Annotated in this window: 46 protein-coding genes; 11 read left to right on the top strand and 35 right to left on the bottom strand. The window is 56.2% G+C overall.

The window, feature by feature from the left end; translation table 11 throughout:
• Nucleotides 1-69: 69 nt before the first annotated feature.
• The 5 genes from thiL to nrdR all read right to left on the bottom strand — a co-directional run bounded on the left by thiL (nt 70) and on the right by nrdR (nt 3,675).
• Nucleotides 70-1,041 carry a thiamine-phosphate kinase gene (gene thiL / locus ACNQ0W_RS18575; protein ID WP_062933833.1) on the bottom strand — a complete coding sequence of 324 codons (972 nt, stop codon included), beginning with the start codon at nt 1,039-1,041 and terminating at the stop codon, nt 70-72.
• Between the two features lie 77 nt (nt 1,042-1,118).
• Nucleotides 1,119-1,538, bottom strand: a complete 420-nt coding sequence (gene nusB, locus ACNQ0W_RS18580) for a transcription antitermination factor NusB (RefSeq protein WP_006809908.1) — start codon at nt 1,536-1,538, stop codon at nt 1,119-1,121.
• A gap of 21 nt (nt 1,539-1,559) precedes the next feature.
• Complete coding sequence (gene ribE, locus ACNQ0W_RS18585; protein WP_003859098.1) at nt 1,560-2,030, bottom strand: 6,7-dimethyl-8-ribityllumazine synthase; 471 nt, start codon at nt 2,028-2,030, stop codon at nt 1,560-1,562.
• An 87-nt stretch (nt 2,031-2,117) separates the two neighbouring features.
• Nucleotides 2,118-3,221, bottom strand: a complete 1,104-nt coding sequence (gene ribD / locus ACNQ0W_RS18590) for a bifunctional diaminohydroxyphosphoribosylaminopyrimidine deaminase/5-amino-6-(5-phosphoribosylamino)uracil reductase RibD (protein ID WP_062933834.1) — start codon at nt 3,219-3,221, stop codon at nt 2,118-2,120.
• Nucleotides 3,222-3,225: 4 nt separating this feature from the next.
• Nucleotides 3,226-3,675, bottom strand: coding sequence for a transcriptional regulator NrdR (gene nrdR / locus ACNQ0W_RS18595; protein WP_003859099.1), 450 nt, complete (start codon nt 3,673-3,675; stop codon nt 3,226-3,228).
• 152 nt (nt 3,676-3,827) lie between these two features.
• On the opposite strand from nrdR, the gene ACNQ0W_RS18600 reads away from it, so the two are divergent.
• Together ACNQ0W_RS18600 and ACNQ0W_RS18605 are read left to right on the top strand one after the other, a co-directional pair.
• Nucleotides 3,828-4,367: a DUF3251 domain-containing protein gene (locus ACNQ0W_RS18600; protein WP_080454696.1), complete on the top strand. Its 540-nt coding sequence runs from the start codon at nt 3,828-3,830 to the stop codon at nt 4,365-4,367.
• Nucleotides 4,368-4,635: 268 nt separating this feature from the next.
• A complete protein-coding gene (locus ACNQ0W_RS18605; protein WP_047051188.1) occupies nt 4,636-5,520 on the top strand; it encodes a nucleoside-specific channel-forming protein Tsx in 885 nt (294 codons plus the stop codon).
• 125 nt (nt 5,521-5,645) lie between these two features.
• Here the strand turns inward: ACNQ0W_RS18605 and ACNQ0W_RS18610 are convergent, their stop codons facing one another.
• The 7 genes from ACNQ0W_RS18610 to queA all read right to left on the bottom strand — a co-directional run bounded on the left by ACNQ0W_RS18610 (nt 5,646) and on the right by queA (nt 12,304).
• Complete coding sequence (locus tag ACNQ0W_RS18610; RefSeq protein WP_062933836.1) at nt 5,646-6,326, bottom strand: helix-turn-helix transcriptional regulator; 681 nt, start codon at nt 6,324-6,326, stop codon at nt 5,646-5,648.
• Between the two features lie 10 nt (nt 6,327-6,336).
• Nucleotides 6,337-6,702 carry a VOC family protein gene (locus ACNQ0W_RS18615; protein WP_062933837.1) on the bottom strand — a complete coding sequence of 122 codons (366 nt, stop codon included), beginning with the start codon at nt 6,700-6,702 and terminating at the stop codon, nt 6,337-6,339.
• Nucleotides 6,703-6,840: 138 nt separating this feature from the next.
• Nucleotides 6,841-7,812: a protein translocase subunit SecF gene (gene secF, locus ACNQ0W_RS18620; protein ID WP_417933225.1), complete on the bottom strand. Its 972-nt coding sequence runs from the start codon at nt 7,810-7,812 to the stop codon at nt 6,841-6,843.
• A 10-nt stretch (nt 7,813-7,822) separates the two neighbouring features.
• Nucleotides 7,823-9,670, bottom strand: coding sequence for a protein translocase subunit SecD (gene secD / locus ACNQ0W_RS18625; protein ID WP_003859106.1), 1,848 nt, complete (start codon nt 9,668-9,670; stop codon nt 7,823-7,825).
• 27 nt (nt 9,671-9,697) lie between these two features.
• Nucleotides 9,698-10,030: a preprotein translocase subunit YajC gene (gene yajC, locus ACNQ0W_RS18630; protein WP_003859109.1), complete on the bottom strand. Its 333-nt coding sequence runs from the start codon at nt 10,028-10,030 to the stop codon at nt 9,698-9,700.
• Between the two features lie 22 nt (nt 10,031-10,052).
• Nucleotides 10,053-11,180, bottom strand: a complete 1,128-nt coding sequence (tgt, locus tag ACNQ0W_RS18635) for a tRNA guanosine(34) transglycosylase Tgt (RefSeq protein ID WP_003859110.1) — start codon at nt 11,178-11,180, stop codon at nt 10,053-10,055.
• A gap of 53 nt (nt 11,181-11,233) precedes the next feature.
• On the bottom strand, nt 11,234-12,304 hold the full coding sequence (gene queA, locus ACNQ0W_RS18640) for a tRNA preQ1(34) S-adenosylmethionine ribosyltransferase-isomerase QueA (RefSeq protein ID WP_006809916.1): 1,071 nt from the start codon (nt 12,302-12,304) through the stop codon (nt 11,234-11,236).
• Nucleotides 12,305-12,396: 92 nt separating this feature from the next.
• Between queA and acpH the strand changes: the two genes are divergently transcribed.
• Entirely contained in the window at nt 12,397-12,978 is a 582-nt protein-coding gene (acpH, locus tag ACNQ0W_RS18645) for an ACP phosphodiesterase (RefSeq protein WP_015571305.1), read from the top strand.
• 127 nt (nt 12,979-13,105) lie between these two features.
• Entirely contained in the window at nt 13,106-13,708 is a 603-nt protein-coding gene (locus ACNQ0W_RS18650; RefSeq protein ID WP_003859113.1) for a peroxiredoxin C, read from the top strand.
• Between the two features lie 49 nt (nt 13,709-13,757).
• Here the strand turns inward: ACNQ0W_RS18650 and ACNQ0W_RS18655 are convergent, their stop codons facing one another.
• From ACNQ0W_RS18655 to phoB, 7 genes are all read right to left on the bottom strand, one after another.
• Entirely contained in the window at nt 13,758-15,137 is a 1,380-nt protein-coding gene (locus tag ACNQ0W_RS18655) for a DUF3999 domain-containing protein (RefSeq protein ID WP_062939333.1), read from the bottom strand.
• Entirely contained in the window at nt 15,134-17,743 is a 2,610-nt protein-coding gene (locus tag ACNQ0W_RS18660; RefSeq protein WP_062933839.1) for a DUF2339 domain-containing protein, read from the bottom strand. Before ACNQ0W_RS18660 ends, ACNQ0W_RS18655 begins: the two co-directional genes overlap by 4 nt.
• A 91-nt stretch (nt 17,744-17,834) precedes the next feature.
• Nucleotides 17,835-19,652: a maltodextrin glucosidase gene (gene malZ / locus ACNQ0W_RS18665; RefSeq protein ID WP_062933840.1), complete on the bottom strand. Its 1,818-nt coding sequence runs from the start codon at nt 19,650-19,652 to the stop codon at nt 17,835-17,837.
• Nucleotides 19,653-19,815: 163 nt separating this feature from the next.
• The gene (gene proY, locus ACNQ0W_RS18670) at nt 19,816-21,189 is read right to left on the bottom strand and encodes a proline-specific permease ProY (protein WP_062933841.1); all 1,374 of its coding nucleotides are present in this window, start codon (nt 21,187-21,189) and stop codon (nt 19,816-19,818) included.
• Nucleotides 21,190-21,270: 81 nt separating this feature from the next.
• Nucleotides 21,271-22,590, bottom strand: a complete 1,320-nt coding sequence (gene brnQ / locus ACNQ0W_RS18675) for a branched-chain amino acid transporter carrier protein BrnQ (RefSeq protein WP_062933842.1) — start codon at nt 22,588-22,590, stop codon at nt 21,271-21,273.
• A gap of 409 nt (nt 22,591-22,999) precedes the next feature.
• The gene (gene phoR, locus ACNQ0W_RS18680; RefSeq protein WP_017383159.1) at nt 23,000-24,295 is read right to left on the bottom strand and encodes a phosphate regulon sensor histidine kinase PhoR; all 1,296 of its coding nucleotides are present in this window, start codon (nt 24,293-24,295) and stop codon (nt 23,000-23,002) included.
• Between the two features lie 21 nt (nt 24,296-24,316).
• Nucleotides 24,317-25,006, bottom strand: a complete 690-nt coding sequence (phoB, locus tag ACNQ0W_RS18685; RefSeq protein WP_003859122.1) for a phosphate response regulator transcription factor PhoB — start codon at nt 25,004-25,006, stop codon at nt 24,317-24,319.
• Between the two features lie 187 nt (nt 25,007-25,193).
• Here phoB and sbcD point away from each other — a divergent pair, with 187 nt between their 5' ends.
• The gene (gene sbcD, locus ACNQ0W_RS18690) at nt 25,194-26,399 is read left to right on the top strand and encodes an exonuclease subunit SbcD (protein ID WP_062933843.1); all 1,206 of its coding nucleotides are present in this window, start codon (nt 25,194-25,196) and stop codon (nt 26,397-26,399) included.
• Nucleotides 26,396-29,527, top strand: coding sequence for an exonuclease subunit SbcC (gene sbcC, locus ACNQ0W_RS18695; RefSeq protein ID WP_116329809.1), 3,132 nt, complete (start codon nt 26,396-26,398; stop codon nt 29,525-29,527). The genes sbcD and sbcC overlap by 4 nt, the downstream gene beginning before the upstream one ends.
• A 516-nt stretch (nt 29,528-30,043) precedes the next feature.
• Here sbcC and mak read toward each other — a convergent pair.
• Nucleotides 30,044-30,949 carry a fructokinase gene (mak, locus tag ACNQ0W_RS18700; protein WP_062933731.1) on the bottom strand — a complete coding sequence of 302 codons (906 nt, stop codon included), beginning with the start codon at nt 30,947-30,949 and terminating at the stop codon, nt 30,044-30,046.
• A gap of 123 nt (nt 30,950-31,072) precedes the next feature.
• Between mak and rdgC the strand changes: the two genes are divergently transcribed.
• Nucleotides 31,073-31,987, top strand: a complete 915-nt coding sequence (gene rdgC, locus ACNQ0W_RS18705) for a recombination-associated protein RdgC (RefSeq protein WP_006809928.1) — start codon at nt 31,073-31,075, stop codon at nt 31,985-31,987.
• Between the two features lie 47 nt (nt 31,988-32,034).
• Here the strand turns inward: rdgC and ppnP are convergent, their stop codons facing one another.
• The 5 genes from ppnP to ACNQ0W_RS18730 all read right to left on the bottom strand — a co-directional run bounded on the left by ppnP (nt 32,035) and on the right by ACNQ0W_RS18730 (nt 34,671).
• Complete coding sequence (gene ppnP, locus ACNQ0W_RS18710) at nt 32,035-32,322, bottom strand: pyrimidine/purine nucleoside phosphorylase (RefSeq protein WP_003859131.1); 288 nt, start codon at nt 32,320-32,322, stop codon at nt 32,035-32,037.
• Nucleotides 32,323-32,393: 71 nt separating this feature from the next.
• On the bottom strand, nt 32,394-33,071 hold the full coding sequence (locus ACNQ0W_RS18715) for an AroM family protein (RefSeq protein WP_003859133.1): 678 nt from the start codon (nt 33,069-33,071) through the stop codon (nt 32,394-32,396).
• 236 nt (nt 33,072-33,307) lie between these two features.
• Nucleotides 33,308-33,499: a protein YaiA gene (gene yaiA, locus ACNQ0W_RS18720; RefSeq protein WP_003859135.1), complete on the bottom strand. Its 192-nt coding sequence runs from the start codon at nt 33,497-33,499 to the stop codon at nt 33,308-33,310.
• 44 nt (nt 33,500-33,543) lie between these two features.
• Nucleotides 33,544-34,068 carry a shikimate kinase AroL gene (gene aroL, locus ACNQ0W_RS18725; protein WP_017383154.1) on the bottom strand — a complete coding sequence of 175 codons (525 nt, stop codon included), beginning with the start codon at nt 34,066-34,068 and terminating at the stop codon, nt 33,544-33,546.
• Nucleotides 34,069-34,212: 144 nt separating this feature from the next.
• Entirely contained in the window at nt 34,213-34,671 is a 459-nt protein-coding gene (locus ACNQ0W_RS18730) for a YaiI/YqxD family protein (protein ID WP_003859141.1), read from the bottom strand.
• 97 nt (nt 34,672-34,768) lie between these two features.
• Between ACNQ0W_RS18730 and proC the strand changes: the two genes are divergently transcribed.
• On the top strand, nt 34,769-35,578 hold the full coding sequence (gene proC, locus ACNQ0W_RS18735) for a pyrroline-5-carboxylate reductase (protein WP_045334495.1): 810 nt from the start codon (nt 34,769-34,771) through the stop codon (nt 35,576-35,578).
• A gap of 16 nt (nt 35,579-35,594) precedes the next feature.
• Here the strand turns inward: proC and adrA are convergent, their stop codons facing one another.
• From adrA to ACNQ0W_RS18760, 5 genes are all read right to left on the bottom strand, one after another.
• Nucleotides 35,595-36,698 (bottom strand): diguanylate cyclase AdrA, encoded by a 1,104-nt coding sequence (gene adrA / locus ACNQ0W_RS18740; RefSeq protein WP_062933730.1) that lies wholly within the window; start codon nt 36,696-36,698, stop codon nt 35,595-35,597.
• Nucleotides 36,699-36,800: 102 nt separating this feature from the next.
• Nucleotides 36,801-37,121 carry a phosphate starvation-inducible protein PsiF gene (psiF, locus tag ACNQ0W_RS18745; protein WP_048981818.1) on the bottom strand — a complete coding sequence of 107 codons (321 nt, stop codon included), beginning with the start codon at nt 37,119-37,121 and terminating at the stop codon, nt 36,801-36,803.
• Between the two features lie 294 nt (nt 37,122-37,415).
• A complete protein-coding gene (iraP, locus tag ACNQ0W_RS18750) occupies nt 37,416-37,676 on the bottom strand; it encodes an anti-adapter protein IraP (RefSeq protein ID WP_062933729.1) in 261 nt (86 codons plus the stop codon).
• Between the two features lie 208 nt (nt 37,677-37,884).
• Nucleotides 37,885-39,099 (bottom strand): multidrug efflux MFS transporter, encoded by a 1,215-nt coding sequence (locus tag ACNQ0W_RS18755; protein WP_015571317.1) that lies wholly within the window; start codon nt 39,097-39,099, stop codon nt 37,885-37,887.
• A 169-nt stretch (nt 39,100-39,268) separates the two neighbouring features.
• On the bottom strand, nt 39,269-39,952 hold the full coding sequence (locus ACNQ0W_RS18760) for an extensin family protein (RefSeq protein ID WP_062933728.1): 684 nt from the start codon (nt 39,950-39,952) through the stop codon (nt 39,269-39,271).
• A gap of 104 nt (nt 39,953-40,056) precedes the next feature.
• On the opposite strand from ACNQ0W_RS18760, the gene ddlA reads away from it, so the two are divergent.
• The gene (ddlA, locus tag ACNQ0W_RS18765; RefSeq protein WP_023296002.1) at nt 40,057-41,154 is read left to right on the top strand and encodes a D-alanine--D-alanine ligase; all 1,098 of its coding nucleotides are present in this window, start codon (nt 40,057-40,059) and stop codon (nt 41,152-41,154) included.
• 3 nt (nt 41,155-41,157) lie between these two features.
• Here the strand turns inward: ddlA and ACNQ0W_RS18770 are convergent, their stop codons facing one another.
• A complete protein-coding gene (locus ACNQ0W_RS18770; RefSeq protein WP_015571318.1) occupies nt 41,158-41,379 on the bottom strand; it encodes a DUF2754 domain-containing protein in 222 nt (73 codons plus the stop codon).
• Between the two features lie 248 nt (nt 41,380-41,627).
• On the opposite strand from ACNQ0W_RS18770, the gene ACNQ0W_RS18775 reads away from it, so the two are divergent.
• Complete coding sequence (locus tag ACNQ0W_RS18775) at nt 41,628-41,930, top strand: DUF2755 family protein (protein WP_003859159.1); 303 nt, start codon at nt 41,628-41,630, stop codon at nt 41,928-41,930.
• On the opposite strand, the gene ACNQ0W_RS18780 is transcribed toward ACNQ0W_RS18775, so the two are convergent.
• Both ACNQ0W_RS18780 and sbmA read right to left on the bottom strand, forming a co-directional pair.
• Nucleotides 41,931-43,028, bottom strand: a complete 1,098-nt coding sequence (locus tag ACNQ0W_RS18780) for a DUF1615 domain-containing protein (protein WP_062933727.1) — start codon at nt 43,026-43,028, stop codon at nt 41,931-41,933.
• A 12-nt stretch (nt 43,029-43,040) separates the two neighbouring features.
• The gene (gene sbmA, locus ACNQ0W_RS18785) at nt 43,041-44,261 is read right to left on the bottom strand and encodes a peptide antibiotic transporter SbmA (protein WP_003859162.1); all 1,221 of its coding nucleotides are present in this window, start codon (nt 44,259-44,261) and stop codon (nt 43,041-43,043) included.
• Between the two features lie 351 nt (nt 44,262-44,612).
• Between sbmA and ampH the strand changes: the two genes are divergently transcribed.
• Nucleotides 44,613-45,773: a D-alanyl-D-alanine-carboxypeptidase/endopeptidase AmpH gene (gene ampH / locus ACNQ0W_RS18790; protein ID WP_032652680.1), complete on the top strand. Its 1,161-nt coding sequence runs from the start codon at nt 44,613-44,615 to the stop codon at nt 45,771-45,773.
• A 2-nt stretch (nt 45,774-45,775) separates the two neighbouring features.
• On the opposite strand, the gene ACNQ0W_RS18795 is transcribed toward ampH, so the two are convergent.
• Complete coding sequence (locus ACNQ0W_RS18795) at nt 45,776-46,402, bottom strand: helix-turn-helix domain-containing protein (protein ID WP_062933726.1); 627 nt, start codon at nt 46,400-46,402, stop codon at nt 45,776-45,778.
• A gap of 89 nt (nt 46,403-46,491) precedes the next feature.
• Complete coding sequence (locus ACNQ0W_RS18800) at nt 46,492-49,266, bottom strand: autotransporter outer membrane beta-barrel domain-containing protein (RefSeq protein WP_062933725.1); 2,775 nt, start codon at nt 49,264-49,266, stop codon at nt 46,492-46,494.
• Between the last annotated feature and the right edge of the window lie 195 nt (nt 49,267-49,461).

Genomic DNA, 49,461 nt, shown 5'->3' on the forward strand with positions numbered 1-49,461 from the left:
CCTTACCCGGCCTACGATCGCACTTTATTTGTAGGCCGGGTAAGGCGAAGCCGCCACCCGGCAAAACACTCACCCAAAGTGATCGTACCCTTTCCAGTCAAGCGTAACCGGGGCGCCGTCGCGGACAAACAGCAGCCCTTCACTTTCCGGCATCACCTGCCCGATGCAGGTAAATTTCGCCCCCAGATGCGCTAACGCCACATCCAGCGTTCCGCGATTCAGCTCAGGCACGGTGAAGCACAGCTCATAATCTTCTCCACCGGATAACGCCCAGCGCAGCGCCTGTTCAGGTTCGACATGGCGAAGCAGTTGCGCCGACAGCGGGAACAGATCCAGGTCAACGCGTGCGCCCACGCCGCTGGCTTTCAGGATATGACCGAGATCGGAGATCAGCCCGTCAGAGAGATCGATTGCGGAGCTTGCCCGCTCGCGCAGCGCCTGACCGTGCAGAATACGCGGCGTTGGCCGCAGATGGCGCTTCACCAGATACGCCGCATCGTCAGCATCTTCAACCGTTAAACGGTTCTGAAGGATCGCCAGCCCTGCCGCGCTGTCGCCCGGCGTACCGGTCACGTAGATCCAGTCACCCGGTTTTGCGCCCGAACGCTTCAGCGCGCGCCCGGCAGGCACATAGCCGTGGATTGCCAGGGTCATCGACAGCGGACCGGCGGTGGTATCACCGCCAATCAGCTGCATATCGTAATAATTCAGCTGTTCAAACAGGGCATCGCTGAAGGCTTCAAGCCAGGCTTCATCCACCTCCGGCAGGGTCAGCGCCAGCGTCAGCCAGGCCGGGTCGGCGCCCATTGCCGCCAGATCGCTGACGTTAACCGCCAGCGCCTTATACGCCAGATCGGCAGGATCGATATCCGGCAGGAAATGTCGCCCACACACTAAGGTGTCGGTGCTGATTGCCAGCGTCTGTTTTTCGGGAATATTGAGAAGTGCGCAGTCATCGCCAATACCGGTTTCAACATCAAGACGAGAGGTTCTGACACGGTCGAAATAACGGGCAATCAGGGAGAATTCGCCGCATGCCATACGTTATGCCTCAGCAAATAAAAGAAAAAACCGGAGCCGCACTGCCGTTGGGGCAATGCAGGACTCCGGTTTGCGGATCACTTTTTGTGGGGACGGATCGCAGGTGCGGCTTTATCCAGCACGCCGTTAACAAACTTGTGGCTGTCTTCAGCGCCGAAGGTTTTCGCCAGTTCGATCGCTTCGTTGATGGCCACTTTGTACGGCACATCATCACGTTTAGACAGCTCAAACAGCGCGATACGCAACACTGCTTTTTCGACCTGGCCCAGCTCTTCGAGCAGACGGGACAGATATGGCTTCATCAGACCATCGAGATACGCGCTATTAGTCGCCACTCCCGACAGCAGTTCACGGAAGTACAGAACGTCAACGTCTTTCACGTCCTGTTCTGACAGGAACTGGTATTCAACATCAGCGATGTCGTTCTGGGACAACTGCCAGGAGTAAAGTGCCTGGACGGCACATTCACGGGCGCGGCGACGAGCAGCAGGTTTCACGGAATTCCCCTTACAAAAAAATCAGGCCTTGATGGCTTTCAATACATTGATCATTTCAAGCGCGGTCAGTGCAGCTTCTGCACCTTTGTTACCGGCTTTGGTACCAGCACGTTCGATGGCTTGTTCAATACTTTCGGTGGTCAGCACGCCGAACGCGACAGGAATTTCAGCATCCTGCGCAACGTGCGCCAGACCATTGCTTGCACCGCCCGCAACGTATTCGAAGTGCGCAGTGCCGCCACGAATAACAGTACCCAGCGCAATCACCGCGTCGTATTTACCGGTTTTCGCCAGCGCGCCCGCTGCCAGTGGCAGTTCGTAAGCACCTGGTACCCAAACGACGGTAATGTTGTCATCTTTAACCTGGCCGATACGTTTCAGGGCGTCAACCGCACCTTCCAGCAGGCTATCGTTGATGAAGTTGTTGAAACGCGCAATGGTGATGGCGACGCGAGCGTCCGGGGTAGCTACAGCAGCTTCAATAATGTTCATACTCTTCCTTTACGGGTTCATTTGGCCCCGCAGGGGGGCGGATTTTATCATAATACTTTGCGCACTGCTTCCCTATTTCAGGTGCAATTACGCTGTCGTTAAATGGAGGCAGACATCCGGTCCTACCGGACGAATCTCGCTGAATGAGAGTTGCGGCGCATCGGCCAGTTTTTCAAGGCCGGGCAGCACAAACAGGCCGCGCGCGTCATTACCTAACAGTTTAGGCGCAACGTAGACGAGAAGCTCATCCACCAGCCCCGCCTGAAGCAGTGCGCCGGCGAGCGTCGGACCGGCTTCAACCCAGATGCTGTTGACCTGCTGTTTGCCGAGCAGCATCATCAGCACCACCAGATCGAGATGCCCGTTATGTTCCGGCACCATAATGCTGCGCACGCCTTCCGGCCACTCGCGCGTATCTTCTTTGGTGCGGGCAATCCAGGTTTCCCCCGGCTGCTGCACGATGCGGTGCTCCGGCGTCACGCGGTTCTGGCTATCAACAATAATGCGCAGCGGCTGACGCAGGTTCTCCTGCGGATAGAGCGCCTGGGTATCCGCATTCAGCTCTTCCCAGCGCACGGTCATGGCCGGATCGTCAGCCAGTACCGTTTCACTGCTGGTGAGAATAGCATGGCTTTGTGCGCGCAGACGTTGCACATCGCGCCTTGCCTGCGGCGAGGTGATCCACTGGCTTTCGCCGTTCGCCATCGCCGTGCGGCCATCCAGGGACGCGCCAAGCTTAAGCTGGATAAAGGGGAAGCCGGTGCGCATGCGCTTCAGGAAGCCTTTATTCAGGGCTTCCGCATCCGGCATCATCAGTCCGTGGCTGACGTCGATACCTTCCTGTTGCAGACGATACAGCCCGCGGCCCGCCACCTGCGGGTTAGGATCCTGCATGGCGGCGACAACGCGCGAGACGCCCGCCGCAATCAGCGCTTCACAGCACGGCGGCGTGCGCCCGTGATGGCTGCATGGCTCCAGCGTCACGTAGGCCGTCGCGCCACGCGCTTTCTCTCCCGCCATGCGCAGGGCATGCACTTCAGCATGCGGCTCGCCTGCGCGGTAGTGAAAACCTTCCCCCACAATCTCGCCATCTTTAACAATGACGCACCCGACATTGGGGTTAGGGTGAGTGGTAAACCGACCGCGCTGCGCCAGCTTCATGGCTCGCGCCATGTACATCTCGTCGTGCATGGGCTTAATCCTGTAAGCGGGCGATCTCTTCGCCAAACTCTTTGATGTCTTCGAAGCTGCGGTAAACGGAGGCAAAGCGGATATAGGCGACTTTATCGAGCTTTTTCAGCTGTTCCATCACCAGATTGCCGATCATTTTGCTCGGCACTTCGCGCTCACCTAACCCCCGCAGATAAGATTTAATATGGTTTAACGCCATTTCGACGTCATCAGAGCTGACGGGCCGTTTTTCCAGCGCCTTGAGCATCCCGCTACGCAGTTTCTCTTCATTGAACGGTTCGCGCACATCGTTACTTTTTACCACGCGCGGCATTACCAGCTCTGCCACCTCGAAGGTGGTAAAACGCTCGTTGCACACCAGACACTGCCGACGACGACGCACGGAAGACCCTTCGCCTACAAGACGTGAGTCGATGACTTTGGTATCCACAGCGGAGCAAAATGGGCAATGCATACGATGTCCCTGTTATCTGGTTAACTGATTTCTATTTTACCCTGAACTGGCCCGACAACAAAGGAAGAGCTTTTTGAGACAAAGGATCTATGCCTGACGGCACTATCCTGTCTACCATTGCAGCAATCTATGATTTCAAGGAATTAAACGCAATGACAAGACGTTACCTGAAAATAGTGCTGGTGGGGAGCCTGTTCACGCTCAGCGCCTGCGCACAGCAAAGCGAAGTCCGCGAGATGAAACAAAGCGTGAATACGCTTAACGTGGCGATGGACAAACTTAACAAAGAAACCGTGAAGATCACCCAGCAGAACGCGCTGAATGCCAAATCCAGCAATGGCGTTTATTTATTGCCAGGTGCAAACACGCCCGCGCGTCTGAACAGCCAGATTGGCACCCTAAAGATGTCTCTGGTGAATGTTGCAGCGAATGCCGATGGTACTCGCGCAACATTACGCATTCAGGGTGAATCCAACGATCCGCTTCCCGCGTTCAGCGGCACCGTAGAGTGGGGCCAGATTCAGGGCACTACGGAGAGCTATCAGGAAGTGAACGTGAAGAATCAGCTCTTCACCGCCCCCGCCAGCACGCTGGCGCCGAGCGACGTGGACATCCCGGTTCAGCTGAGCGGCCTGACGCCGGAACAGTTAGGCTTTATCCGCATTCACGACATTCAACCCGCCGCGCAATAACCTCCCCTTTTGGCGGAGTGAAATGTCACTCCGCTAACATTTACATTTCGTATGGATTGGCAACATAAATTATTGCCGCTACAATCGCGCCCGTCTAAAGTACGCAAACGTGAACGCAATCGATTACGTATGTGAGAGATATGTGAAACAACACATATTTTTGTGAGCAAGGATTCCTATAATAGGCTCCGCAGAAACACGAAATATTTAGAAACGCAATTCGCGCATTTTTCACTCCCGGAAGGGAATTTCAATCAGTGGCATGATTATGAAAAAAACATTACTCGCAGCCGGTGCAGTTCTGGCACTGTCCTCCTCTTTCACTGTTAACGCAGCGGAAAACGACAAACCACAATACCTCTCCGACTGGTGGCACCAGAGCGTTAACGTGGTAGGCAGCTACCACACCCGTTTCGGACCACAGATCCGTAACGATACTTACCTCGAGTACGAAGCGTTCGCTAAAAAAGACTGGTTTGATTTCTACGGCTACGTCGATCTCCCGGTATTCTTCGGCGGTAACTCCGATGCCAAAGGTATCTGGAACAACGGCTCTCCGCTGTTCATGGAAATCGAACCACGGTTCTCCATCGACAAGCTGACCGGCACCGATCTTAGCTTCGGTCCGTTCAAAGAGTGGTATTTCGCGAACAACTACATTTATGACATGGGTCGCAACGATTCTCAGGAACAGAGCACCTGGTATATGGGTCTGGGTACTGACATCGATACCGGCCTGCCAATGAGCCTGTCTCTGAACGTGTATGCGAAATACCAGTGGCAGAACTATGGCGCATCGAATGAGAACGAGTGGGATGGCTACCGTTTCAAAGTGAAATACTTTGTGCCAATCACTCAGCTGTGGGGCGGTAACCTGAGCTATATCGGTTTCACCAACTTTGACTGGGGTTCAGATCTGGGCGACGATAACTTCTATGACAACAACGGGAAGCACGCTCGTACCAGTAACTCCATCGCGTCCAGCCACATCCTGGCGCTGAACTACGATCACTGGCACTACTCTGTTGTTGCGCGTTACTGGCACAACGGTGGTCAGTGGAACGACGACGCCAGCCTGAACTTCGGCAATGGCGACTTCAGCGTTCGCTCTACCGGTTGGGGTGGTTACCTGGTCGTGGGTTACAACTTCTAATCCAGCGTTTAGTGCCGGGTGGCGGCTACGCCTTACCCGGCCTACAAAACCCGATAACGTCGCAAATCGTAGGCCGGGTAAGCGAAGCGCCACCCGGCGCATAAGCCAGCTCCTGAGCTGGCTTTTTACTGCTTCACCTTCCGCAAAAAATCCGCCAGCGACCTGTCCGCGCTTTCGCTAAAGCGTCTTTCCGTCAGCGTAATATGCAAACACCGGTCGAGACGGAAACAGCGATAGTCATCGCGCCGTTCGCACCACGCGGCCAGCAGCCAGTGCTCTCCCCAGAAGAACAGCCCCAGCGGCTGAACCTCACGCCAGGTTAACTGCCCGGCTTCATCGCGATAGTGCAACCCCAGCACACGCAGGGCAGAAATGGCCTGGTGGATCACGTCGAAACCACTACGGGAATGTGGCTGAAGGGCAATATCCGGCGCGTAAATCCGCGTCTGTTCAGCTTTGCGGCGGCTCTCTTCCGGCAGGATCGCCAGCACTTTTTCCTGAGCAGACTCCAGCTCGCGCGACAGCGATTCCCCGCCCCAGGTTTTGAGCAGGCGAATCGCCACCATCAGCGCCTCGGACTCTTTGTTGGTCAGCATCAGCGGGGGTAAATCAAAACCCGACATCAGCCGATATCCGCTTCCCGCCTCGCCTTCCACCGGCACGCCGGAAAGCGACAGGTCGCGGATATCGCGGTACACCGTGCGCTCGGACACGCCAAGCCTTTCCGCCAGATGCGCTGCCGTTGTCAGACGCCTGCCCCGCAGGATCTGCACAATCTGGAATAATCGGTCAGCGCGTCGGGTCATCGGTGTACTCTCATACCGGTTGATGGAGGCCGACGCGATTACCTTCGCTGTCGGTAAACAGGGCTATAGTGCCGATGCCTTGCGGCAGTTCCAGCGGGCCAAACACGCACTCACCGCCCGCAGAAGCAATACGATCGAGCGTGGCCGCCAGATTGTCAGTATGCAGGTAAATAATAGCGCCCTGTGAAGAGGGTGTAACGCCGTCAAATTTCGCCAGCGCGCCGCCGGTGGCCGGATCCTCGTGCGGGAAAATCGCCAGATCAGCCACGTCCATCTTCTCGCGCCGCAGCACGACCTGCATCACCGGCTCATAAAATTTGATGGCGCGATCCATATCGGCGACCGGAATTTCAAACCAGTTAATAACACTTTTCATACGTCCTCCTGCCTGTTGTTAGGGTTCAGAAGGAGTCTACGACAGGGCTCCTGACAGCATACTGTCAGGAGTGTTTGTGAGATGCAGACAAAAAAAATCCCGGCCAGCAGGCCGGGATTTCGATACCGCATAAGACTCTTACGGCAGAATGGACGGCTGATCCGCCCCTTCTTTCTCGACTTTCTGCTGGATCAGATGCTCGCGCTTCATGCCCAGCTTCAGCGCCAGTGCGGACGCGACGTAGATAGACGAGGCCGTACCGATAGACACACCGATCAGCATGGTCAGCGAGAAGCCTTCCAGCACCGGGCCACCGAACAGGAACAGCATCAGGATCACCATCAGGGTGGTGCCGGAGGTGATCAACGTACGGTACAGCGTCTGGGTCAACGACACGTTAAAGATTTCGTACGGCGTGCCGCGACGGATCTTACGGAAGTTTTCACGAATACGGTCAGATACCACGATACTGTCGTTCAGTGAGTAACCGATAACGGACATCAGGGATGCCACAATCGTCAGGTCAATCTCAATGTGGAACAGAGACAGTATGCCCATGGTGATCACCACGTCGTGCGCCAGGGCGATAACCACGCCTGCCGCCAGTCGCCACTCAAAGCGGAAACCGACGTAAATCAGGATCGAGATCAGCGCCACCAGCAGCGCCATCGCACCGGTCTGCGCCAGGTCAGCACCAACGCTCGGGCCGACAAACTCAATACGCTTAACCGTTGCATCCTGACTGGTCGTTTCGTTAATCACCTGGACGACCTTACTGCCCAGCTCCTGGCTGCCGTTGGCATCGTGTACCGGCGGCATACGCACCATGATGTCGCGGCTGCTGCCGAAGTTCTGTAGCAGCGGCTCTTCAAAGCCCGCCTTTTGCAGAGACTCACGCATCTGGTCCATATCGACCGGTTTTTCCAGGGTAATTTCAATCACCGTACCACCGGTGAAATCCAGACCCCAGTTAAAGCCTTTCACGCCCATAATGACGATGGACAAGATCAGCAGAAAACCTGAAATGCCGAAGGCCCAGTAGTCCCAGCGCATAAAGTCCCAGACTTTACGGCCGTGGTTCAATTGTTCAACAGTATATTCCTGTGCCACAACGCACTCCTCAGATAGACAGCTTTTTGACGCGCTTGCCGCCGTACAGCAGGTTCACGATGGCACGGGTGCCGACAATAGCGGTAAACATCGACGTTGCGACACCGATACCGGTAGTAATCGCAAAGCCTTTGATCGCGCCAGTACCCACTGCATACAGGATAAGAACCTTAATCAGTGTTGTTACGTTCGCATCGAAGATGGAGCTGAACGCCCCTTTGTAGCCTTCTTCAATCGCCTGCTGTACAGAACGACCGTTGCTCAGCTCTTCTTTGATACGTTCGTTTATCAGTACGTTGGCGTCGACCGCCACCGCAAGGGTTAGAACGATACCCGCGATACCAGGCATGGTTAGCGTCGCCCCCGGCAGCAGGGACATGATACCGATGATCAGCACCAGGTTGGCAATCAGCGCGGAGGTCGCAATCAGGCCGAACTTCTTATAGAAGAAGATCATGAAGATGATGGACACCGCCAGACCGGCCAGACACGCTTCCAGACCCTGTTTGATGTTCTGCATACCCAGGGTTGGACCGATGGTACGTTCTTCAACAATCTGAATTGGCGCAATCAGCGCACCGGCACGCAGCAGCAGAGAGAGCTGACGCGCTTCGTTCGGGTTGCTGATACCGGTAATACGGAAGCTGTTACCCAGACGAGACTGGATGTTGGCGATGTTAATCACCTCTTCCTCTTTCACCAGTACGGCACGGCCATTGGCGTCTTTCTTACCGCTGTCTTTGTACTCCACGAACAGGGTCGCCATCGGTTTGCCGATGTTGTCCTTGGTGAAGTTAGACATGATGTTGCCACCTGCGCTATCCAGCGAGATGTTAACCTGCGGCTGGTTGTACTCATCCTGGCTTGAAGTGGAGTCGGTGATATGGTCACCGGTCAGGATCACGCGTTTGTACAGCACAACCGGCTGGCCTTCGCGGGTCTGTTTCACTTCGGAATCGCCCGGCACACGGCCTGAAGCCGCAGCAGCCTGGTCGACGTTGGAGTTAACCAGACGGAACTCCAGGGTCGCCGTCGCGCCCAGAATCTCTTTCGCACGGGCGGTATCCTGGATACCCGGCAGTTCGACCACGATACGGTCAGCACCCTGGCGCTGTACCAGTGGCTCAGCCACGCCCAGCTGGTTTACACGGTTACGCAGAATGTTAATGTTCTGCTGAACGGCGTACTCACGTGCTTCACTCAGACGCGCGTCGGTCATTACCGCACGCAGCTGGTTGCTGCCCTGAGAGGTGATCACCAGATCGCGGTGACGCTGAGACAGATAGGTCACAGCCTGATCGCGTGCCGCGCTGTCGCGGAACGTGATGCTCATGCCGTAGTTATCTTCTTTACGTACGGTAGTGTACGGAATGCCCTTATCGCGCAGATCGCTGCGCAGGCTGTCGATGTTCTGTTCCTGTAGCTTGCCGAGCGCGGTATCCATATCCACTTCCATCAGGAAGTGAACGCCGCCACGCAGGTCAAGACCCAGTTTCATTGGCTCTGCGTTCAGCGCAGCCAGCCAGCGTGGGGTTGCAGGAGCAAGGTTAAGCGCCACGACATATTTATCACCCAGCACGCCCATCAGCGCTTCACGTGCGCGGAGCTGCGTGTCGGTGGTGTCGAAGCGAGCAAGAATTGCGCCCTCTTCCAGTGCCACAGACTTAGCGGTAATTTTTTCTTCTTGTAACGTTTTCTGGACCTGGATCAGCGTTTGCTCACTGGCGGCGACACCGCGCGCGCCAGTGATTTGAACGGCCGGATCCTCACCATACAGGTTGGGAAGCGCGTACAGCAGGCCGACGATAATCACGACGACCAGCATGATGTACTTCCACAAAGGATAACGGTTTAACACGGCAGTTCCCTTTGGGAAAAGTTGGGATTACAGCGCCTTCATGGTGCCTTTCGGCAGAACGGCAGCTACGAAGTCACGTTTGATAACCACTTCAGTGGTGTCGTTGAGGGCGATAGCAATGTAGCCGTTTTCCGCTACTTTGGTTACGCGACCCACCAGGCCACCATTGGTCAGGACTTCATCGCCCTTCGCGATGGAGTTCATCAGGTTTTTGTGCTCTTTAGTACGCTTCTGCTGTGGACGCAGGATCATGAAGTAGAAGATCAGACCGAACACAACCAGCATCAGAATCAGAGACATCGGGCTGCCCTGCGCTGGTGCACCCGTTGCTGCTACCGCATCAGAAATAAAAAAGCTCATTCAAATTCCCTCATTATTAAAATTAATCAACGTTCAACGGTGGAACATCCCGCCCCTGACGTTGGTAGAAATCGGTCACGAAGCTCTCTAATTTACCCTCTTCGATAGCCTTACGTAAACCAGCCATTAAGCGCTGATAATAACGAAGATTATGAATGGTATTGAGACGCGCCCCCAAAATCTCGTTGCAACGATCGAGATGATGCAGATACGCGCGAGAATAATTGCGACAGGTATAGCAATCGCACTCGGAATCGAGCGGGCTGGTGTCACTTTTATGCTTCGCGTTACGGATTTTCACCACGCCATCGGTAACGAACAGATGACCGTTACGCGCGTTTCGGGTTGGCATAACGCAGTCGAACATATCAATGCCGCGACGTACGCCTTCCACCAGATCTTCTGGTTTACCCACACCCATCAGGTATCGTGGTTTATCCGCCGGGATTTGCGGGCAGACATGCTCCAGAATACGGTGCATGTCTTCCTTCGGCTCACCCACAGCCAAACCGCCGACAGCGTAGCCATCAAAGCCTATCTCTACCAGACCTTTAACCGAGATATCGCGTAAATCTTCGTAAACGCTGCCCTGGATAATGCCGAACAGCGCATTTTTGTTTTGCAGGGAGTCAAAACGGTCGCGGCTACGCTTCGCCCAACGCAGGGACATCTCCATGGAGCGTTTGGCGTAGTCCCAGTCCGCCGGGTATGGCGTACATTCATCGAAGATCATCACGATATCGGAGCCGAGATCGTACTGAATCTCCATGGATTTTTCCGGATCGAGGAAGATTGGATCGCCGTTGATCGGGTTACGGAAGTGTACGCCCTGCTCGGTGATCTTACGGATATCGCCCAGGCTGAAGACCTGGAAACCGCCGGAGTCGGTGAGGATCGGGCCTTTCCACTGCATGAAATCGTGCAGGTCGCCGTGGAGCTTCATGATCTCCTGGCCCGGACGCAGCCACAGGTGGAAGGTGTTGCCGAGGATAATCTGTGCGCCAGTGGCTTCAACTTCTTCCGGCGTCATTCCTTTTACGGTGCCGTACGTGCCCACAGGCATAAACGCGGGGGTTTCTACCACGCCGCGATCAAACACCAGGCGACCGCGACGCGCGCGGCCATCGGTGGTATCGAGTTCAAATTTCATTTTTTCTCCGACGTCAGAAAAACAGTCCAACGTTGTAACACGGTGCCGCGGACTTATTCCCCGACACGCTCATTCAAAGCCTGCGGATTGTACGTGATAAACATCGCGTCACCGTAGCTAAAAAAGCGATATTTTTGTTCTACCGCAGACTTGTAGGCGTTCATCGTATGCTGATACCCCGCAAACGCGGAAACCAGCATAATCAGCGTCGATTCAGGCAGATGGAAGTTGGTCACCAGCGCATCAATGACTTTGTACTGATAACCCGGGTAGATAAAGATCTGCGTATCGCCAAAGAACGGCTCAATCAGCTCGCTTTTCGCGGCCTGCGCAGCGCTCTCAAGGGAACGTACCGACGTTGTACCGACGGCCACGACGCGGCTACCGCGCGCTTTCGCCGCCAGCACCGCATCCACCACCTCCTGCGGCACTTCGGCATACTCAGAGTGCATGATGTGGTCTTCGATGCTGTCCACGCGCACCGGCTGGAAGGTCCCCGCGCCGACGTGCAGCGTCACGAACGCCATCTCAATGCCCTTGGCGCGCAGCTTTTCCAGCAGCGGTTCATCAAAGTGCAGGCCCGCCGTTGGCGCCGCCACCGCGCCAGGCTTCTGGCTGTACACGGTCTGGTACAGCTCGCGGTCGGCCTCTTCGTCCGGGCGCTCAATATACGGCGGCAGCGGCATGTGGCCGATGGCGTTCAGGATATCAAGCACCGTGCGCTCGTCGTTGAATTCCACCTCGAACAGCGCGTCGTGGCGCGCGGTCATGGTCGCTTTGATGCTCTCGTCATCCCCCAGCAGCAGCTCAGCGCCCGGCTTCGGCGCTTTGGAGGCGCGAATATGTGCCAGAATACGTTTATCATCGAGCATACGTTCGACCAGCACCTCGATCTTGCCGCCGCTGGCCTTACGGCCAAACAGACGCGCCGGGATCACGCGGGTATTGTTAAAGACCAGCAGATCGCCAGGGTTGAGCTTGTCGAGCAGATCGGTGAAAGTACCGTGCGTCAGCGCGCCCGTTGGCCCGTCCAGTGACAGCAAGCGACAGCTGCTACGCTCAGGCATGGGGTAGTGAGCAATCAGGGATTCAGGTAGTTCAAAGGAGAAATCGGCGACGCGCATGACGTATACTCGTGACTTAAAAACAGGCGGCATAGTCTAGTGCTCACACCCTTTTGCTGCAACAACTAGCCGCCACCGGACAACGAAAACGCATGAATTTTCTCGCTCACCTGCATCTCGCTCATCTCGCGGACAGCTCCCTCTCCGGCAATTTGCTGGCCGATTTCGTGCGCGGCAACCCCGCGGAAGCGTACTCCCCGGAGGTTGTCGACGGGATTTTTATGCACCGTCGCATCGACGTGCTGACCGATAACCTGCCAGAGGTCACGGAAGCCAAAGCGTGGTTTCGCCCTGAAACGCGCCGCGTTGCGCCGATCACGCTCGACGTCATGTGGGATCATTTCCTGTCGCGCCACTGGTCCCGGCTGTCGCCTGATATGTCGCTGCCTGAGTTTGTGCGCTACGCCCATGCGCAGGTGTCGATCATTTTGCCGGACTCCCCGCCGCGCTTTGTGAATCTGAATAACTATCTCTGGTCTGAACGCTGGCTGGAGCGATACCGCGAGATGGATTTCATTCAGAACGTCCTGAACGGTATGGCGAGCCGTCGACCGCGTCTGGACGCGCTGCGCGACTCATGGCATGACCTGGATGAACATTATGATGCGCTGGAAACCCGCTTCTGGCAGTTCTACCCGCGTATGATGACGCAGGCGAAAAATAAAGAACTGTGAAGTCGGTTCGATTGATAGGTAAAAGCTGGTGGAACGATTGTTACCACCTCTTTGTCTTATTCCCGTACTGCCTCTATACTGGCCCGCGTTGCGTTCCAAATAACCTTAGTATCTACAGGAGAATCATATGGTTCTGGTAACTCGTCCGGCTCCGGATTTTACAGCTGCCGCCGTTCTGGGCAATGGTGAAATCGTTGAAAACTTCAACTTCAAACAGCACACCAACGGTAAAGCGACCGTTCTGTTCTTCTGGCCAATGGACTTCACTTTCGTTTGCCCGTCTGAGCTGATCGCGTTCGACAAACGTTACGAAGAATTCCAGAAGCGTGGCGTGGAAGTGGTTGGCGTCTCCTTCGACTCTGAATTTGTACACAACGCATGGCGTAACACCCCTGTCGAAAACGGCGGCATCGGTGCGGTGAAATACGCGATGGTTGCGGACATCAAACGCGAAATCCAGCAGGCTTACGGTATCGAACATCCGGACGCTGGCGTTGCACTGCGTGGTTCTTTCCTGATCGACGCAAACGGCATCGTTCGTCACCAGGTTGTCAACGATCTGCCGCTGGGTCGTAACATCGACGAAATGCTGCGCATGGTTGACGCGCTCCAGTTCCACGAAGAGCACGGTGAAGTGTGCCCGGCTCAGTGGGAAAAAGGTAAAGAAGGTATGGCGGCTTCCCCAGACGGCGTAGCTAAATACCTGTCCGAGAACGTATCCAGCCTGTAATCGGCACGGTTTACGAAAAAACCCGCGAATACGCGGGTTTTTTTATGGCTTATGCTGCGCCGTCTTTTTTTACCTCGCGCCAGATGCGCCATGCCATACCCGCAAGCACCATCACCCCCGCAATCAGTACGCCCCAGACCATCAGCGTTTTCATTCTGCTTTCCTGATCAGCCGCAGACGTCGCGGTTAAACGCGCCTCGCCACCCAGCGGGACAGGTTCCAGCGTATCCGCCACCGGCAGGGCTGCCAGATCGTAGGTTTTACGCAGTTCGGTCGGGATCAGCATATCCGTCTCCACGCTCGCCGGTTTCGCAGCCCCGTTCCCCCACGCGAGCAGGTACGGCCCCTTCCCCTGCGCGTTGAACACCAGATCGTAGCGCACGCGTTGCCCGGTTACGCCAGGCAGGTTCTCAGGCAGTCGCGCATTGAGGGTCTTAATTTTCACCGCCTCGACCAGCCCGCCCGGGAGCGGAACAGGTTCAGAAGTTTTGCCGCCGAGCTGGTAGATCACCTCTTTTTTCAGCGTATGCCACCGATCCTTATCCGCCTCCCGCCAGGCTATTTCTGCCGGGAGAACGCCGTCGCCATTCAGCATAAAGCCGATCGCACTCAGAGGCTGCGGATGTTTCCAGCGCCACACGGCTTCGCTTTCGGATAACCGCTCCCCCTCTCCCGCCAGGCTAATGTGCTCAGATTCCGGCTGCGCAGGCGCGTTAATCGCGTTGACGCCGGTTAACGTCAGGGCAGAACGCCCCGTGTTCAGCACCAGCAGCAGATAGCGATTCGCCTCAGGCGATAACACCAGATCGGTATCGATGCGGTCGAGCTTCAGGCGATCCTGTCCACTCATTACGTCCAGCAGGGGCATCTCTTCACGCAGGGTATACCAGTTTTTCAGATCCTCGCTGTAATAGACCGATGCCGTCCCCTGCCACGAACCCTGCGGCGTGTCCCAGAAAAGCTGGAGCTGAGAAAGCGGAATCTCCGACGCGTTTTCCGGCAGGGTCAGCAGATAGTGCTGTCCGGCAGCCGCCGCGTGTTGCCCTTCCAGCACAATTTCCACGCCGTTTCTGGCCCGTAGCATAATTTTATCACCGCTGCCCTCTTCCCCGCCCGGCGAGGCGTTAAGCGCAAAGAGGCGCAGCGCCGTGGTGGTCGGTGCCGGCTGCGGACGCGTCGTGGTAACCAGGCTGAACGGTACCGGCTCGCCCGACTGATTAAACACGCGCACGTCGCGCAGATCGGGCGATGTGCTCTGCTGATAAACCGCCAGCGGCAGCATGACCCGATACCACGGCGAAGAGGCAGAGGTATCAAGGGACAGGCCATAGGCATAATCCCGCGGGGATTCCGCTGGCGCGCCCTCGCTGAATGACGGACCGGCCACAGCCAGCAGTGCCGCACAAACAACCGCGTTCATCCATTTCATTTTTCTTCTCCTGCTTTAGGCGGTAGCGGCGAGAAATAGCCCACAATCAGGACCAGGATCGCCACGCCAATAAACGCGACGGCGCGCGCCAGGCCGCCACCGCCCGCGCTGTCCACCAGCATCAGTTTGAGCATCACCACCCCCAGCAGCGCCGCACCGCCAAGCCACTGCTGACGGGAGGCCTGACGGGTGGCGCGGATCATGACCACCAGCGCGCAGAACATCCAGAACAGGGCAAAGGTGGTCTGGATAAGCCGCGAATGCCACAACGACTCCCAATTCCAGGCCACCTCGCCGTACCACGCCAGCGCGCGCAGCAGTGCGCCGTTAAGCCACCAGAAGCCAAGCGCCATCAGCGCAACGGCGGGCCACGGGCGGGACTGCGCAAGCGATGCCGGATAGTAGCGATCCACTTCCCGATAAAACACCACCAGCCCCAGCAGCGCGAACGCCGCCCCTTCCTCAAGCGGGTTCACCAGCGGCAGCCAGGTCTGTCGATAGACCACACCGTCCTGCAAATTAGTCACGACCAGCAATACTACCAGCGCCACAACCACAGGGATCGCGGCAAGGCAGGCGTAGAGCGCAGGCCATACCCGGAACGGCCACCCGCGACGCCGTACGGCCGCGGAGAGCGCCATAATCACCCCACCGCCGACAGCCATCGCAATGCCGCTTCCCCAGGCCGCCATGCCCCACGGCAGGGAGCGGGCAAACCAGTAAAGCTCGGCGGCTATAGCGAGTAAAATCATCCACACCAGCGACAGATGCAGCCCCATTGAGATGCGCGGCAGACGTTTATCTTCGTCGCGCCGCAGCAGCATCAGGGCGGCAGGCAGCGCAATAGCCCAGGCCAGATTTGCCCAGCCGGCCGCCAGGATTTGCTGTTGCCAGATCTGATACAGCACCATCAGCAGCATCACCGGCCACAGCAGCCATTTGCTGGCATCCAGCTCCCGCCACGCCAGACGAGCGGCAGCCTGCCGCCATCCCCAGGCCGACGCCGCCGTCAGCGCCATTACGCCTGCCAGAACCGATAACTCCTGCTTCAGGAACAGCTGCGATGCGCCCAGCAGCGCCACTAACCAGAACAGCAGCCCACCGGCCAGCAGTGCCCAACTGCCCGGCCGCGCGATTTTCTGCCACAGCCAGGCCGCAGCCAGCCAGCAAAGACTGAGCACTGCGAAAATAAGCAGCAGGCTCAGCGAGGTAACGCCGTCCATCTGCGCCCATATCGCGCTGCCGAGCGCCAGCACCAGCAGCGCCGTCCCGCTATAGCTCATGCGCCGCTGCTGCTGTTGCACGCCCAGCCAGAGAATACCCAGCCCTTCCAGCGCCCAGGCCATCGCCGTCCAGCGCGCTGAAAGCGCCAGCGGTATGGCAAGCGTGGCAAACCCGCCGCCGATCGCCAGCGCCGCCATAACCAGTGGCCGCCCGACAGACGGATAGCGTCGCAGTGCGAGAAACGCCAGTGAGAGATAAAACGCACCATAGCCCAGCGCGCTGAGCGCCGGGCCGTACGTCCAGTGAGACGTCATGCCGTACTGCATCCCAAAACCAATCAGCGGCGGTGCAAACAGCAGTACGCCGTCAATAATCTGTTTGCCTTTTTCCTGCGCCCGCAGCGACAGCGCCACGCTGAACACGCCAAAAATAAGCGTATTGGCAATCAGGAACAGCTGACAGATAACATAGTCTTCAGGCTGGTAGTCGCTCAGCCCCCATACCCCGCCAACGCCAAACGTGAAGAGCAGCCCGAGCAGGTTGAGCTCGCGCCAGTGTTGCCAGATGCTGATGACGAGAATGCCGATGGATAACAGGAGATAGAAGGAGAACAGCGCCACAAAGCTACCGCCCCCGGTAGACAGGAGCAGCGGCGCAAGATATCCGCCGAGGCTCGCCAGCATGGCAAGGCTTAGCGCCTTTTGCAGCACGGCCAGCCCGACGCTCGCCGCGCAAATCACCACCAGCAGCGCAAACGCCAGCGTCATCGGTAGCATTTGCCACAGCCGGAATGCGCCAAAGACGGTCAGATAAAGCACGCCGGTCGCACCGCCCTGGAGGATCAGCGCGTAGATCCGCTGCCTGTGCCGCAGCCGCCATCCCACGGCCAGCAGAACCATGGCAAACAGCGCCGTGGCGGCAAGACGCAGCTCAAGCGGAAACAGTGAATGTTCAACGGTATAGCGCAGCAGGAAAGAGAGGCCGAGGAAGAGCAGTACAATCCCCAGTTTTGCCAGCGGATTGCCCTGCATAAACCAGCGCGTCAGCGAGGACAGGATGCCGCCAAAGGCGGAAGGCCGTTTTGCCGCCGGTACAGGCGCAGGTTCCGCTTCAGTGACGGACGGTTCGGGACGCCAGGGATCGACAGGTGCGGTAACGGCTTCTGGCACCGGCGCTGGCGTCTCCACCGGCGCGGCGGTCTGCACCGGCTCCGGCGCTTTCTCAGCGACACCGCGCTGCTCAAGCGCCTCAATGCGCTGGCGAAGCCGGGCGATCTCCTGCCGCGCCGCCGTGCTTCGGTTAAAGCCTATCACCGCGAGCACGGGTGCCACGACCAGCGCAAAAACCAGGAACAAACAGCCAAGGATGTAAAGCTCGTCCATGTTTCCACCTTCACCGTAAACGATCCGCTAAGATTGACACAAATCGTTGCATTTGCGCCATCTTAAAAGGTGAAAACCATTCTGCCTGCGCTTAGCTGCCGAACCAGACCGCAGCGGAGATCGCCGGCAGCGTGAGCACGCTCTCCTGGAACGTCGCTTTACCCTCTTTGCTCTTCCACGTTTTACCGGCCAGCAGTGGTGAATCTTCCAGCACCACTTCACACGCCTCGCCCCGGTTGATCGCCACCAGCACGCGCTGCTGGTTATAGACGCGGACAAACACCACTACGTTATCGTGGGCGTACATCACCTGACAGCCCCCGTAGCGCAGGGCCTGACTCTGCCTGCGCAGCGTCGCCATACGCTGGTACAGGCTGAACAGATCCTGATCCTGTTTTTCACTCTCCCACGGGAAGGTTTTACGGCAGAACGGATCGTTATTCCCCTCCAGCCCCACTTCATCGCCATAGTAGATGCAGGGTACGCCCGGCCAGGTAAAGAGCCAGGTCACCGCCAGCGGCAGACGCGCCACATCTTTACCCAGCAATGATTTAAAGCGCGCGGTATCATGGCTGTCGAGCTGGTTAAACATCCGCAGCTGCTGCTGATGCGACAGGCCAGCGCGATAGTTTTCCATCCACGCCATGCAGGTTTCGGCGTCGATATGCTGCGGATCGTAAGAGATATCGGTGTTAGCGAGGAAACCCCACAGCGGGAAGGTGAAGCCGCGATAGTTCATCGCCGCGTCTTCTGCATCAGCCTGCAACCACTGCCGCGCGTCGCCAAAGTGCTCCCCGAAGACGAATGCTTCCGAGCGGGCCGCTTTTGCCGACCGGGTAATGGCGGCGACATGCTGAAGGTTATTCCGCGCCCCGCCTGCTTCACCCAGCATATGCACCACGTCCAGTCGCCAGCCGTCCATGTTCCACGGCGCTTTCAGCCAGTGGCGCACGATGCTGTCGTCGCCGCCGTAAATCTCGTTCACCAGAGAGGGCGACTGGAAATCCAGCTTCGGCAGGCTCGGGTAGCCCAGCCAGTCCAGCGCGCGCCCCTCCTCGTTAAAGCTGTACCAGTCGCGCTGCGGCGAATCCGGGTTATGACACGCCCCGCCCATCGACTGATTATGACGGTCAAACCACGCGTGAGAATCACCGCTGTGATTGAACACGCCATCAAGGATCAGGCGCATACCTTCTTTTTGCGTGTTGTGCCGCAGCCGCAGCAGCGCCTCGTCACCGCCAAACTGCTCGTCAACGTGGCGGTAGTCCTGCGTATCGTATTTGTGCACGCTTGGCGCTTTAAACACCGGGTTCAGGTACAGCGCCGTCACGCCGAGCGTTTTCAGGTACGGCAGTTTTTCGCTGATACCGTCGAGATCGCCGCCGTAAAAGGTCGATCCCCCCGCCTGGGCGGTCAGCGGCTCGTCCCATTTTTTCAGAATGATGTCGTGACCGACCGCATGATGGTAATAAACCTTATCCTGATCGGCGGTGCGCTTTTCGCTGCGCGCAAAGCGGTCCGGGAAAATCTGGTAAAAGACCTGATCGTTAACCCACTGCGGGCCGTTATCCGGGTGATCCACGGCAAACTGCTCCAGCCGGGCCGGAGGAAAACGGCTGAAGCCCTGCGGGGTAAACCACAGCTGCCGGTTGTTCCACAGCAGCTTGAAGCCGTAGCGGCGACGCGGCTGCCCGCTGCGCAAATCGATATTTGCCCGCCACGCCGTGACGCCCGGCTGCGGCTGGCTGCGCACTTTGTGCATTTTCAGCGACGTTTCTTCGTTATCCACTTCGGCGCGCAGGGTCACACGTTCAGGCTGATTGTCCCCTGCCAGCCAGAGCGTAATCACAAGGTTGTCTTTGTTTTGCTTAACAAATGGGGCAACCGGAAGGTGCCAGGCGTTTAACATCACGAATCCCCTTTGATGAAATTGACGTCACCTTGCCACAGGGTGATTAAAGATAGCTCATCGTGTTCGGGATTATTGGGGGAGGAGAACGGAGGAGGAGATTTTTTCCAGGGCAAAAGGGAGTGTAGGCCGGGTAAGCGCAGCGCCACCCGGCATTTTTACCTTACTGTGCTTCCGCCAGCTGACGATCGCGGCGACATTTAAACATCCAGCCCACCAGCAGCAGGACGATCCACGCGAAGCCCACGTACAGGGAGATTCGGGTACCCGGGTGATAACCAATCAGGCCAATGATGAAGACCAGGAAGATGAGGCCGACAATGGTCGTTGGCACGCCGCCCGGCACTTTAAACTTCAGCGCTTTGGCCTCTTCCGGCGACAGACGGCGGCGGAACGCAATCTGCGACAGCAGGATCATGATCCACACCCATACGGTGGCGAAGGTCGCCAGCGACGCAATCACCAGGAAGACGTTCTCCGGCATGATGTAGTTCAGGTAGACCGAGAACAGCAGCGCCACGGTCATGACCAGCACCGTTACCCACGGGGTGCCGCGACGCGACGTTTTGGCAAACACCTTCGGCGCACTGCCCTGCTCCGCCATGCCATGCAGCATACGACCCACGCCGAACACGTCACTGTTGATGGCCGACAGCGAGGCGGTCAGTACCACAAAGTTGAGAATGCTGGCGGCAAACGCAATGCCCATATGCTGGAAAGTCAGGACAAACGGGCTGCCGTTGGTACCCACCTGGTTCCACGGGTAGATGGACATAATCACAAACAGCGTGCCCACGTAGAACACCAGGATACGCATCGGCACCGAGTTGATGGCGCGCGGAATGGACTTCTCCGGATCTTTCGCTTCCCCGGCGGTGATGCCGATAATCTCAATACCGCCGTAGGCGAACATGACCATCTGGAGCGACATGACCATCCCGAGCCAGCCGTTGCTGAAGAAGCCGCCGTTGCTCCACAGGTTATGGATGCCGGTTGGCTGCCCACCGTTGCCGATACCCCAGATGATGATGCCGAAACCGGCGAGGATCATGATAATAATGGTCGCGACCTTGAAGAAGGAGAACCAGAACTCCAGCTCGCCAAACACCTTCACGCTCATCAGGTTGACGGCGCAGATGATCAGCACCACGCTCAGTACCCAGATCCAGTGCGGCACGGCGGGGAACCAGACCCCCATATAGATGCCAAACGCCGTCACATCGGCAATGGCGACAATCAGGATTTCAAAGCAGTAGGTCCAGCCGGTGATAAACCCGGCCAGCGGGCCTAAGTTTTCTTGTGCGTAGCGGGAGAAGGAACTGGCAGAGGGGTTGTGAACCGACATCTCCCCCAGCGCACGCATGATGATATAGGCCGCCACGCCGCCGATGATGTAGGCCAGCAGAACGCTTGGACCGGCCATTTTGATGGCATCTGCCGAGCCATAAAAAAGACCGGTGCCGATAGCCGAGCCCAGCGCCATAAAGCGGATGTGGCGGGTGCTCAATCCACGTTTAAGTTTGTTAGTGCTTTCCATTAAAATCTTGCCATTCAACACGAAAAAAACAAAAAACCACGGGGCCTTAAGCCCCGTGGTTAAACAATTTGTTGCCGTTGATTAATGGGCGTTGGATGTCACCTGACGCCCTGCCGCACGGTCCCAGATAATCGCCAGAACCAGCGCTACAACGGAAGGCATCAGCCAGGCCAGGCCCTGCTCGGACAGCGGCAGACGCTGTGTCCAGGCTGGCAGGATTTCTGCAAATGCTGATGCTTTGATCCCGTCTAGGATACCAAAAATCAGGCTGATAAACATGGCCGGCGCAATAATTCGCGTCGAGTTATGCCACCACGGGCGGGTGAAGCTCAGCACCACCAGCACGATACATGGCGGATAGATCGCCGTCAGCACCGGAATTGACACCTGAATCAGGTGGCTCAGACCGAGGTTTGACACCGCCATGGAGAAGATGCCGAGGATAAACACCAGCGTACGGTAAGAGAGCGGCAGATACTGGGCGAAGAACTCCGCGCAGGCGCAGGTCAGACCCACCGCCGTCACCAGACAAGCCAGGAAAATCAGCGCCGCCAGCAGCATGCTGCCTGCACCACCAAAGGTATGCTGCACGTAAGCATGCAGGATCGCCGCGCCGTTTGCGCTCTGATCGACCAGCGTTGCGCTATCTGAACCCAGACGGAACAGCGCCAGATACAGCAGCGTCAGGCCGACACCGGCCATCAGGCCAGCCCAGATGGTGTAGCGAGTCAGCAGGCGCGCTTCGGTCACCCCGCGGGAACGCGCGGCGTTAACGATAACGATACCAAACACCATCGCACCCAGCGTATCCATTGTCAGATAGCCGTTCACGAAACCGTTTGAGAACGCCGCGTTCTGATAAGCGTTCATCGCGGAGCTGATGGGCCCCGCAGGCCAGACGATGGCCGCAACCGCCAGCACGATCAGCGCCACAATTTTCAGCGGAGCCAGGAAGTTACCCACGGTATCCAGCAGTTTGCCGGGATAGAGAGAAACCAGAATCACGATGGCGAAGTAAATGAGGCTGTAAATAAACAGCGGCATCGCGCCGTCACCGGTCAGCGGGGCGATACCCACTTCAAAGGAGACGGTCGCCGTACGCGGGGTCGCGAACAGCGGGCCAACGGCCAGATAGCAGACGGTTGCCAGCAGAACGCCAGCCACTTTGCCAATCGGGGTGCTGAGGCTGTCCACACCGCCACCGACTTTCGCCAGCGCGATAACGGTCAGTACCGGCAGGCCCACGGCAGTAAGCAGGAAGCCAAACGCAGCCGTCCAGACGTGTTCACCCGCCTGTAAGCCAACCATTGGAGGAAAAATGATGTTACCTGCGCCAACGAACAGCGCAAATGTCATAAAGCCCAGCGCGATAATGTCACGCGATTTCAAGTGATGGGTCATAAAACCTTACTGCCTGTGGATGTGGTGTTGAATACGTTGAGATTTTCGCCATCCCTCACGGGACGATACAGCGGAAAATTTGCTCAATTTCAGCGGGATATGCTCCCGTCCTGGCGTGGCGAAGAAGAGTTTTTCGATTTACCACGCAAATACAGTCGGTCTGACAGTATATGGGGGGCAATTTAAACGCTTATAACGTTTAAAGGCAAGAAGGGATCGTAAAACCAGAACAATATGCCAGCATGAAAATTCAGACCAAAATAATATGCCATGTATAAGAAAAACTCATGGCTAATCATGCGAACAAAAAAGCACCAGCCGTATAATATTCATCCGCGTTTCGCTTGACTGCAAAGCAAACGGGCCAGCAATCGCTGGCCCGTGGAAAGGTAGCCTGACACATCTGCCGTCAGGCGCTTTTTTTGGCAATTAATCGTTCCGGAATCACGAAGCTAAAGCGCGTGCCCTTACCCAGGGTGCTTTCGATATTGAGCCGGCTTTCGTGGTGGCTGACGGCATGCTTCACAATTGCCAGTCCCAGTCCGCTCCCGCCGGTCTGCCGCGAGCGCGCCTTATCCACCCGGTAGAATCGTTCGGTGAGACGCGGGAGGTGCTCGGGCCCAATCCCCGGCCCGTTGTCCTCGACGCTAAACTCAGCGCCCGCCGGGGTATGCTGCCAGCACACCGCGATATGCGTCCCTTTCGGGGTATGATTCACGGCGTTATAGACCAGGTTTGAGATAGCGCTTCGCAGCTCATCTTCACTGCCGAGCACTTTCAGCGTGTTATCAACGTCAAAACTCAGGGTGTGCTGATTATGACTCAGCGTTTGGGCTTCGCGCTCCACCACCCGCAACATCATCGGCACATCAATGATGTCGTTTAGCGCCAGCGACGGGGCAGCCTCAATCTTTGAAAGCGTCAGCAGCTGTTTGACCAGCCCTTCCATGCGGAACGTCTGCTCCCGCATGGTATGCAGTGCTTTCTCACGCGGCGCCCCCTCAAGCGTTTGCTCCTGCATCATCTCCAGGTAGCCCTGAAGCACCGTCAACGGCGTACGCAGCTCGTGGCTGACGTTGGCAAAGAAGTTACGTCTCGCGCCCTCAAGCTGGTGCATCTGGGTAACGTCCCGCGCCACCATCAGCCACTGCCGATCGCTGTAGGGCATCACGCGGATTTCCAGATGGCGACCGTTATTGAGCTTCAGATTGTGCGGGCGCGAAAAATCCCGCTTTTTCAGATACAGCGTGAACTCGGGATAACGCAGAAGGTTCAGGATGTTCTGACCATTATCATCCGGCCAGCGCAGGCCCAGCAGCTGTTGCGCGAGGCCATTACACCAGAAGATTGTCCCTTCTTCTGTCGTCAGGATCACCGCGTCCGGCAGCGACTCCGCACCGCTACGAAAGCGTTTGATCAGGCTTCCCAGCTCACGACGGCGCTTTTTGTTACGCATCTGCATCTGGTGCAGGCCGTAGAGTAGCGGTTCCCAGCTCCCGCTTCCCGGCGGGGGGGTCATACTTCTGTCGACCCACAGCCACCAGGAGAGACGCAGTAAATTCCAGAAATGCCAGACGAGCAATCCCGTCACGGCCACCAGTAAAAACCACGGCAGATAGCCAAAGATAGCCCCCAGAATGAGGGCAGGAATACAGCATAAGATCAGTTCAAAGACGAGCCTTTTCCATGACAGACGTTCCAGCACGCGTCACACTCCTGTCATTGTTCAGAAACGGGTCGAGAAGCGATAACCCGTGCCGCGGACCGTCTGTACCATGCGATCGTGGCCGCTCAGTTCCAGTGCTTTACGCAGGCGGCGAATATGGACGTCAACCGTTCGGTCTTCGACATAGACGTTAGTTCCCCAGACGTTATTCAGCAACTGTTCGCGGCTGTAAACGCGCTCCGGGTGGGTCATAAAGAAGTGCAGGAGCTTAAATTCGGTCGGTCCCATATCGAGGGGATTTTCACCGGTCATGACCCGGTGTGAGGTAGGATCCAGGCTCAGCCCCTGCATCTCAATCACCTCTTCCACCGCCATCGGTGAAATACGGCGCATCACGGCTTTAATACGCGCCACCAGCTCTTTCGGGGAGAACGGTTTAGTGATGTAATCGTCCGCGCCGGTTTCCAGACCGCGCACGCGATCCTCTTCCTCGCCGCGCGCCGTCAGCATTACCACCGGGATATCGCGGGTCATCGCCTCGCGTTTGATATGCTTGATAAACTGCAATCCGGAACCGCCAGGCAGCATCCAGTCCAGCAGGATCAGATCGGGCCAGGGTTCATTCAGCTGGTTCACCGCGCTGTCATAATCTTCCGCTTCAACCGGCTGGAAGCCATTTTGTTCAAGCACGAAGCACACCATTTCACGGATCGGAGCTTCATCTTCTACGACCAGAATACGTCTCGCCATACTTTGCCCTGTCTTATCGTATTTAAGTTACAAGTCTGTAATGCGGCGTCATTATGCGTCAGATTTATGACAGATTTATGAAAAACATTACCACTATAAATGGCAAACTGTTGTTTTATTACAGCGGTTATTTTCCCTTCACCGAACGTTTATAATCCTGCTTTCTTATTATGGCCACGGATCTTTTATGCGCATACTTCACACCTCAGACTGGCACCTGGGTCAAAATTTTTACAGCAAAAGCCGCGCCGCGGAACATGAAGCGTTCCTGAACTGGCTGCTGGAGACGGCTCAGGCTCACGAGGTGGACGCGATTATTGTGGCGGGCGACATTTTTGATACCGGATCGCCGCCGAGCTATGCGCGTGAGCTGTACAACCGTTTTGTGGTCAACCTCCAGCAAACCGGTTGTCACCTGGTGATTGTCGCCGGAAACCATGACTCGGTGGCGACGCTGAATGAATCCCGCGATATTCTGGCGTTCCTCAATACCACCGTGGTGGCCAGCGCCGGACACGCGCCGCAGATCCTGAAAAAACGCGACGGCACGCCGGGCGCGGTGCTGTGCCCAATCCCGTTTTTACGCCCGCGCGATATCGTACAAAGCCAGGCTGGTCTGTCCGGCAGCGAAAAACAGCAGCATCTGTTGCAGGCCATCACCCGCTATTATCACCAGCAGCATACGGAAGCCTGCGCCCTGCGCGGCGATCAAGCCATTCCGATCATTGCCACCGGACACCTCACCACCGTCGGAGCCAGTAAGAGTGATGCGGTGCGCGAGATCTATATCGGTACGCTGGACGCGTTTCCGGCGCAAAACTTCCCCCCCGCCGACTACATTGCCCTCGGGCATATTCACCGGGCGCAGATCATCGGCGGCTGCGAGCATATCCGCTACTGCGGCTCGCCCATTTCGCTCAGTTTTGACGAAACGGGCAAAGCCAAATCCGTGCATCTGGTGAGCTTCACCGGGGGCAAACTCAGCGCCGTTGAGACGCTTGAGGTGCCAGTCACCCAGCCGCTGGCGGTGCTGAAAGGCGATCTGGCCGCCATTACCGCTCAGCTTGAGCAGTGGCGCGGCGCAGCGCTTATTCCCCCCGTCTGGCTCGATATCGAAATCGCCACCGACGAGTACCTGTACGATATGCAGCGTAAAATTCAGACGCTGACGGAAGACCTTCCCGTGGAAGTGCTGCTGGTACGCCGCAGCCGCGAGCAGCGCGAGAAAATTCTGCTCAACGCCCAGCGTGAAACGCTTAGCGAACTTCGGGTTGAAGAGGTGTTCGCGCGGCGGCTTGCGCATGAAGAGGTGGACGAGGCCAGACGCACCAGGCTTAACGAGCTGTTTGCCCAGACCCTGCATTCCCTCCATGACGAGGACGAAAACGCATGAAAATTCTGAGCCTGCGTCTGAAAAATCTGAATTCGCTGAAGGGTGAGTGGAAAATTGATTTCACCGCGGAGCCGTTCGCCAGCAACGGACTGTTTGCCATCACCGGCGCAACCGGCGCGGGTAAAACCACGCTGCTGGATGCCATCTGCCTGGCGCTGTACCACGAAACGCCGCGTCTTAATAAGGTCTCTCAGGCACAAAACGACCTGATGACGCGCGATACCGCCGAATGCCTGGCGGAAGTGGAATTTGAGGTCAAAGGCGTTGCTTATCGCGCTTTCTGGAGCCAGAACCGCGCCCGCAACCAGCCGGACGGGAACTTACAGGCACCGCGCGTAGAGCTGGCCCGCTGCGAAGACGGCAAAATTCTGGCCGACAAAGTCACGGATAAGCTGGAACAAACCGCCACACTCACCGGGCTGGACTATGGTCGCTTTACCCGCTCGATGCTGCTCTCTCAGGGGCAGTTTGCCGCCTTCCTGAATGCTAAACCGAGCGATCGCGCAGAGCTGCTGGAGGAACTGACCGGCACGGAAATTTACGGCCAGATTTCCGCCATGGTTTTTGAAAAACACAAAGCGGCACGTAACGCGCTGGAGGTGTGCGAAGCGCAGGCCGCAGGGGTTGTGCTGCTGAGCGAGGAACAGCAGCAACACTTGCAGCAAAGTTTGCAGGCACTTACTGACGAAGAAAAAGTCCTGCTGGCACAGCAGCAAAGCCAACAGAAAGATTTTCAGTGGCTTACGCGTAACGACGAACTGATACGTGAGCAGCAGCGTGCAGCCGCTTCGCAGCAGCAGGCGCAACAGGCTCTGACGGACGCCGCGCCCCAACTGGCGAAACTCCAGCTGGCGCAGCCCGCCGCCCAGCTACGTCCGCTATGGGAGTATCAGCAGGAGCAGACCACCCGCCTGGCGCAGACAACAGAGCGAATTGTTGAAGTAAATACTCGCTTACTCGACAGAGCGGCGCAGCGCTCGCGTATTCGCAACGGTGCGCTGCGCAACCGTGAACAGTTGCAGGCAGAGCATACGGTACTGACGCAGTGGCTGACCGAACACGATCGTTTCCGTCAGTGGGGGCAGGAAATTGCCGGCTGGCGGGCGCATTTTACGCAGCTGAATCGCGATAAAAATCAGCTTGTTGCCCAGTCAGCGCGCATTGCTGAGCTTCGTCAGAAGCTGGCTGAGATGCCTGAAAGTACGTTGACGCTGACGGCTGAGGATCTCGCGACGGCAATGGAGCAACAGGCACAATCGCGGGCGCTCCGCCAGCGTCTGACAGCGCTTCACGCTCGCTATCAGCCGCTGCAAAAACGGCTGCGCCAGAATGCGGAAAGCGTGCAGAAAGCGCAGGCTGAGCAGAGTAAGCTCAATGAAACGCTGATCCTGCGGCGTCAGCAGTTCAAAGAGAAAAATCAGCACTATGCCGACCTGAAAGCGCTCTGTGAGCGTGAGGCGACAATCAAGGATCTTGAGAACTATCGTGCGCAGCTCGAAGCGGGTAAGCCTTGCCCGCTCTGCGGTTCACGCGAACACCCGGCAGTTGTGCAATATCAGGCGCTTGAACTGACTGACAATCAGCGCCGCCGCGACGCGCTGGAGAAAGAGGTTGCCGCGCTAAAAGAGGAAGGATTGCTGGTGCTCGGGCAGGTGAATGCGCTGACCCAGCAGATCCAGCGCGAGACAGAGGAAGCACAGACTCTCTCTGAGGAAGAGCAAGCACTCACTAAAGAGTGGCTGGAGGTCTGCGCCTCCCTGAACATAGCGCTGAATATTCAGGATGATATTGCCCCCTGGATGAGCGAACAGGAACAGTATGAACGCCAGTTGTATCAGCTCAGCCAGCGTCTGACGCTGCAAAACCAGCTCAATGAACAGGAAGGTCAGGCGCGCCAGTACCAGCAGCAGCTGACGGCGACGCGTCAGGCGCTGGCGGCCTCGTTACAATCTCTGTCGCTTAACGTGCCCGATGAAGGGGCTGAAAGCGCCTGGCTGAGCTCGCGCGAAAGCGAATATACCCTGTGGCAGGAAAAACAGGCCCAGCACGGTACGATTCAGGAACGTATTAACGCCCTGATGCCCATCCTGGAGACGCTGCCGGTTACCGATGATGCAGAAGCCGACGCGGTTATTCCTGAGAACTGGCGCGGCATCCACGACGAATGCGTGTCGCTGCAAAGCCAGCTCACCACCCTACAGCAGCAGGAGACGCTTGAGCGTGAACGGCTCCAGCAATCACAGGCTCAGTTCAACGCCGCGCTGACCGCGAGCTGCTTTGCCGATCGGGAGGCATTTCTCTCCGCCCTGCTGGATGAAGCGTCGATCCGCCAGCTTGAACAACAAAAGCAGACGCTGGAAAACCAGCTCCAGCAGGCCACGGCGCTTTCGGTGCAGGCAAGCCAGCAGCTTCAGGCGCATCAGGCACAGCGCCCCGAGGGGCTGGAAACCGATGCCGCAACGCTTCAGGCGCAGTTACACCAGCTGGCGCAACAGCTTCGGGACAACACCACGCATCAGGGGGAGATCCGCCAGCAGCTCAAACAGGACGCCGATAACCGTCTGCACCAGCAAGCGCTTATGCATCAGATTGAGGAGGCGGCGCGTCAGGCCGACGACTGGGGCTATCTCAACGCGCTGATAGGCTCCAGCACCGGCGATAAATTCCGTAAATTCGCCCAGGGGCTGACGCTGGATAATCTGGTGTGGCTTGCCAACCAGCAGCTCAACCGTCTGCATGGCCGCTATCTGCTTCAGCGTAAAGCCAGCGACGCGCTGGAGCTGGAAGTGGTCGATACCTGGCAGGCCGATGCGGTACGCGATACCCGTACCCTGTCCGGCGGGGAGAGCTTCCTGGTCAGTCTGGCGCTGGCTTTAGCGCTTTCCGATCTGGTCAGTCACAAAACGCGCATTGACTCGCTGTTCCTGGATGAAGGATTCGGCACGCTCGACAGCGAAACGCTGGACACCGCGCTGGACGCGCTCGACGCGCTGAACGCCACCGGGAAAACCATTGGCGTGATCAGCCACGTAGAGGCAATGAAAGAGCGTATTCCGGTGCAGATCAAAGTGAAGAAGATCAACGGGCTGGGATATAGCAGACTGGACAGGGAGTTTGCGGTGCAGTAAATGGGGGGATGGTGCGCTCTGGTGCCCTCACCCTGGCCCTCTCCCACGAGGCTGAGGGTTCCCCACAAAATAATGCCTGCACAGACGGCCCCCTCTCCCTTGAGGGAGAGGGCTGGGGTGAGGGGGAACATACGGCTCTGGTGGTCATTCCGTTCACTTTATGTTCCTTGCTACTCTGTCACGACATGACCGGTGAACGTGCCAGGGTGGCTCAGTCGCCACCACCCTGGCGACCCGGGCTTCCGGCGGAAAATCGCCGCTTCGCGGTGCCTTCGGCTTATTCCTTCCGGCTTATCGGGGACGGGCGGAGGTAACATCCCTGTAAAGCCCGCCCTCTCGGCGCATCCCTGCGCCTCGCCCCGGCCTACAGGAAACGCCTCAGCGATTTACAGCCGGACCGAGGCATCGCTGAAAGCCCTCAGTTATTCTGAGGCAACGTTATAGCTTTTGCTTTCAAATTACTGGGGTAGCCTCTCCCCACGGGGAGAGGCTACAAACATCAAAAACGGCTTGCGTTTATTCCGGCCAGAGCCACGCCGCGCCGCGTACGCCGCTGGAGTCACCGTGGACGGCTTTGCGGATCGGCGTTTCGCACTCGCCGCCAAATACCCACTGTTTCACCAGCGTTGGCACCGTGGCGTACAGCCGGTCGACGTTGCTCATGCCGCCGCCCAGCACAATCACGTCCGGATCGAGGATATTGATCACATGCGCCAGTGACTTAGCCAGCCGCATTTCGTAGCGGCTGAGCGCCAGTTCAGCCACCGGATCCTGCTCCTCAACCAGACGCATAATCTCGTTACCTTTCAGCGGCTGACCGCTCAGACGATGATAATCGGTGGCAAACCCCGTACCGGAAATAAAGGTCTCAATACAGCCCTGCTTGCCGCAGTAGCACGGCACTTCGGCGCGGTATTTGAGTTCATCTTCGTCCATCCACGGCAGCGGGTTGTGCCCCCACTCGCCCGCGGTGCCGTTGCCGCCAATATGCGAACGCCCGCCGATAGCCACGCCCGCTCCGCAGCCGGTGCCGATAATGACCGCAAATACGGTCTGCGCGCCAGCTGCTGCGCCATCCACGGCCTCAGAGACCGCCAGGCAGTTAGCGTCATTCGCCAGACGCACCTCCCGGTTCAGGCGTTGGCTTAAGTCTTTATCAAACGGCTGACCGTTGAGCCAGGTGGAGTTGGCGTTTTTCACCACGCCGGTATACGGCGAAATGGAGCCGGGGATCCCCATCCCGACCGTGCCCGTCTCGCCCGTTGCCTGCTCTGCCATATCGACCAGGCGGGCAATCGTCTCTATGGTCTGGCGATAATCATCGCGCGGCGTAGGCAGACGGTGGCGAAACAGTTGCTCCCCCTGCTCGCTCAGCGCAATGACTTCTGTTTTGGTGCCGCCCAAATCAATCCCAATACGCACAAGACACTCCTCATTATTTTGATTATCAACAGAGTAGAAGCCCGCTTCCCGATTAGCAATGCAAGCGATGCGACAATTCGTTATCATGCCCGCTGATTTAACGACAAGGCCGTGGAAATTATCATGCTGTGGTTCAAAAATTTGATGGTTTACCGTCTCAGCCGCGACGTTTCGCTGCGTGCAGAAGAGATGGAAAAACAGTTAGCCGCTTACTCCTTTACCCCTTGCGGTAGCCAGGATATGGCAAAAACCGGCTGGGTTCCGCCAATGGGTTCTCAAAGCGATGCGCTGACCCACGCCAGCAGCACGGGGCAAATCATCGTTTGCGCCCGTAAAGAAGAGAAGATCCTGCCGACGCCCGTGGTTAAGCAAGCGCTCGAAGCGAAGATCTTCAAGCTGGAAGCTGAACAGGGCCGTAAGCTTAAAAAAACCGAAAAAGATTCGCTGAAGGATGAAGTGCTGCACTCGCTGCTGCCGCGCGCCTTTAGCCGCTTTAGCCAGACCATGATGTGGATCGACACCGTTAACGGGCTGATCATGGTGGACTGCGCCAGCGCCAAAAAAGCGGAAGATACCCTGGCGCTGCTGCGTAAGAGCCTTGGCTCATTACCGGTGGTACCGCTGGCGCTGGAAACGCCGATTGAGCTGACCCTGACCGAGTGGGTGCGCAGCGGGACTGCCGCGCAGGGCTTCCAGATCCTTGATGAAGCAGAGCTGAAAGCGCTGCTGGAAGATGGCGGCGTGATCCGCGCGAAGAAACAGGATCTGGTGAGCGACGAAATCGCCGTGCATATTGAAGCGGGCAAAGTGGTGACCAAACTGGCACTCGACTGGCAGCAGCGCATTCAGTTTGTGATGTGTGATGACGGCTCCGTGAAGCGCCTTAAGTTCTGTGATGAACTGCGCGATCAGAACGAAGATATCGACCGCGAAGATTATGCTCAGCGCTTTGACGCAGACTTTATCCTGATGACCGGCGAGCTGGCGGCGCTGATTCAGAACCTGGTGGAAGGTCTCGGCGGCGAAGCGCAGCGCTGACAGGCAAAACGTAGGCCGGGTAAGCGAATGCGCCACCCGGCATGCTTTTATTTCAGATAGCGGCACAGATAAGAGGTTGGCTCTGCAACCTGTAAATGGAACTCGCTGTGGCCCGGCACGTTGAAGACCTGCCCGGCACTATAGACTTTCCACTCCGTTTCACCCGGCAGCAGGACGTTCAGCGCGCCGCTGACCACCGTCATCTCTTCCGCTTCTGCGGTGCCAAAGGTGTATTCCCCTTCCGCCATGACGCCGACACTGGCGCGGCCAGTGCTGCTGCTGGTAAAACCAATGGATTTCACTTTACCGGAAAAGTATTCGTTACTTTGAAGCATGAACTGGTCCTTATATTTATAGAGAAAAATCCACTATAGGGGCCATGCTCATGACCTGTCACGCAAAATCATTACACCAGTAATTCTGACGCCAGGCGCGCCATCAGGACGTTAGAGAGCAGCACCGGAACATCCAGCGCCTTTTGCAGTAAATCACGATGCCGCTGATGGAAGCCCAGGCAGTCGAGCATCAGGACATCCGCCCCTCTGTCGATCAACTCCTGCCCGGCCGCAATCAGCTTCGCTTCGCTGTCCCAGAACGGGTTTGCCAGCGCGTACAGCGGGGTGTGCTCCAGCGCAGCCCACTTCACCGTCTGGTTATCCAGCAGTTCCTCAACGGGAACGATGACCCCAACCTGATGACCATCAACAATTGAGGCCACCAGCGGGGGGATAATCCGCATCGGTTCGAGCAGAATGGCATTACGCGCGCTGAGCCCTTTAACGGGTGCCGTGCTCATCAGCAAAATAACGTCATAGTCCTGATTGTCGAGCACTTCGATCACGCCCTGTAGCGCGCGCTCGATTTTCTGGCGCGACACATGCGCCAGTTTACCGTCACTGAGTAACGTTGCCAGGGGATCTTCCCCCTCTCCGACCGCGTAGTCTTCCATGACCTCTTCCCGACTGAGCTTCCCTAACAGACTGAGATGCGTAATTTGTTGTTCAGAGACATGCTCGGTTAAGAGCGGTAATACTTCGCTTACAGGCACCACACCAATCGTGAGGATCGCCAACGTCGCCTTCATTTTGATCGCCTTCCGTTACTACCACAACTGCCACACAGGTACAGGCTCACTACGCTGCACTGTTCATTTATTCAACAAAACAGCACCAAGCGTAGCAGGGGATCTCTACATCGTAATGTAAAGATCGACTGGCCTTTCCGAATCCACCTGTAATAACTAAATATTAACTGCTGCTTAACATCAGCGATAAGTTAAAAGTGTGATTCAGGCACGGTTGTAACGAATTCGGATTCCTGTCAGGACTTCTCAGGATCCTCATAGCGCCGTTTCGCATCCAGCGCTTCCTGTTCGGTTTCATGTTCGCTGATCAGCGAATCAGGTTTAGGGTGATCGGCACGCAGCTGGTACCAGGTTACGGTCTGATCGCCGTTACCTTTTTCAACGGTAACGATGCGGGCTTCACGTGGATAGGGAGGTCTGGTTGGCATAGCTCATCCTTTTTTTATGTCTGAGCTATGAGTATAGACGGCTGTTAGCTGGCGCAAGCCAAACGCAGGGCGGTAATAATCTGAATCGCAACTTTCTCGGGTGACGCCGACGCATCCACAACGTGGTGTGCCGCCTCGCGGTACAGTGCATCGCGTTCGGCAAGGACGTCGCTGACCTCTTCACTCAGCGGTTTCGCGGTCAGCGCCGGGCGCTGCCCCTCTTCCGGAAACGCCTCCAGCCGCCCCACCAGCGTAGAGACCGGTGCACAAAGGTAGATCACGACACCCTTTTCGCGCATAAACTGGCGATTATACGGCGCCAGAATAATGCCCCCACCGGTCGCAATCACGGTTGACGGCGCGGTCACCGCTTCCAGCGTGGCCGTTTCACGCGCACGAAAGCTCTCCCACCCCTCATCCTCTACGATATCGGCGATGGTCTTACCGGCATTCTCCTGGAGCCAGTGATCAGTATCGACAAACTGACTCTGGCACAGACGCGCCAGCTCCAGACCAACGGTGGTTTTCCCACAGCCGCGAGGGCCAACTAAAAAGATGGGTGGGTTCATAACCAGGTGTTCCCCTTGCTGCCGGATAACTGAAGGCTGTAAAGAAATGATTGCAGTAGATGTTGCGCTAACTTTACTGCAAAGCGGTACGGAATGACAAGCCTGTGGAAGCCACACTGTACCACAAAACCGCCCGCAGGTGGGCTACGCCGGGCGGCGCTTCACTTCCAGCAGCCATTTATCCAGCTCGGCGGCAAACTGCTGGCGATCGCGCTGCGACAGGCTGTCCGGTCCACCGGTTTGCACGCCGCTGGAACGAAGCGTATCCATAAAATCACGCATGGTGAGCTTCTCGCGGATCGTTGCCGGCGAATAGCGTTCTCCGCGCGGGTTCAGCGCCGCCGCCCCTTTCGCCAGTACATCGGCAGCCAGCGGGATATCCGCGGTGATCACCAGATCTCCTGCATCACACAGGCGTACTATCTCGTTATCCGCCACGTCAAACCCGGCCGGAACGCGCAGAGAACGGATGTATCTGGAGGGCGGCACGCGGATATTCTGGTTCGCCACCAGCGTCAGCGGCATCTGCACGCGCTCGGCAGCACGAAATAAAATCTCTTTAATCACATTCGGACACGCGTCCGCATCAACCCAAATCGCCATCGTCTCTCCCCATTATGATTCTGGCGACTATTGTCGCCTGCATTTCGTTGTTAAGCTATCTGTGAGAGATAACAACGCATAATAACGGAGAGACGTGATGGATAAGAAAATCGGGTTTATCGGCTGCGGAAACATGGGTAAAGCTATCCTCGGCGGACTGATTGCCAGCGGGCAGGTACTGCCGGGGCAGATTTGGGTCTATACCCCATCCCCGGATAAAGTCGCGGCGCTGCGTGATGAGTATGGCGTCAACGCTGCCGAAAGCGCGCAGGAAGTGGCTCAGGTGGCGGATATTGTCTTTGGCGCCGTTAAGCCGAATATTATGATTAAAGTCCTGAGCGAGATCACCTCCAGCCTTAACAAAGAGACCCTGGTGGTGTCGATTGCCGCAGGCGTGACCCTCGATCAGCTCGCCCGCGCGCTGGGTCACGACCGTAAGATTGTTCGCGCCATGCCAAACACCCCGTCGCTGGTGAATGCCGGTATGACCTCCGTCACCCCTAACGCGCTGGTCACTTCTGAAGACGTGGCAGATGTACTGAATATCTTCCGCTGCTTCGGCGAAGCGGAAGTGATTGCCGAACCGATGATCCACCCGGTGGTCGGCGTGAGCGGCTCTGCCCCGGCGTATGTTTTTATGTTTATCGAAGCCATGGCCGATGCCGCCGTACTGGGTGGAATGCCGCGCGCGCAGGCCTACAAATTCGCAGCGCAGGCGGTGATGGGTTCGGCCAAAATGGTGCTGGAAACGGGCAAACATCCGGGCGAACTGAAAGATATGGTGTGCTCGCCGGGGGGCACCACCATTGAAGCCGTGCGCGTGCTGGAAGATCGCGGGTTCCGCTCCGCCGTGATCGAGGCGATGCAAAAATGCATGGAAAAATCAGAGAAGCTCAGTAAGTCCTGATGCGCTACGCCGGGCGTCAGGCGGCCACTTCGGTGCGGCCCCGTCCGGCATTTTTGGCTTTATAGAGGGCCACGTCCGCCGCCTTTAGCCATTCACGATAGTGGGTGAACTGCGCCCCCCAGGGGGCAACCCCAACGCTGATACACAACCTCGCCATAGGTGCTCCGTGCAGCGGCATGTTGACCAGCCGTTCGTGGACGCGCGACATCGCAGCAATCGCGCTGTCAGCAGGCGTGCCGGACATGATCACCGCGAACTCATCCCCGCCAAAACGGCCAATATAATCGCCTGAGCGCAGGGTCAGCTGAAGCTGGCGCGTGATGGCGACAATCGCTTCATCCCCCACGTCATGCCCCCAGGTGTCGTTGATCGTCTTGAAGTGATCGATATCGATGAGCAGTATCGTCGCCTGTCGATGGCTGCGACGGCAGGCCTCAAATTCGTTACGCAGCAGCGTTTCCCAGTGACGGCGATTGAATACGCCGGTCATTCCGTCGCGGGTACTCATCAGCTCAAGCCGACGCTTATGCTCTGCCAGACGGATCGCCGTGCGGTGGCTGAGCCAGGCAAACAGTATGGGGTAGACCACCAGCACGGGGAGCGTCAGCCACAACGCCAGCGGTTCAGAGGTCAATAGCACAGGAGTACCCGTGGATTGCACGGTCAACAGGGCAGACAGAGCAAGCAGCGCCAGTCCTGTCAGAAATAACCGGCATCCCCCCGATCCCATCATATTCATGCCGATCATCATGATCAGCGCCGCCGTTGGCAGCGCACTGAACCCTGTTAGCCCCATCCAGACGCCGGCAATAATGGCATCGATTTTCAGATTAACGATTTCACTGCTGTGGGGTTCAGCCGAACGAAAAGCCAGCTGCCAGGCCAGATGGGGCCAGACAAAGACCCAGCCCACCAGCAATAACCACCAGACGCCGGAAAGAAACTGGCTCACCAGGACGCTGGCAAGCGGAACGAATAGCGCCGCCAGACCAACGATGCGTGCCAGCCGTATTCGCCGGGCAAATCGCAGACCGGAACGGTATGAATCATCCTGAGAAAGCTGCTGGTACCACGCTTCCCGAATGTTCTCGTGATTGTCATAAAACTCATCATTCATCATTTTTGGGAATATTCTTAAACATTTTCCCAAATTATAGAGAGGGGGGTAGCGGGGAAAGTATGAAATTTTGGGTGAGCCACAGCCGTGACTCACCCGTTAGCACTACGCCTGTTTTTTCAGGCACGCGCTCATGAACTTGCTGCGATCGTCGCCTTTCAGCATCTGCTGTGTCGCCTGGGCGTTGCACTCGCGCATTTTTTGCTGCTGCGGGGTCAGGCTTTTTTCACCGGGTTTAGCCGCACCATTTTTAAGGCAGTCGCTCATGTACGTTTTACGGGCATCCCCTTTCAGGCTTTGCGATGTCGCCTGTTGGTTACAGGTCGTCATGCGCTGCTGCTGGGGCGTTAACGTTTTCTCTTCCGCGTGTGCTGAGGCCATCAGACACAGGCCAGAGAGAAGGGTAACCAGTATTGTTGTTTTCATTGCACCATCCTTTATGTGAAGTTCCACGTTAAGTCTGGTTCGTTACGGAAAAAAAACCACCCTGCGAACCTGATTTTCGCCGGGCTTCCCGGTTATTTCAGCCCTGTAGCGACACAATGATCATTATCCGGTTTCGCCGGAAGGGAGGCGGTAATTAATAGCAGAAATTATGCGGTGAAAAGTGTGCTCTGTCTCAATTTAATTTCCCCTGCATAAATGTGTAAAAATAAAAACAGAGCGACGCCAGGCATCCTGCATGACAATTCTGTGACACGTCATTTCACCTCAGACAGGTTAGCTGCGAGGATGCCTTAAAAGCTTCTTTACGTATTGCTGAAGCAGCTCCGCATCTTCCGCAGGCACCAGGGAATCAGGACGCGCTTTTTCCAGCGCGCCTTCAACGTTGTCAATCAACGCCTCCTGCTCCGGCTTTGCCATCTGTCGCAGCAGCGCCGTCACAACTATTTCCAGCGCCTCGACCTGGGCAACCAGCTCTTTCGACTCTTCTTCCTTTTGGGCAAGCTTAACCAACAACTCAGCAATGAGATTTTTCATGGTGCTATTTCCTTATGTGATTTCCCCTGAAATTAACACCCTCACTGAATAATGAAAAGCATGGATTGGCTTTATCTTATGCAAAAGTGACATCGCTGCCAAAAAAGATATTTCAGCGCGAAAGCGAAACGTTTTTCTAAAAGAAAGGCGCCGCATTTCGTTATATAAAAATGCGGCGTTCATAAGAATAAATAATATATTATCGTGTTTACCGGGCCGACTTTGCCTCAGCGATTCGCCTGCGGCGTCGCAAGGCAAAGGCCAGTTGAATAATATTCAGCAGGACCACCACCGCCGTCGCGGCAAATACCCAGCGGAAACCCGCCATCGCCGAGACCGAGGCGCCGATAAGCGGGCCCGCTACGTTGCCTAAATACATGAACGACTGGTTGTAGCCAAAAATGCGGCCGGTTACCTGGTCACTGGAATATTTCACCAGCAGCGTCTGTACAGCGGGCAGCATGGCGCCATCCGCGAAGCCAAGCAGGAAGCGCAGGATGCCCAACTGAAGAGGTGTGGTGACGAATGACATGGCAAAGAAAAGGATCACCGCAATGATGAGCGTTGCCATCAGAATACGTGCCGTACCGATCCTGTCGCCCAGTTTCCCCAGACGCGGAGCGGACATCAGCGCCGACACGCCAGGCACGGCGGCAATCATCCCGCTCAGAAACGCAATGTTGCTGCTGTCCGGTGCCATCGACTTGATAAACAGCGCCAGAATCGGCCCTACCGAGCCGTTACAGAGCTGGATCACCATCGTCGTCACAAAGAGGCTAATCATCAGGCCAGGATACGGCAGCGAGGCGAAAACCGCTTTTCCGCTCAGGCGTTCGGATTTACTGACAACAGGCCGCCCGCCCTCTTTAATCAGAAAAAGGGTGACCAGAAAGCTGATCGTCAGCAGGATCGCGGTAATGATAAAGACCGCACGCAGCCCGACATGGTCAGCCAGGAAGCCGCCGAGCAGCGGGCCGCCAATGACCCCGCTGATCTGGGCGGTGGAAAGCGTGCTGAGCGCCCAGCCGCTTCGCTCACGCGGTACCTGTGAGGCCACCAGCGCCATGGCATTTGGAATGTACCCGGAGGTCAGCCCCATTATCGCCCGCAGAATAAACAGCTGCCAGACGTTGGTGGCGAAGGCCTGGAGCAAAATGGCTATCGCCATCCCCAGCGAGGCGCGAAGCAGCATCAACTTGCGTCCCTTGCGATCCGCCAGGCTACCCCACATCGGCGACACAATGGCGGAGACCAGAAACGTCACGCTGAACGTCAGGCCGGACCACATGGAGAGCGCTTCATGGGAAGTGACCCCCAGCTGCGACACATACAGCGGCAGGAAGGGCAATATCTGGCTGATAGCCAGTCCGGTGAAGAAGCAGCCGAACCAGACTGAAATGAGGTTAACTTTCCAGGATTCCATAACAGAAATAGTCTTCATTTTTAGGCGAATTCGCCGACAGATTAGCAAGTTACGCGCAATGACATAGCGCCAGAGATGCGGCCTTGCAGACTTTGGTGTTTTATCTTCCCAGTCATCATATTTGTGAAATAAGTCACAATTTATCCAAATTTAGGCGGAAGATTATGCTTCATCGACATAATCCATATCCGCGCATCCCCAGATGGAAATGGTTGGCATGGGCGGCATTATAGTCCGGTCCCAGACCGTTACCGTAATAACCACAGCTTGCCGAGAGCAGCGCCTGTAGCCAGGGCTGCGTCTTTTCCGCTTTCCAGCCGTTCAGGACGGTAACGCGCTGTCCGTTTGCCAGCCTGAAAGCGCTGATATCCAGCGCATCCGCCGTGGCATGTTCGCTGCGCCGCGCATCCGGGCGGCTGTAGATATTGCGGCAGGCGAAGCTGCCCAGATGTTCAATACGGGTAAGCTCGCTTCCCGTCCAGGTTTGGGTGAGCGGTCGGGCCTGCTGGCTGACAAACAGCGCAGAACTTAACGCCAGCGGACAACTGGCCAGAAAGCTACTGTTCAGGCTCACCGGGCCAAAATCGCGCACGCGCACCACGTTACTCAGCGGACACTCACCGGCGCTGTCAGCGACAGTCTGGGTACGGATAAGCTGGCGTTGATTCGCCTGCGCTAACAGGCTTTCGCATGCCTGCGGTGTTAAACGTCGAAGTTTAAACTGGGTTATTTTTCCGGGCGGATCGTCAAGCGTAAGCGGCACGAAAGGATTGTAATACGGCGGCAACCAGCGGTAGCCCACCGTGGCGATCCCGGCAATAACAATAAGAATAAACAGACCTTTTCCTTTCACGCGCCCCCCTTCAGCATCCCTCAAAACATTATGGCAGAAGGCCGCGAAACCCGCCGGGCATCGTGGTATGTTATTGGCTTTTCGTCAGACTGGAAGAGAGTGAGATGGCAAAGCAGCGCGTAGGTATTGTCTTTGGGGGAAAATCGGCAGAGCACGAGGTGTCGTTGCAATCGGCTAAAAATATCGTTGATGCGATTGATAAAAGCCGTTTTGACGTGGTGCTGTTGGGCATTGATAAACAGGGCCAGTGGCATGTTAACGATGCCAGCCAGTATCTGTTACACGCTGACGATCCGGCGCACATCGCCCTTAATCCTTCTGATATCAGCGTCGCAACGGTTCCGGGCGTAGAACAGGGACAGCTTATCGATGCCGGGAACGCGCAGGCGCTGGCACAGATTGACGTGGTGTTCCCTATTGTTCACGGCACGCTGGGCGAAGACGGCTCCCTGCAAGGCATGCTGCGGATGGCGAACCTGCCGTTTGTCGGTTCCGATGTGCTGGGCTCTGCCGCCTGCATGGATAAAGACGTCACAAAACGTCTCCTGCGTGACGCCGGTCTGAATATTGCGCCGTTCGTGACGCTTACTCGCGCCAACCGCGATAAACACAGCTTCGCGCAGATCCAGGCGCAACTCGGCCTGCCGCTGTTTGTGAAACCAGCGAATCAGGGCTCGTCCGTCGGCGTCAGCAAAGTCACCAGCGAAGCGCAGTTTAACGATGCCGTTCGTCTGGCCTTTGAGTTTGACCATAAGGTGGTGGTTGAGCAGGGAATTAACGGACGCGAAATTGAGTGCGCCGTACTGGGCAACGACTTCCCGCAGGCGAGTACCTGCGGTGAAGTCGTGTTGAACAGCGACTTCTATTCCTACGACACCAAATATATTGACGACAAAGGTGCCCAGGTTGTGGTTCCCGCCGCGCTCGATCCTGACGTTAACGACAAGATCCGCGCGATCGCCGTTGAAGCCTATCAGGCGCTGGGATGCTGTGGGATGGCGCGCGTCGACGTGTTTCTGACGCCGGATAACGAGGTGGTGATTAACGAAATCAATACTCTGCCGGGCTTTACCAATATCAGCATGTACCCGAAACTGTGGCAGGCCAGCGGGATAAGCTATCCGGAACTGATCACCCGCCTGATTGAACTGGCGCTGGAGCGTCACGCCGCTGACAGCGCCCTGAAAAGCTCTGTTAACTAACGGTTAGTCGGCTTTCTCTGCCGTCGTCGTCTCATCGGGACGACGGCGGATAATAAATCCCGCCAGCCAGAAACTGATTACCCAGGTTACCAGCCCAACCGCATAGGTTTGCCAGCCTTTCGCTTCAAATCCCAGCAGCCCGACAACACCGTTGAGAATAAAGATCAGCCCGATCGCAAAGGCGTAGTAATGCCAGTCACGGCGTAGTTTGGAAGTGAGCTTCATGACAACTCCGGCAGAAAAAAACCTATCCTCTCACAGTTTGATCAAGGCGTCTGTGGCGGATACGTAAATTCTGAAAAGCAGCGCAGTTTCACTTATGTTATCAATTTGTGACGTGATGCAGAAATCGACAATCCAGGAGAAATCCTGAGCCGAATTTCCCACGATTCTGATATTGACAAATGCTATGACCTGTCACACTCACCCTGTACGACGCGTATTAAAACAGAGTGATATTTTCGGGAGGTCTTATGGCAGACTTTACATTGTCGAAACCGATTTTTGGCGGAAAACAACCAAAAACCTCCACGGCGGGGAATATTGCCTATGCCCTGTTTGTTCTGTTTTGTTTCTGGGCTGGAACCCAACTGCTGAATATGCTGGTGCATGCCCCCGGCGTGTATGAGCATCTGATGCAGGTGCAGGATACAGGCCGCCCGCGCGTTGAAATCGGTTTAGGCGTGAGCACCGTATTTGGACTCATTCCCTTCCTCGCGGGCAGCATGGTTCTGGGCGTGATTGCCCTTGTCCTGCGCTGGCGCAACCGCCACTGATTACAGTCCCATACAGCGTGCCCGACGATCGTCAACGCGTTTCGCGAACCAGGCGGTCGTCAGGTTACGCGTGATCTTCGGGCTTTCCAGCTGAATGCCTGGCAAAATGGCTCTGGGTAATGCCTTCCCACTTTTCTTCTCGGCCAGCGCAAAGACCTGCTTATACAGATCCGTTTTCTCAAACGCCAGGCTGTCGCCCTTCTCCAGCTGTCGGCGAATGTCGCTGTTGCTCATCTCCAGCTTCGTCGAGAGTTTTCGCACCGCACGTTCGGTAGTCCCGGCCTCACTGCTGCCGTAAGCAATGAGATCGCCGTCCAAAGCGAGCTTCACACCGCTGGCGCGGCTTACCGCATTCTGGAAGGCTGCATTTCGGCTGGCATACCAGCCCGCGTTAAAGTCGGCAAAGCGATACAGCGGTTTATCGTAGTTGGCCGGATAATTCAGCAGGTGATACGTCCCAAACCACAGCCCACCGCGCAGGGAGAAGACCTCCTGACGCACCGTACCGTCGATATCCCACGGATAGCCGTCGGTATGCTTTTCCGCAAATGCGATACTGACCTGCATCGGACCGCCGGTATGCACCGGATTCAGTGAGCCAAACAGCTTCTGCCCCATCGGCACCATATTGATGAAATCATCGAAAATGGCGCTAAGCTGTTTCTCGGTTTTCACCGTATCCAGCCGTTCACTGTAGCTTTTACCGTTTGGCGAGGTGATTTTAAGGGCGGTATGCACCAGGAAAACCGGGATATGCATCGATTCGGCCCGGCGGTCGATCTCCTTCCAGGCGATTTTGTTCAGGCCAGGCACAACAGGATCTGACTGATACATCGATTCCTGCTGCGCCACCGCGAGCACCGAGCAGATATTCTCCTCGGTAGGCGCGATCTTCTGGCTTTTGAAGGTCGCTGCCAGCGCATCAGCCCACTCCCTGCGATCCTTTACGCTGGCGGGCATTTTTTGCCGCACCACGCTCGCCACATCAACGGGCTTCTCCCCTTCTTTGAGCGGGGCAGCCCCTTTTTCGGCACAGCCCGCCAGCACGAAGGCGGCGAGTAACGTCAGCGGTAATGCACGTGGTACGGCTAATGGCATAGCAATTCCTTTTTAACCTAATGTATGGGTAACTTCCTGCACATCCTTATCGTCCAGCTCACGCTCGAAACTGCGTAAACGTTTGTAGATGGACATCAGCTCCACCAGCGTAGTCCAGGAGCTAATCAGATACTGGAACGAACCGCGAACCTGACCAAAGACGTTGGTGATTTGGGTCATCAGACCGAGCGTAATCGTACCCGCAACGATGGACGGGAACAGCAGGAACAACCCGAAAACGTTATCAACCTGAAGATAAAGAATGCGCGCGATATTGAAATACATGTAATGGAAATAGAGGCGGAAGTAGTTACGACGTACGGCGCCAAACAGCTCACGCACGGTAGGCGGTGACGCACGGTTGGCATCGTCTTCGCCATACACCAGCTCTTTACGGTAGGCCGCTTCCACGCGCTGGTTTTTAAACTCCAGCCCCGGCAGCTTGATCCCCACCACCGCCAGCAGCCCCGTTCCCATCAGCGACCAGACAATCGCAGCAATCACCAGGCCGTAGGGCAGATGGCCGACAATCGGCAGCTCCGGAACGTGCGACGAGAGCGTCACCAGCACCGGCAGGAAGGCGATCAGCGTCATGATGGCGTTGATAAAGCTCACGCCCATATCTTCCAGAGTAGAGGCAAAACGCATGGTGTCTTCCTGCACACGCTGTGCGGCCCCTTCGATATGCCGCAGGTGCTGCCAGTGCGCCATATAGTGTTCGTTCATCGCGGTACGCCAGCGGAACACATAGTGGCTGACGAAAAAGTTATTCATCACGCCGATCACCACGGCGATGAGGGCGATGCCGAGGAAGATCCCCACCTCATGGTAGAACTGGTTAATGGTCACTTTATGCGGCGAACTCAGCGCCGTCTGGATCAGATCGTAAAACGGCGCATACCAGGCGTTGACCGCTACGCCCACCTCCACCAGGAACCAGGTGACAAAGATGATTAACGACGTGCCGAGAATCGACCAGTATTGCCAGCGGTGAGGAGAATAGACGAACCAGAACATGGCAAACAGCCCTACGCAGAGCACGTAATAAGCGTAGAAAAGCAGATAGCTCATGGACCAGAAGCGCGCTGCGCTAATGGGAATGTCGCCCGTTGCCCCCGTAAGACGGGTCAGCCACGCGCCGCCACCGGCCTGCCAGAAAATGACAGCCAGCAGTGCCCAAATAAATGCCGACAGGAAAAAGGGCCCCGGCTTTGGGAAAAAAGACTTAAACATTGTGCTTCCTTCTTGTTGTTATGGCTGTTGCTGTGTTCAACATATCGCCACACGAAACCTTGCCTGTGCCAGCCTCCCGGCTCAGGCAAAAAAGTGAGACCTGCGGGTGAATTATTAGTTCGCTTCACAGTTTTCAGGAATTGTTTCGGTGCGTTTCATTCGCAACAGCGATCATAGCGTCTATCATACGGTCGATGTCACAAAATGGGAGCCACGCCGCAAGTAAATTGTTCAAATTTACCCACGGTAACGTTTTTCTCGCTATCGTTATGCAAATCGGGCCATTGCCCGACGCCGATTAGTAGTATAACTACCCGTAACTTTCCTTATTCACTTGATGGATGCTTTTCGTTGAAACGTTGTCTGCTCTCTATCGCCGCGCTGTGTGCGGTGAGCCTGTCCACCGCCCAGGCAGCACAGCCTCTGACGGCCCCGGTTCTGGCCTCTGACATTGCCGATCGCTACGCGAACCTTATTTATTACGGCAGCGGTGCGACGGGAATGGCGCTGGTCGTGATCGACGGTAACCAGCGGGTGTTTCGCAGTTTCGGTGAAACACGACCGGGAAATAACGTTCGTCCGCAGCTGGATTCCGTTATCCGTATCGCGTCGATAACCAAGCTGATGACCAGCGAAATGCTGGTTAAACTGCTCGATCAGGGCGTGGTGAAACTCGACGATCCGCTCAGCAAATATGCGCCGCCCGGCGCTCGCGTTCCGACATATCAGGGAACGCCGATCAGACTGGTCAATCTGGCGACCCATACCAGCGCCCTGCCGCGAGAACAGCCCGGTGGCGCTGCGCATCGCCCTGTCTTTGTCTGGCCAACCCGCGAGCAACGCTGGAACTACCTGAGCACAGCAACCCTGAAATCGGCCCCGGGCTCGCAGGCCGGCTATTCTAACCTGGCGTTTGATCTGCTGGCCGACGCTTTAGCGACGGCCTCGGGTAAACCCTACCCTCAACTGTTTGAAGAGCAGATCACGCGTCCGCTCGGGATGAAAGATACCACTTACACCCCCTCCCCGGATCAGTGCAAGCGTCTGATGGTGGCGGAAAAAGGGGCCAGCCCGTGCAATAACACTCTGGCCGCCATTGGCAGCGGTGGCGTTTACTCTACGCCTGGCGACATGATGCGCTGGATGCAGCAGTTCCTCTCATCGGATTTTTACGCGCGCAGCAATCAGGCCGATCGAATGCAGACGCTCATCTACCAGCGTGCTCAGCTACGTCGCGTCATTGGCATGGATGTTCCAGGTAAAGCCGATGCCCTCGGCATGGGCTGGGTGTATATGGCGCCAAAAGATGGCCGACCGGGGATTATTCAAAAAACCGGTGGAGGTGGCGGATTCATCACCTACATGGCGATGATTCCGCAATCAAACGTAGGCGCTTTTGTGGTGGTCACCCGGTCGCCAAATACACGCTTCGTGAATATGAGTGATGGCGTAAATAATCTGGTGGCCGAGCTGAGCGCCAATAAAGCGCAGGTGCTTACGGCCTCTAACTGATCTCAATAGTCCGTGGGCAAACGGTTGATACTGATCAGTTTGCCCCGGCTCATATTGATGTAGTTCCCCTGCCGCAGCGCAGCCAGAACCTCAGCAACGACCGAACGAGAAATACGCGTGCTACGCTGAATATGATTCATAACACCAATTTTTGAACGTAGCGTGTCATCCCACTCGGCCATATTGATCAGCATCGCCCGGATTTGGCTATAGGAGTTATTTCCGACCAACTGCATATCACGCTTTCCCATTAAATGGTTTAGCCATGACAGCCAGCAGAAAGCCTCTTGCCAAAGTTGCGCTTCCTGAATAAGTTGGCACGCCTCAGAGGCTGGCAAATAAAATCCGCTACAAGGTGTTTGTGCTATCAGAGAATATTCAAGATGGTTGTCATTTATCCATGCGCTTAAACCGTGTATATACGGTGCCCGCGCGATACCCATAAGTAATTCGTCTGATTTACGGTGGACGGCAGTCAGACCGGATTGTATGACAACGGTCAAGGGTTCATCATCATTATTGCCGGTAGTTATTAATTGTTGTGGTTCGGTCTTAAATGGGGTACCGGCGATTTCCAGACACTTTATGAGCCGGCTTAATTCAGAAAGTGGTTTCGCATTAACGTTCATGCATACCTCAAGTCATCTGTATCTGTCGGTTCTTTATAATTTTTAAAGCACATAAAAAAGCGGGGGAAAAATCCCCCGCGCTTTCTATATTACCAGGTATATTTCACACCCAGGTTTGCTCCCCAGTTCTGGTCAACGTCGCCGCCGCCCAGATAAGTCGCATCAGTGTAAGCACTGAAGTTTTTCGTGAAGCTGAACTGAGTACCCAGTCCCACGCGAACCGCAGAGCCTTCCACGCCGTTATCAATGCTGTCATTGTTGATATCAGCATTGTTGTCGGCATCGTCATACACGTAAGCCAGTTTGAAGTAAGGCGTTAATGCCTGCTCGCCGCCGTAGTTGAAGGTATAACCTGCATCCACGCCGAGTTCATAACGCATACTGTCGTAAGACTGACCATCGATACGCATGTCGTTGCTTAACTGGTAGTCATCACCGGACTGGAACAGGCCAGAGATCGCCGCGTAAGGCGTGACGTAGCCAGACAGGTTTGGTTTCCAGTCATAGCCCAGTTTCATCCCGAAACCAACGGCGTCAGTTGTGGTATTACCATCAACATACTGACCGTTGCTCATGGTAGCAGAGAGGTCGTTGTTGAAGCGGGTGTAGCTCAGGGAGCTGTCGAGGAAGATGTCGTTCATGAACTTCGCCGACGCGTAGATCATCGCAGTCTGGCTGTCCTGATCGACCTGACCCGTACGATCGCTGATATCACCCTTCGCGAAACCAGCCGCACCACCGACAATCCACTTCGCGTTATTACCGTCGATCTGAGTATCCAGACCTACCATAATGCCGCTTACGTCCTGATCGTAGCTAACGGTGCCATTATCCGCGTCAAAGTTGCCGCCGAAATAACTCACCCATGCGCCGCCGTTATCTGCCAGGCCATGACGGCTGTTGGTCAGACGGGTACCCACGGTATCCTGTTGCAGATTCCAGATGTTGGTATTAGCAGAAGGAATGCTCAGCGCCATGTTGGCGTAGTCGGTCAGCTCTTCCTGCTGGAGAACAACGGTGTCGCCCTTCTGCTGCGCCTGATAGGTGTAAGCACCTAAATCAGCTTTGTTTGCCGCAGTAAAGCTGGCAGCGGTATCCGCGTTATTGTCATAGACGCGAATGATCTCTTTGTTTTTGTAGTCAGCTACGGAGCCTGCGCCGGTCGCATCGTCGATGCGCACTTTATAGTTACCGGCAACGTCACCGTTCACCGCCAGATGACCGTCAGAGTTCAGCGCGACAACACCATAGTCGTAGTCCGCTTTAGAGCGATCGTTGGTGATATAGCGTGCGTTGTTCAGGTCGCTGTTCAGCACATAATCGCGGCTGGCAACGTTGAGCACACCGCCATCGGTCAGCACCATATTGTGCGTATCAACCTGACCCAGACCCAGCGCCAGCTCTGCACCGTTGTCCACGGTAATGGTGTTGGCATACAGCTCAGCTGTCTCTTCAGTCAGTGCCGCACGGCTGTAGCTATCCAGATACAGGCTGTCGGTTGCTACCGCGCCGTTGTCGCCGATGTTCAGGCTAGACGCATTGGTCAGGGTGATGGAATCCGCCAGCAGGCCGGAGTTTTCAACATTGACCTGAGACTGGTTGTTCACCGTCAGCGCGTCGATGTTGGAGATCTTACGGGTATCCCACTCGGAACCGTTATCCAGCGCCACGTTGAACAGGCCGCTCTGATAAACCTCTTCACCCGCAACGTGACCATTGCTGTCAAAGGTAGAATCAGGCCAGATGCTGTTTGGAGAAAGCGCGTGCCAGTCTACATTGCTGTAGCCTTCACCATACATCTGCGCCGTGCCGATGGCTTCAACGCTGGACTGCGCGGCACCCACCCATTTACTGCCATTGGTCAGCGTGACATCCAGCTTGTCGGTATCATCCCAGCCGTTGGTAGTTGGGTTATAGATGCCGTCATCTGTGGTATCCGTTGCCGGATCGCCATTCTCGTAGAAGTTGTTATCAAAGGTGCTGGAGAAAAGGATATCGCCAGTAATGGTAGAGTGATCGAAGGTAGCGGTGGTCTGCATAGCGTTATCAGACGCGCCGGCCGCAACGATCAGCGCCGCATCATCGGCAGCCGTGGCGTTGGTTTCACCGTAGTCGCTCGGCTTCGCCGTTTGACCGTAGAAGCCGCTGGTACCCAGATCGCTGTATGCACCAGAGGTCAGCACAGAGTCTTTCACCACCAGCGTATCAGTAAAGACATTGCTGCTGTTAGCAACGCCTTCAACACCGTCGTATGGCGTGTTATCCAGATCCTGGTAACCCTGAGTCAGCGTGATACCCGCAACGTGGGAGTTGTTCTGAATAACGATATCAGATTCAACGTCCAGGGTGATGGCGTTACCCAGATCATAGGTGTCCAGATAATGCGTTTCAGTGGTTTCGCCATTGACGACATCATACGCGTAATGCTCGTAGGTATCGTTGATGGTGGAGTTATCAACGGTCAGGCTAAAACGATCATACTGGGTATGAGCGGTGCCGTCAGTATCCACGCCATCTGCACATGTCGTGGTCATGCACTCTGACGTGATCATGCCGTTAATGGTGCTGTTAGAAATACTCAACGCGTTCGCACGGCCATTGACACCATCATCCAGATAGTATGTCGAAATAACCCCGTTTACGGTTGATTTATTGATGACTGGGTAAATGTCACCATCATGTGTGGCATCTGAATAATCCCAGTCAGCATAACCATAATACCAGGGCGTGGACGCGGTATTGTCATATCCAAAAGTATTATATGTCGTGCCGGATATATCTTTCGCATTGGCCTGAGAAGCGATAGCCAGTGTGCAGGCTAATGCAAGTTGTGATACAACCAGTTTCTTTTTCCATGTTTGCATTGGGTCATCCCTCCTCAGGGACGTAAGCAAGTTTGTCCATCAAATCATTTGGCAACATTAAATTGCGGAAGGAATTATGCATTTTCACTTCGAAAAGGTTCAATGAATGATTCCATTAAGTCCGTATTCAGACAAATAAGCTTATAAACCCAGGACAATATCAATCATTATAAATAAATATTATAAATTCAACTG

Origin of the sequence: Enterobacter cloacae complex sp. 6730903, assembly GCF_048283985.1 — a bacterium.
Lineage (GTDB): Bacteria > Pseudomonadota > Gammaproteobacteria > Enterobacterales > Enterobacteriaceae > Enterobacter > Enterobacter hormaechei_C.

What these genes read in the sequence shown, in the direction of transcription:
- thiL (WP_062933833.1), bottom strand. Translation starts at nt 1,041, where the DNA reads ATGGCATGCGGCGAATTCTCCCTGATTGCCCGTTATTTCGACCGTGTC.
- ribE (WP_003859098.1), bottom strand. Translation starts at nt 2,030, where the DNA reads ATGAACATTATTGAAGCTGCTGTAGCTACCCCGGACGCTCGCGTCGCC.
- ribD (WP_062933834.1), bottom strand. Translation starts at nt 3,221, where the DNA reads ATGCACGACGAGATGTACATGGCGCGAGCCATGAAGCTGGCGCAGCGC.
- nrdR (WP_003859099.1), bottom strand. Translation starts at nt 3,675, where the DNA reads ATGCATTGCCCATTTTGCTCCGCTGTGGATACCAAAGTCATCGACTCA.
- ACNQ0W_RS18600 (WP_080454696.1), top strand. Translation starts at nt 3,828, where the DNA reads ATGACAAGACGTTACCTGAAAATAGTGCTGGTGGGGAGCCTGTTCACG.
- ACNQ0W_RS18605 (WP_047051188.1), top strand. Translation starts at nt 4,636, where the DNA reads ATGAAAAAAACATTACTCGCAGCCGGTGCAGTTCTGGCACTGTCCTCC.
- ACNQ0W_RS18610 (WP_062933836.1), bottom strand. Translation starts at nt 6,326, where the DNA reads ATGACCCGACGCGCTGACCGATTATTCCAGATTGTGCAGATCCTGCGG.
- ACNQ0W_RS18615 (WP_062933837.1), bottom strand. Translation starts at nt 6,702, where the DNA reads ATGAAAAGTGTTATTAACTGGTTTGAAATTCCGGTCGCCGATATGGAT.
- yajC (WP_003859109.1), bottom strand. Translation starts at nt 10,030, where the DNA reads ATGAGCTTTTTTATTTCTGATGCGGTAGCAGCAACGGGTGCACCAGCG.
- tgt (WP_003859110.1), bottom strand. Translation starts at nt 11,180, where the DNA reads ATGAAATTTGAACTCGATACCACCGATGGCCGCGCGCGTCGCGGTCGC.
- queA (WP_006809916.1), bottom strand. Translation starts at nt 12,304, where the DNA reads ATGCGCGTCGCCGATTTCTCCTTTGAACTACCTGAATCCCTGATTGCT.
- acpH (WP_015571305.1), top strand. Translation starts at nt 12,397, where the DNA reads ATGAATTTTCTCGCTCACCTGCATCTCGCTCATCTCGCGGACAGCTCC.
- ACNQ0W_RS18650 (WP_003859113.1), top strand. Translation starts at nt 13,106, where the DNA reads ATGGTTCTGGTAACTCGTCCGGCTCCGGATTTTACAGCTGCCGCCGTT.
- ACNQ0W_RS18655 (WP_062939333.1), bottom strand. Translation starts at nt 15,137, where the DNA reads ATGAAATGGATGAACGCGGTTGTTTGTGCGGCACTGCTGGCTGTGGCC.
- ACNQ0W_RS18660 (WP_062933839.1), bottom strand. Translation starts at nt 17,743, where the DNA reads ATGGACGAGCTTTACATCCTTGGCTGTTTGTTCCTGGTTTTTGCGCTG.
- malZ (WP_062933840.1), bottom strand. Translation starts at nt 19,652, where the DNA reads ATGTTAAACGCCTGGCACCTTCCGGTTGCCCCATTTGTTAAGCAAAAC.
- proY (WP_062933841.1), bottom strand. Translation starts at nt 21,189, where the DNA reads ATGGAAAGCACTAACAAACTTAAACGTGGATTGAGCACCCGCCACATC.
- brnQ (WP_062933842.1), bottom strand. Translation starts at nt 22,590, where the DNA reads ATGACCCATCACTTGAAATCGCGTGACATTATCGCGCTGGGCTTTATG.
- phoB (WP_003859122.1), bottom strand. Translation starts at nt 25,006, where the DNA reads ATGGCGAGACGTATTCTGGTCGTAGAAGATGAAGCTCCGATCCGTGAA.
- sbcD (WP_062933843.1), top strand. Translation starts at nt 25,194, where the DNA reads ATGCGCATACTTCACACCTCAGACTGGCACCTGGGTCAAAATTTTTAC.
- sbcC (WP_116329809.1), top strand. Translation starts at nt 26,396, where the DNA reads ATGAAAATTCTGAGCCTGCGTCTGAAAAATCTGAATTCGCTGAAGGGT.
- rdgC (WP_006809928.1), top strand. Translation starts at nt 31,073, where the DNA reads ATGCTGTGGTTCAAAAATTTGATGGTTTACCGTCTCAGCCGCGACGTT.
- ppnP (WP_003859131.1), bottom strand. Translation starts at nt 32,322, where the DNA reads ATGCTTCAAAGTAACGAATACTTTTCCGGTAAAGTGAAATCCATTGGT.
- ACNQ0W_RS18715 (WP_003859133.1), bottom strand. Translation starts at nt 33,071, where the DNA reads ATGAAGGCGACGTTGGCGATCCTCACGATTGGTGTGGTGCCTGTAAGC.
- yaiA (WP_003859135.1), bottom strand. Translation starts at nt 33,499, where the DNA reads ATGCCAACCAGACCTCCCTATCCACGTGAAGCCCGCATCGTTACCGTT.
- aroL (WP_017383154.1), bottom strand. Translation starts at nt 34,068, where the DNA reads ATGAACCCACCCATCTTTTTAGTTGGCCCTCGCGGCTGTGGGAAAACC.
- ACNQ0W_RS18730 (WP_003859141.1), bottom strand. Translation starts at nt 34,671, where the DNA reads ATGGCGATTTGGGTTGATGCGGACGCGTGTCCGAATGTGATTAAAGAG.
- proC (WP_045334495.1), top strand. Translation starts at nt 34,769, where the DNA reads ATGGATAAGAAAATCGGGTTTATCGGCTGCGGAAACATGGGTAAAGCT.
- adrA (WP_062933730.1), bottom strand. Translation starts at nt 36,698, where the DNA reads ATGATGAATGATGAGTTTTATGACAATCACGAGAACATTCGGGAAGCG.
- psiF (WP_048981818.1), bottom strand. Translation starts at nt 37,121, where the DNA reads ATGAAAACAACAATACTGGTTACCCTTCTCTCTGGCCTGTGTCTGATG.
- iraP (WP_062933729.1), bottom strand. Translation starts at nt 37,676, where the DNA reads ATGAAAAATCTCATTGCTGAGTTGTTGGTTAAGCTTGCCCAAAAGGAA.
- ACNQ0W_RS18755 (WP_015571317.1), bottom strand. Translation starts at nt 39,099, where the DNA reads ATGGAATCCTGGAAAGTTAACCTCATTTCAGTCTGGTTCGGCTGCTTC.
- ddlA (WP_023296002.1), top strand. Translation starts at nt 40,057, where the DNA reads ATGGCAAAGCAGCGCGTAGGTATTGTCTTTGGGGGAAAATCGGCAGAG.
- ACNQ0W_RS18770 (WP_015571318.1), bottom strand. Translation starts at nt 41,379, where the DNA reads ATGAAGCTCACTTCCAAACTACGCCGTGACTGGCATTACTACGCCTTT.
- ACNQ0W_RS18775 (WP_003859159.1), top strand. Translation starts at nt 41,628, where the DNA reads ATGGCAGACTTTACATTGTCGAAACCGATTTTTGGCGGAAAACAACCA.
- ACNQ0W_RS18780 (WP_062933727.1), bottom strand. Translation starts at nt 43,028, where the DNA reads ATGCCATTAGCCGTACCACGTGCATTACCGCTGACGTTACTCGCCGCC.
- sbmA (WP_003859162.1), bottom strand. Translation starts at nt 44,261, where the DNA reads ATGTTTAAGTCTTTTTTCCCAAAGCCGGGGCCCTTTTTCCTGTCGGCA.
- ACNQ0W_RS18795 (WP_062933726.1), bottom strand. Translation starts at nt 46,402, where the DNA reads ATGAACGTTAATGCGAAACCACTTTCTGAATTAAGCCGGCTCATAAAG.
- ACNQ0W_RS18800 (WP_062933725.1), bottom strand. Translation starts at nt 49,266, where the DNA reads ATGCAAACATGGAAAAAGAAACTGGTTGTATCACAACTTGCATTAGCC.